The sequence below is a fragment of the Enterobacter sp. EC_50 genome (assembly GCF_019584525.1).
Taxonomy (GTDB): Bacteria; Pseudomonadota; Gammaproteobacteria; order Enterobacterales; family Enterobacteriaceae; genus Enterobacter; species Enterobacter roggenkampii.
On sequence record NZ_VDAF01000011.1, the window covers coordinates 1 to 57671 of the forward strand.

Below are 57671 nucleotides of genomic sequence, written 5' to 3' on the forward strand. Positions count from 1 at the left end.
TCGGACAGGTTGAGAATATGAGCGTAGAGGGACTTTTCATCCATGGCGGTGACCTCTGGCGATTAAATACACCATTATCATGCCTTCAGCCACCACAACAAGGGAAGACCCATATTTATACACTATAAAACTGGATTATCATTATCAGCAAACGAGGAGTGTTTATTATGTGAGCAGACTCGCAACCCTGCCAGTCTGCTCATCGGCGGTTAAAGCGTGTGATGCAGATAATCGCTCAGACGAGAGAACAGGCCGCCTTTGTCAACGGCTTCCAGCGTGACCAGCGGCCAGTGGGCTACCACCTTGTCGCGATCGTAAAGCTGGATCTCCCCGACACGCTGATGCGCGGCAATCGGCGCTTCCAGCTCTTTTTTATCCAGCACGTATTTGGCTTTGATATTGGGCACCTCCGCTTTCGGCAAGGCCAGCCAGAAGTCCTGGTCGGTGCCCAGTTTTACCTGCTCCTTGTCGCCGTACCAGATGCGCTCCGTTCCCACTTTTTTTCCGTTATGCAGGATCTGCACCGTATCGAAATTCTGCTGCCCCCAGTGCAGCAGTTTTCGGGCCTGGTCCTCACGCCCTTTCGGGCTGTCCGCTCCCATTACAACGGCAATCAAACGACGCTGACCGTCAACGGCGGATGCAATCAGGTTAAAGCCGGCCCCCGAGGTATGCCCCGTTTTCAGCCCGTCTACGTTCATGGTCTTATCCCACAGCAGGCCGTTACGGTTCTGCTGGGTGATCCCGTTCCAGGTCAGGCTCTTTTCGCTGTACATATGATAAAACTCGGGCTCACCGTGGATAATGGCCCGGGAGAGAACGGCCAGGTCATACGCCGAGCTGTGCTGGCCCGGCGCGTCCAGCCCGTGGACGGTTTCGAAGTGGGTATCACGCAGGTTCAGCTTCTGCACATAGTCGTTCATCATCTTCACGAACTGCGGCTGCCCGCCCGCCACGTGATCGGCCAGCGCCACGCAGGCGTCGTTGCCGGAATCGACAATCAGGCCGCGGCTCAGATCGCGCACGGTGACGCGATCTCCTTCCTTCAGGAACATCAGCGACGAACCGTCAAACACCGGGTTCCCTTTTGCCCACGCATCGCGCCCTACGGTGACGATGTCATCCGGGGTAATGCGGTGGCTATCAATGGCCCGATCCACCACATAACCCGTCATCAGCTTGGTCAAGCTCGCCGGATTACGTTGTTGATGTTCGTTGCCCGCCGTTAAAATCTGACCAGTCGTGTAATCCATCAGCACCCAGGAGCCAGCCTGAATGGCCGGAGGCTGCGGCGAAAAATCCAGTGGTTCGGCCGCAAAAGCAGATGAGACACTCGAAGCGAGTAAAGAAACAGCAATAAACAGACGGCGTTTCAACGGTATATCCTCAGGTCATTAAAAATCGATGACCTTTTTACGGGAGTTCTGATGTCGTTACCTGGCTTAATTGCAAAAAAATGTGACAGAACGCAGATTTTTCTCTGAAGCTGGCGCGCAAATTTGCGACGCGGCGGTGCTTTTTATTCGGTCTGACCCGCACGATCGTTTACCATAGTGACGTCATTTTTTAACAGGATGGTATTACTGGTGTCTGACTCTGCCGCTCGCCCGACTTTTTTATTTCATGACTACGAAACCTTTGGCACGCATCCGGCGCTGGACCGACCGGCGCAGTTTGCCGCCATCCGTACCGACGACGAATTCAACATCATCGGCGAGCCTGAGGTCTTTTACTGCAAGCCAGCGGATGATTACCTGCCGCAGCCCGGCGCGGTGATGGTCACCGGGATCACCCCGCAGGAAGCGCGGGAAAAAGGCGTTAACGAGGCAGAATTCGCCCGACGCATCCACGACCTGTTTACCGTTCCCAATACCTGCGTGGTCGGTTACAACAACATCCGCTTCGATGACGAAGTGACGCGCAACATCTTCTATCGCAACTTCTACGATCCCTACGCCTGGAGCTGGCAGAACCGCAATTCCCGCTGGGATTTACTCGACATCATGCGCGCCTGCTACGCCCTGCGTCCTGAGGGCATTCACTGGCCGGAAAATGAGGAAGGTCTGACAAGCTTCCGGCTGGAACACCTGACGCGCGCCAACGGTATCGAGCACAGCAATGCCCACGACGCGATGGCGGACGTCTATGCCACCATTGCCATGGCAAAGCTGGTGAAAAGCGCACAGCCCCGGTTGTTCGAGTATCTGCTGAGCCACCGCAGCAAGCAGAAGCTTATGACCCTTATCGACGTACCGCAGATGAAACCCCTGGTGCATATTTCCGGCATGTTTGGCGCCTGGCGCGGCAATACCAGCTGGGTTGCGCCACTGGCGTGGCATCCGGACAACCGTAATGCGGTCATCATGGTGGACCTGGCGGGCGATATTTCACCGCTGCTCGAACTCGACAGCGATACCCTGCGCGAACGTTTGTACACGCCAAAAAATGAACTCGGCGATCTGCCCGCGGTGCCGGTCAAACTGGTGCACATAAATAAATGTCCGGTCCTGGCGCAGGCGAACACGCTGCGCCCGGAAGATGCTGACAGGCTGGGCATTAACCGCCAGCACTGCCTCGATAATCTCAAAGTGCTGCGTGAAAATCCGCAGGTGCGCGAGAAAGTCGTGACCATTTTTGCCGAAGCCGAGCCGTTCGTGCCGTCTGAAAACGTGGACGCCCAACTCTATAACGGTTTCTTCAGCGATGCCGATCGCGCGGCGATGAATATCGTTCTGCAAACAGAGCCGCGCAACTTACCGGCGCTGGATATCACCTTCGCCGATAAGCGCATCGAAAAGCTGATGTTTAATTACCGCGCGCGTAATTACCCCGGCACGCTGGATGAAGCCGAGCAGGAACGCTGGCTGCAGCATCGTCGCAACGTGTTTACGCCAGAGTACCTGCACAGCTATGCACAGGAGCTGGAGATGCTTTACGGCCAGAATGAAGGGAATGCTGAGAAACAGGCGCTGCTGAAATCCCTGTTCCAGTACGCGCAAGAGATAGTTTGATCGATAGGTATAAAAAAGCCGGAGGCGATGTCTCCGGCTTTTTTTGCCCGTTGGCGCGGCGCTTACGCGAGCCTATGGGTTATGGAGGTCGGGTAAGGCGTAGCCGCCACCCGACACAGTCTTACGCGACGTCTTCGTACTGCGGAACCGGGTTACGGAAGCTCTTCGTGACGCAGGCCAGGTAAACCAGACCGATACCCGCCCAAATCAGGCCAAGCACCATTGAGCTCTCTTCCAGGTTAACCCACAGCGCGCCCACGGTCAGGGCACCGCACATCGGCAGGAACAGATACTGGAAGTGATCTTTCAGCGTCTTGTTACGCTTTTCACGGATCCAGAACTGAGAGATAACCGACAGGTTAACAAAGGTGAACGCCACCAGCGCACCGAAGTTAATCAGCGCCGTTGCCATCACCAGGTCAAAGTTAATCGCCAGAAGCGCGATCGCACCGACCAGGATAATGTTCATCGCCGGGGTACGCCAGGTTGGATGCACGTAGCCGAAGAAGCTTTTCGGGAATACGCCATCGCGGCCCATTACGTACATCAGACGCGCAACGCCTGCATGCGCGGCCATACCGGACGCCAGTACGGTGATGGTGGAGAAGATCAGCGCGCCGACCTGGAACGCTTTACCCGCCACGTACAGCATAATTTCCGGCTGAGACGCATCCGGATCCTTGAAGCGAGAGATATCCGGGAAGTACAGCTGCAGGAAATAGGTCGAGAAAATAAAGATCAGACCGCCAATCAGCGCCGTCAGGAAGATGGCACGAGGAATTACGCGCTCTGCATCTTTGGTTTCTTCAGAGAGGTTGCTGATCCCGTCAAAACCGGTAAAGGAGAAGCACAGAATGGTTGCCCCGGTAATCATCGGGATAACATGCGCATCACCAGACCAGAACGGCTTGCTGCTCGCCAGGGTGCCCGCGCCTTCGCCGTGGAATACGCCGTAAATCACCATGCCAAGAATAACCGCAATCAGGACAACCTGAAGCACAACGATAACGGAGTTAAAGTTGGCGACAGACTTGATGCTGCGCAGGTTAAAGGCCGTCATAAAGGCCACCAGCGCCACGACGAACATCCAGGATGGAATCGACGGCACCAGCGCTTCAAAATAGATTTTTGCCAGCAGAATGTTGATCATCGGCGCGAACAGATAGTCGAGCAGCGAAGACCAGCCCACCATAAAGCCAACCGTCGGGCTGATGGATTTCTGGGCATAGGTGTAGGCGGAACCCGCAGACGGGTAGCGACGCACCAGTTTACCGTAGCTCAGCGCGGTAAAGAGGATCGCAATCAGCGCGAAGCCATATGCCGTTGGCACATGACCGTCTGTGAGGCCTGATACGATACCGAATGTATCAAACAGCGTCATCGGTTGCATATAGGCCAGGCCCATCATAACAACCGGAATCAACGTAAGCGTTTTACGTAATTCCACGCGAGAGGTGTTTGGAGTTGCGTTATGCGACATAGTTATTCTCCTTTACGGTGATAACCGCCACGTAAGCGAAAAATTGCCCCATTTCTTTCTTCCTCAGCGACAACAACTGTCGGATTTTAGTAAATATCTATCCGGTACGAAGCCCGGCCTCTTGGTTTTTAGTTTCGTTTCGTACATGCAAAAAAAAATAACCGACGCCTTTTATATCGTCGATTATTCATTTGGTTGCAGCGGCGGCATTTTGCCCCACATCGGATACAAAAGGCAATACTTTGCAACGCACCGGGTCATTTTCTTTTTGCTAACTGGCTGATTTCTCGACGCTGCCCTGAGCATATACAGCAGCGATAGCACTATTTGCTAAAATTTCGTCCCGCCACCAGGCACTCGCCAGCCCGGCGGTCTGTTCATTCCAGCCCACCCACACCGATTCATGGCTGTTTTGAGCAAGTACCTGTTTTTCAACAAGCGCACCGCTGTCAATAAAGCGCTGCGCCAGATAGCGGGGTAAATAGCCGCAGCCCAGACCGCTAATTTGCAGCTCAAGCTTGGTTTTAAAGTCGAAAACGGTAATCGCTTCCTGCTCATCAAGCAGCTGCGAGGAGACCGCACATTCCGGGCGAGAGCTGTCACCCACTACAATCGCGCGGTAGCCTTTAATCACGCGGCGGTTAAGCGGCTCGGGCTCCTGAGCCAGCGGATGATGAGGCGCCACGGCAAATACCTGCTCCAGCACGCCAAGGCGGGCAAAACCAAATTCACTGAGTTGGGGAGGCTCATGCAATGCACCGACAAAAATGTCCGCCCTGCCCTGGGTTAAGGCATCCCAGGAACCGCCCAGCACGCCGTTGATGAAAATAAGCCGGGTGACGCTGTGATGTTGGTAAAACATTTCAATCAGCGGCGTCAGGAGAGAAAACGGAAAGGTGTCATCCACCCCAATCACCAGCTCGTTTTCCCATCCCTGATGCAGTTTGACGGCCTGTTTTTCGAGTTCACGAACGGTATGGAGGACTTCACGGCCTTTTTCCAGCAGCATCTGTCCGGTGCGGGTAAAGCGCGCGCGATGCCCGGAGCGATCGAGGATCTGGATATTGAGATCGCTTTCCAGTTTTTGAACGGTATAGCTCAAGGCAGATGGGGTTTTGTAGAGCTTCGCCGAGGCTGCCGCAAAGCTCCCCTCTTTTTCCAGTGCATCCAGAATAATAAGAACATCCAGCAGCGGTTTCATGCTCGCCCCCTTCTGGCGTGCGATCGTCTCCGCTGCGGAACTTATTCCATGGGCATCACCAGCGGATCGGGATACTGATACTCAAACCCCAGCTCATGACAAATGCGATTGCCATCAACAATTTTGCCTTTACTGCCATCTTTTGCCTCACCAAAGACCGGCGGAGCCAGGCCCAGCTGACGTGCCATCAGTGGGTAAAAGGTGCTGCGCGCCGGATGAGTCGGTGCACATATATTATAGATGTGTCCGCCTTTCGGAGCCTGTAAGAGTAGCTCAATTGCGCCAATAACATCCTCAAGATGGACAAGATTCACGCCATGCTGGCCGTCTGGCGCAGTCTTTCCGGCAAAGAAGCGTCCCGGATGGCGGCCAGGGCCCACCAGCCCCGCCAGACGAACGATATCGACCTGCGTGCCGGGAAGATTGTGTAGCCAGTCTTCCAGCTCTTTCAGGACCTGACCGCTCGCGGTAACGGGACGGCGCTCGGAGGTCTCTTTCACTACGCCTTCAGCATCGCCATAGACCGACGTCGAGCTGGTAAAAACAATGCGCGGTACGTGATGCGCCAGCGCGCTGTCAACTATCTCCTGCATCGCCTGCAGATAAAATGATTCACCCGGGCCGCTGCGCCGCGCGGGTAGCGTAATCACCAGCGCATCGACGTTCATCAGCGTGTCCAGATCGTCCGCATCACACACCAGTTCCGGCTCCAGACGCAGTTCAACGCCCTCAATACCGCACATGCGCGCCGCTTCAACCCCATCTCGGGTGGTCTTGCTCCCGGTCACCTGCCAGCCTTTCGCGGCTAATGACATCGCCAGCGGCATTCCCAGCCATCCTAAACCGACAATCGAGACCTTTTTCATGCGAATTCTCCTGACTCTCACTCGTCTTTCATAAGGCTACGCCAGCCCGGCAGAACACACAATTCATAGCATCAATATGAAATGAATTAATGATCAAAAAAAGCCCTTGCAATATGTCGCACAACTGGTTTAGGTTAAAAGACATCAAATGAATAAGCATTCATCGAGAATTTATATGACACGCGTTCAATTTAAACACCACCATCATCACCATCATCCTGACTAGTCTTTCAGGCGATGTGTGCTGGAAGACGTTTGGATCTTCCAGTGGTGCATGAACGCATGAAAAAGCCCCCGGAAGATCTTCTTCCGGGGGCTTTTTTTTGGACCGAATTCAGACAGGTTAAAACAGGTTAACGAGGAATAAAGAATGTTAGATAACTCACGTTTACGCATAGCTATTCAAAAATCAGGCCGTTTGAGTGACGATTCACGCGAACTGCTGGCCCGCTGCGGGATTAAAATCAACCTGCACACCCAGCGCCTGATTGCTCTGGCTGAAAACATGCCCATCGACATTCTGCGCGTGCGTGATGACGATATTCCCGGCCTGGTCATGGATGGCGTCGTTGACCTCGGCATCATCGGTGAAAACGTGCTGGAAGAAGAGCTGCTGACCCGCCGCGCGCAGGGCGAAGACCCGCGTTACTTCACCCTGCGTCGTCTGGACTTCGGCGGCTGCCGCCTGTCGCTGGCAACGCCGGTTGATGAAGCGTGGGACGGCCCGGCCGCGCTGAACGGCAAACGTATTGCCACCTCCTACCCTCACCTGTTAAAGCGCTATCTGGATCAGAAAGGCGTGCAGTTTAAATCCTGTCTGCTGAACGGTTCTGTTGAAGTGGCGCCGCGTGCGGGTCTGGCGGACGCCATCTGTGACCTGGTCTCTACCGGCGCGACGCTGGAAGCGAACGGTCTGCGCGAAGTGGAGGTGATCTACCGCTCCAAAGCGTGCCTGATCCAGCGTGACGGAGAGATGGCTGACGCTAAGCAGCAGCTGATCGACAAGCTGCTGACCCGCATTCAGGGCGTGATTCAGGCACGTGAATCCAAATACATCATGATGCACGCCCCAACCGAGCGTCTGGATGAAGTGATTGCCCTGCTGCCGGGCGCCGAGCGCCCAACCATCCTGCCGCTGGCAGGCGATCAGCAGCGCGTGGCGATGCACATGGTGAGCAGCGAAACCCTGTTCTGGGAAACCATGGAAAAACTGAAGGCACTGGGCGCAAGCTCCATCCTGGTGCTGCCAATTGAGAAGATGATGGAGTAATGGCCATGAGCTTTAACACAATCATCGACTGGAATACCTGTAGCGACGCACAGCAGCGCGAGCTGCTGATGCGCCCGGCGATTTCCGCTTCCGAGAGCATCTCACGTACCGTGGCGGAGATCCTGGATAACGTCAAAGCCCGCGGCGATGACGCGTTGCGTGAATACAGCGCGAAGTTTGATAAGACGGACGTCGGCGCATTAGAGGTTACCGAGCAGGAAATCATTGATGCCAGCAATCGCCTGGGGGATGACATCAAGCAGGCGATGGCCGTCGCGGTGAAAAACATTGATACCTTCCACACCGCGCAAAAGCTGCAGACCGTGGATGTCGAAACCCTGCCCGGCGTGCGTTGCCAGCAGGTGACGCGCCCGGTTGCGTCCGTCGGCCTCTATATTCCCGGCGGCTCTGCCCCGCTTTTCTCCACCGTGCTAATGCTGGCGACTCCCGCACGCATTGCCGGGTGTCAGAAAGTGGTGCTGTGCTCACCGCCACCGATTGCCGACGAGATCCTGTACGCGGCGAAGCTGTGCGGCGTGCAGGCGGTCTATAAAGTGGGCGGCGCGCAGGCGATATCCGCCCTGGCGTTCGGCACGGAATCCATTCCCAAGGTCGACAAAATCTTTGGCCCGGGCAATGCGTATGTGACCGAGGCTAAGCGTCAGGTCAGCCAGCGTCTGGACGGCGCGGCCATCGATATGCCTGCCGGCCCGTCTGAAGTGCTGGTGATTGCCGACAGCGGCGCCACGCCGGACTTCGTGGCCTCCGACCTGCTTTCCCAGGCGGAACACGGCCCGGACTCGCAGGTTATCCTGCTGACGCCAGATGCCGATATGGCGAAACGCGTGGGCGAAGCCGTGGAGCGTCAGCTTGCCGACCTGCCCCGCGCCGACACGGCACGCCAGGCGTTAGCGGCCAGCCGACTGATTGTGGCGCGCGATCTCGAGCAGTGCATTGCCATTTCTAACCAGTACGGTCCGGAGCACCTGATTATTCAGACCCGCAATGCGCGTGATCTGGTCGATAGCATTACCAGCGCGGGCTCGGTGTTCCTCGGCGACTGGTCACCGGAATCCGCGGGCGATTACGCCTCCGGCACCAACCACGTACTGCCAACGTATGGTTATACCTCAACCTGTTCCAGCCTGGGACTGGCGGATTTCCAGAAACGCATGACCGTGCAGGAACTCTCCCGCGAAGGGTTTGCCTCACTGGCGTCCACTATTGAAACCCTGGCCGCCGCCGAGCGCCTGACCGCTCACAAAAACGCCGTTACGCTGCGCGTTGCAGCCCTGAAGGAGCAAGCATGAACATTGAAGAATTAGCCCGCGAAAATGTCCGTCGCCTGACGCCTTACCAGTCTGCGCGTCGTCTGGGCGGTAAAGGGGATGTCTGGCTGAACGCCAACGAATATCCAACGGCGGTGCAGTTTGAGCTGTCGCAGCAAACGCTGAACCGCTATCCGGAGTGTCAGCCGAAGGCGGTTATTGAGAACTACGCGCAGTACGCTGGCGTGAAGCCAGAGCAGGTGCTGGTCAGTCGCGGCGCGGATGAGGGCATTGAACTGCTGATCCGCGCCTTCTGCGAGCCGGGCAAAGACGCGGTGATGTACTGCCAGCCGACCTACGGCATGTACAGCGTCAGCGCGGAAACCTTCGGGGTGGCGTGCCGCAACGTGCTCTCACTGGAGAACTGGCAGCTGGATCTGCAGGGGATTGCCGACAATCTCGAAGGCGTAAAAGTGGTGTTTGTCTGTAGCCCGAACAACCCGACCGGGCAGATTATTAACCCGCAGGATATCCGTACCCTGCTGGAGATGACGCGCGGTAAAGCCCTGGTGGTCGCGGACGAAGCCTACATCGAGTTCTGCCCGCAGGCGACGCTGGCTGGCTGGCTGGAGGAGTATCCGCACCTGGTGGTACTGCGTACGCTGTCGAAGGCTTTCGCCCTCGCGGGTCTGCGCTGCGGATTCACGCTGGCAAATAAAGAGGTCATCGACCTGCTGCTGAAGGTGATCGCTCCGTACCCCCTCTCGACGCCGGTTGCCGATATTGCGGCACAGGCGCTGACGCCTCAGGGGATTAACGCGATGCGCGAGCGCGTGGCGCAAATCCTGGAGGAACGTCAGTACCTGGTGACCGCCCTGAAGGATATCCCGTGCGTGGAGCAGGTGTTCGACTCGGAAACCAACTACATCCTGGTGCGCTTTACCGCCTCCAGCGCCGTATTTAAATCTTTATGGGATCAGGGCATTATCTTACGAGACCAGAATAAACAACCTTCTCTGAGTGGCTGCCTGCGCATTACCGTCGGCACCCGTGCAGAGAGCCAGCGCGTGATTGACGCCCTGAAAGCGGAGAAAGTATGACCCAGAAGATCCTTTTCATCGATCGTGACGGCACCCTTATTTCGGAGCCACCAGCTGATTTTCAGGTCGACCGATTCGACAAGCTGGCGTTTGAACCTGACGTGATCCCGGTGCTGCTTAAGCTGCAAAAAGCCGGGTACAAGCTGGTGATGATCACCAACCAGGACGGTCTGGGTACCGACAGCTTCCCGCAGGCAGACTTTGACGGCCCGCATAATTTAATGATGCAGGTGCTGACCTCGCAGGGCGTGGTGTTCGATGAAGTGCTGATTTGCCCGCACATGCCAGCCGACGAGTGCGACTGCCGTAAGCCGAAGGTGAAGCTGGTCGAGCGCTATCTGGCGGAGGATGTGCTGGATAAGACCAACAGCTATGTCATCGGCGATCGCATCACCGATATTACGCTGGCGGAGAACATGGGCATCGCGGGGCTGCGCTATGACCGCAACAACCTTAACTGGGCGATGATTGGCGAGCAGCTGACAAAACGTGACCGCTACTCGCACGTTGAACGCAACACCAAAGAGACGCAAATTGATGTGAAGGTCTGGCTGGACCGCGAAGGCGGCAGCAAGATCCACACCGGCGTGGGTTTCTTCGACCACATGCTGGACCAGATTGCCACCCACGGCGGTTTCCGCATGGAGATCGCGGTAAAAGGCGACCTCTATATTGACGATCACCACACCGTGGAAGATACCGGCCTGGCGCTGGGTGAAGCCCTTAAGCTGGCGCTCGGTGATAAACGCGGTATCAACCGTTTTGGCTTTGTCCTGCCGATGGACGAGTGTCTGGCGCGCTGCGCGATGGATATCTCCGGTCGTCCGCATCTGGAATACAAAGCAGACTTCAATTACCAGCGCGTGGGCGATCTGAGCACCGAAATGGTGGAGCACTTCTTCCGTTCATTGTCCTACACCATGGGCCTGACGCTGCACCTGAAGACCAAAGGCAAGAACGACCACCACCGCGTGGAGAGTCTCTTCAAGGCCTTCGGCCGCACGCTGCGCCAGGCAATCCGCGTGGAAGGCGACGCCCTGCCCTCATCAAAAGGAGTGCTGTAATGAACGTGGTGATTCTGGATACCGGATGCGCCAACCTTAACTCCGTAAAGTCGGCCATCACCCGCCACGGCTACGAACCGGTGGTCAGCCGTGACCCTGACGTGGTGCTGCGTGCCGACAAGTTATTTCTGCCGGGCGTAGGCACTGCGCAGGCCGCGATGGATCAGATTCGCGAGCGCGAGCTGGTCGATCTGATCAAAGCCTGTACCCAGCCGGTGCTGGGCATTTGCCTGGGTATGCAGATCCTGGGCCGTCGCAGCGAAGAGAGCAACGGCGTTGACCTGCTGGGCATTATCGACGAAGACGTGCCGAAAATGACCGACCACGGTCTTCCTCTGCCGCATATGGGCTGGAACCGCGTGTACGCCAAAGCGGGCGACAGGCTTTTTCGCGGCATTGAAGATGGCGCGTATTTTTACTTCGTGCACAGTTACGCTATGCCGGTGAACGTCAATACCATCGCCCAGTGCACTTACGGCGAGGCGTTTACCGCGGCGGTGCAGAAAGACAATTTCTTCGGCGTACAGTTTCACCCGGAGCGCTCGGGCGCCGCGGGCGCGCAGCTGCTGAAAAACTTCCTGGAGATGTGATGATTATTCCCGCGTTAGATTTAATTGACGGCACGGTTGTCCGTCTTCATCAGGGCGATTACGGGCAGCAGCGAGACTACGGAAACGACCCGCTGCCGCGTCTGCAGGATTATGCCGCCCAGGGTGCTCAGGTGCTGCATCTGGTCGATTTAACGGGTGCGAAAGATCCGGCGAAGCGCCAGATCCCGCTGCTGAAAAATCTGGTTGCCGGTGTTGATGTGCCGGTACAGGTCGGCGGCGGCGTGCGTACGGAAGATGACGTGGCGGCGCTGCTGGACGCGGGCGTGGCGCGCGTGGTGGTCGGTTCAACCGCCGTCAAAGATCCTGAGACGGTGAAGGGCTGGTTCCGCCGCTTTGGCGCCGACGCGCTGGTGCTGGCGCTGGACGTGCGCATTGACGGACAGGGTAATAAACAAGTGGCGGTCAGCGGCTGGCAGGAAAACTCCGGCGTGACGCTGGAGGCGCTGGTCGAGATGTATCTCCCTGTTGGCCTGAAGCACGTGCTGTGCACGGACATCTCGCGCGACGGCACGCTAGCGGGCTCCAACGTTTCTTTATATGAAGAAGTTTGCGCCCGTTATCCGCAGGTGGCGTTCCAGTCATCTGGCGGCATCGGTGACTTAGCCGATATCGCTGCGCTGCGCGGAACCGGCGTGAAGGGCGTGATTGTGGGCCGGGCCCTGCTGGAAGGTAAATTTACGGTGACGGAGGCGATTCAATGCTGGCAAAACGGATAATCCCTTGCCTGGACGTGCGTGACGGCCAGGTCGTGAAAGGCGTGCAGTTCCGCAACCACGAGATCATTGGCGACATCGTTCCACTGGCAAAACGCTATGCCGATGAAGGCGCAGACGAGCTGGTGTTCTACGATATTACCGCGTCCAGCGATGGCCGCGTAGTCGACAAAAGCTGGGTCGCTCGCGTGGCGGAAGTGATCGATATTCCGTTCTGCGTGGCGGGGGGGATTAAATCCGCCGACGACGCCGCCAAAATTCTCTCGTTTGGTGCCGACAAGATTTCCATCAACTCTCCTGCCCTGGCCGACCCGGAGCTGATCACCCGCCTCGCCGATCGTTTTGGCGTGCAGTGTATTGTGGTTGGGATCGACACCTGGTATGACGCCGCAACGGGCAAGTATCACGTCAACCAGTACACGGGGGATGAAAGCCGCACGCGCGTGACCCAGTGGGAAACGCTCGACTGGGTGCAGGAAGTGCAGAAGCGTGGCGCGGGCGAGATTGTCCTCAACATGATGAACCAGGACGGCGTGCGTAACGGGTATGACCTCGAGCAGCTGAAAAAAGTTCGTGCGGTCTGCCACGTTCCGCTGATTGCCTCCGGCGGCGCGGGCACCATGGAACATTTCCTCGAAGCCTTCCGCGATGCGAACGTGGACGGCGCGCTGGCCGCTTCCGTGTTCCACAAACAGATTATTAATATTGGTGAGTTAAAAACGTACCTGGCCGACCAGGGCGTGGAGATCAGGGTATGTTAACAGAGCAACAACAGGCGCAGCTGGACTGGAAAAAAACGGACGGATTACTGCCGGTGGTTGTCCAGCATGCCGTCTCAGGCGAAGTGCTGATGCTGGGCTATATGAACCAGGACGCGCTGGCGAAAACGATCGACAGTGGCAAAGTGACGTTTTACTCCCGCACGAAAGAGCGCCTGTGGACCAAAGGCGAAACCTCGGGCCATTTCCTGAATGTAGTAAGCATTACGCCGGACTGCGATAACGATACCCTGCTGGTACTGGCAAACCCCATCGGTCCGACCTGCCATAAGGGCACCAGCAGCTGCTTTGGAGAGGCGAGTCACCAGTGGCTGTTCCTGTACCAACTGGAGCAGCTGCTGGCGGAGCGTAAATCGGCGGATCCGGAGAGTTCTTATACCGCGAAGCTGTACGCCAGCGGAACCAAGCGTATTGCGCAGAAGGTTGGTGAAGAAGGCGTTGAGACAGCACTGGCCGCGACCGTGCATGACCGCGAGGAGCTGACGAACGAAGCCTCTGATTTGATGTATCACCTGCTGGTGCTGCTGCAGGATCAGGCGCTGGATTTGACGGCGGTGATAGAAAACCTTCGCAAACGTCACAAATAAAAAAACCGGGGTATATCCCCGGTTTTTTTTAATCTGCAAATCAGACCTTTGGTTTGTAGTTTCGTAAGGCGTTACGCCCCAGTACCACACCTGAACCAATCATTCCGCCAAGTAGCACGGCGAGAACCAGAATCACGGCTTTTTTCGGGCTGTCACGGCGGACAGGAAGATCCGGCTTCATAACGTAACGATAGACGTGGATTGTGTCCGGGTTTACGTTCAGATTCTGGATATCCAAGAGATTTCGCCTGGTCTGATAATAGGCGGTGGGGAAAACCAGTGGGCGCGATGCTTCGTTGTCAATCATCGATTTAAGCCCTTCGCTGCCAAGCAGGAATAATGTTTCCTGTGTGACATCCTGGGTTTGCTGGAGCTGTGGCGAAGTAATTTTCGCTGCCTCAGCGTTTTTCAGTGCCTCAGCAATCTGTTTGATACGCAGATCTTTTTGTTCCTGCGCGACCTTCTCCTGGTTTTGCAGTGAATCATTCAGGGTTTTGATCTGCTCCTTAATATTGTCCTTAAGATCAAGGGCTAGTTCTTTTGCGGTCTGCTCATCGACTTGCTGAATGTACTGCGCCAGCTGCTTCTGAGCCGCCTCTGCTGATGTACTGGTATAGGTGACGCTTAATGGCAGCGCTTGCCCTTTAACCGCAGGCTCGATGGTGAGTTTTTCAGGCACAGCCTGATTGTCCAGCGCCTGCGATAACGCTGAGAAAGATGCATTAAAACGGTCAATAGCGCGCGTTTGAATATCCAGCATTGAAGGTGCTGCGGTACCATAAAGGATATTCAATGCATTTGAATAGGGTGCTATCTGAGCCGCATCGGGTTGCGCAATAATTGCACTTGAGGTCCACTTTTCTTTAGCAACAAACAGATATCCGACAGCAAGGGCAATAAAAACAATAACAAAGGTTGCTATCATCCACTTTCCACGCCAAAGTTGCAGCATTAAATCAAGTAAATCAATTTGCTCAGGGTCATGATTTCGACCGACCTGGCTATTGTTGTTTTGCGTCATACAATCCCTAACAGATGAAAAAGGGCGGAACATAATTAAGTTTGCATAGTTTATCGATTACTGGCGATTTTTCTATAAGAATCCGATGAGTAATATCGGAAAGATAGGTTATGTAACTTACCCCCTTCGCGCTATGATAGATGCAGTGCGATGCGTTATGGCATCGGTAAGAATATAGCATTATGAGGAACGCTATGAAATTTTTGGTAACGGGTGCAGCGGGTTTTATCGGTGCAAATGTCAGTAAACGCCTCCTTGAGGCCGGACATCAGGTTGTTGGTATCGATAACCTCAATGACTACTACGATGTAAGCCTGAAGCTGGCGCGCCTGGAACTGTTGAAATCAGAGCGTTTTACTTTTCACAAGCTGGAGTTAGCAGACCGTGAAGGCATGGCTGCGCTTTTCGCTGGTGAGAAGTTTGATCGTGTGATTCATTTGGCCGCGCAGGCGGGTGTTCGCTACTCCCTGGAAAACCCCCATGCGTACGCGGACGCCAACCTTATCGGCCACCTCAACGTGCTGGAAGGCTGCCGCCATAACAACGTTCAGCATTTGTTGTATGCATCATCAAGCTCCGTATATGGCCTCAACCGCAAGATGCCCTTCTCAACTGACGATTCCGTGGATCACCCGGTTTCGCTTTATGCTGCGACCAAAAAAGCTAATGAGCTGATGTCACACACCTATTCGCATCTCTACAACCTGCCGACAACTGGGCTGCGCTTCTTTACCGTATACGGTCCGTGGGGACGCCCGGACATGGCGCTGTTTAAGTTTACCAAGGCGATGATTGAAGGAAAAAGCATTGATGTCTATAACTACGGTAAGATGAAGCGCGACTTTACGTATATTGATGACATCGCTGAAGCCATTATTCGTCTGCAGGATATTATTCCTCAGGCAGATCCAAACTGGACCGTTGAGACCGGCTCTCCGGCAACCAGCTCAGCACCTTACCGGGTTTATAACATCGGTAACAGTTCGCCTGTAGAACTGATGGATTACATCACTGCGCTGGAAGACGCGCTGGGTAAAAAAGCCGAGAAGAATATGCTGCCTCTTCAGCCAGGAGATGTTCTGGAAACCAGCGCCGATACCCAGCCACTTTATGACGCGATCGGATTTAAACCGCAAACCTCGGTTAAGGATGGGGTGAAGAATTTCGTTGACTGGTACCGCGATTTCTACAAAGTCTAAAAATAAAAAACCCGGCAACTCAGCCGGGTTTTTTACAATATAGAGCAGAGAATCAGTCACTACCAAACAGATCGCGGGTATAAACCTTATCCGCCACGTCAGCCAGCTCTTCCGCCATGCGGTTTGAAATGATGACATCGGCTTCTTTCTTAAAGGCGTCCAGATCGCGGATCACCCGTGAATTGAAGAACTGATCGTCCGACATAGCAGGTTCATAGATAATAACCTCAACGCCTTTCGCCTTGATACGCTTCATGATCCCCTGAATGGAAGAGGCACGGAAGTTATCGGAACCACTCTTCATGATCAGACGATACACACCGACCACTTTCGGCTGACGTGCAAGGATAGAATCGGAGATGAAGTCTTTACGCGTACGGTTGGCATCAACAATCGCCGAGATGAGGTTATTCGGCACCGCCTGATAGTTTGCCAGCAGCTGCTTCGTATCTTTTGGCAGGCAATAGCCACCGTAGCCAAATGACGGGTTGTTGTAGTGATTGCCAATGCGCGGGTCGAGGCACACCCCTTCAATAATCTGGCGAGTATTCAGTCCAAGGCTTTCTGCGTAGCTGTCGAGCTCATTAAAATAAGCCACTCGCATCGCCAGATAGGTATTCGCGAAGAGCTTGATCGCCTCAGCTTCAGTGGAATCGGTAAATAGCACCTGAATATCTTTCTTGAGCGCCCCTTCCTGAAGCAACGCAGCAAAACGTTCAGCGCGCTCAGAACGTTCGCCAATAACGATACGCGAAGGATGCAGGTTATCGTAAAGCGCTCTCCCCTCACGCAGGAATTCCGGCGAGAAGAAGATATTATCAATACCGAATTTTTCTTTAATGGATTTGGTAAAACCGACAGGGATGGTCGATTTAATCACCATCACCGCATCAGGGTTGATCGCGATAACGTCTTTGATTACCGCTTCTACCGTTGAGGTGTTGAAATAGTTGGTTTTAGGATCGTAGTCAGTAGGCGTCGCAATGATGACGTAATCCGCATCGCGGTATGCATCTTCTTTATCTGTCGTGGCGCGGAAATTCAGCGGTTTATTGCTGAGATAGTCCTGGATTTCTTTATCGACAATCGGCGATTTCTTCTGATTGAGCATATCCACTTTGGCTTGCACGATATCCAACGCAACCACTTCATGATTCTGAGCAATCAAAATGCCGTTAGAAAGACCGACATACCCTGTTCCGGAGATTGTTATTTTCATTCGCTAATGACTTCTGTGAGTTAACTGTACTGATGGCCGCCAGACCATCGCGATAAACATAACTGTTGGGCTTTGTACCTCCTGACAAACTGAGCTGTCAAGGCAAACCAGGAGTAATCACTGCGAGGAGGATGAGATTCAGACTACTTCGAGTAACAGGCGGCAGTTTTTGCATAAAAAAACCCGGAGGCAGGCTCCGGGTTTTGATGACAGCGAGTCAGTTAACTTATTCCATCCATTCGGTATGGAATACACCTTCTTTATCGGTACGTTTGTAGGTATGCGCACCGAAGTAGTCACGCTGGGCCTGAATCAGGTTAGCAGGCAGAACGGCAGCACGGTAGCTGTCGTAGTAGGCTACTGCCGCAGAGAAGGTCGGAACCGGGATACCGTTCTGGACAGCGTAGGCAACCACGTCACGCAGCGCCTGCTGATATTCGTCAGCGATTTTCTTGAAGTACGGTGCCAGAAGCAGGTTGGCGATACCGGCGTTTTCAGCATAGGCATCGGTGATTTTCTGCAGGAACTGCGCACGAATGATGCAGCCCGCGCGGAAGATCTTCGCGATCTCACCGTAGTTCAGATCCCAGTTGTTCTCGTCTGATGCCGCACGCAGCTGAGAGAAGCCCTGCGCGTAAGAAACGATTTTCCCCAGGTACAATGCACGACGCACTTTTTCAATGAACTCGGCTTTATCACCTGCTGGTTTAGCCTGTGGGCCAGACAGTACTTTAGATGCCGCGACGCGCTGCTCTTTCAGAGAAGAGATGTAACGTGCGAAGACAGATTCGGTGATCAGCGACAGCGGCTCGCCCAGATCCAGAGAGCTCTGGCTGGTCCATTTACCGGTGCCTTTGTTCGCTGCTTCATCCAGAATCACATCAACCAGGTATTTACCCTCTTCATCTTTTTTCGTGAAGATATCTTTGGTGATGTCGATCAGGTAGCTGTTCAGTTCGCCTTTGTTCCACTCGGTAAAGGTTTCAGCGAGCTCTTCGTTAGAAAGGTTCAGACCGCCTTTCAGCAGGGAATAAGCTTCAGCAATCAGCTGCATGTCGCCGTATTCGATGCCGTTATGCACCATTTTCACATAGTGACCGGCACCGTCAGGACCGATATAAGTCACACACGGCTCGCCATCTTCTGCAACAGCGGCGATTTTAGTCAGAATAGGCGCAACCAGTTCGTATGCGTCTTTCTGGCCGCCAGGCATGATGGATGGGCCTTTCAGCGCGCCCTCTTCGCCACCGGATACACCGGTACCGATGAAGTTGAAACCTTCAGCGGACAGTTCACGGTTACGACGAATGGTGTCCTGGAAGAAGGTATTACCGCCATCAATGATGATGTCACCTTTTTCGAGGTAAGGCTTCAGGGAGTCGATAGCTGCATCGGTACCTGCGCCTGCTTTCACCATTAACAGGATACGACGAGGCGTTTCCAGAGACTCAACAAACTCTTTAACCGTATAGAAAGGAACCAGTTTCTTGCCTGGGTTCCCGGCAATCACTTCTTCGGTCTTATCACGGGAGCGGTTGAAAACGGAGACGGTATAACCACGGCTTTCGATGTTGAGCGCCAGGTTGCGCCCCATTACTGCCATACCGACAACGCCGATCTGTTGCTTGGACATTACATACTCCTGTCAGGTGTGGATACCCCGCCGGAATGAAAGCGACGGGTTAAGTAAAAAACATGTTAACTCAAGGGAGAGGTAAGAGGGTAGCAATTGATGCACTCATCACAAAACCGCATATTTTCTAGTAAATTATCGTCTGAGGATCTCAGTATGCACCATCACGATGTAACACAACTTTCACCGTCTTAAACAAAATGGCTATGTCATTCCATAGTGTCCAGTTCTTGACGTACCAGGCATCAAAATAGACGCGTGTATCATAATCAACATCATTACGGCCACTCACCTGCCATAAGCCCGTCATGCCAGGCTTCGCCATGAGATAATAGTCAACATCATCACAGTACCGCTCCAACTCATCAGAAATAATAGGCCGTGGGCCGACAAGGCTCATTTCGCCTTTAAGCACATTAAATAATTGCGGTAATTCATCAAGGCTGGTTTTACGAATAAAACGTCCCACAGCAGTAATACGTGGATCATTCTTTAATTTAAAATCTTTTTCCCACTCAGCCCTCGCCTCCGGATCGCTATCCAGAAGCTCTTTTAACACTTCCTGAGAATTCATCACCATTGAGCGGAATTTGTAGCACGGGAATAACTTACCGTTTCGCCCTACGCGCTGATGACCATAAATGGCTGGCCCACCATCACGTGTCACTTTGTACCACAGGTAAATCATGAGTGGTAATGCGACTAACAATATTAATGAAGAGCAAACAATATCGAAAGTACGCTTAAGAAAACGAGAGGTCCTTTTGGCAAGATTGTTTTGTATCCTCAATAACATCACTTCATGGCTAAAAATGAAGGACATATCGGTATTATATAAGGGCAATCCGCGGAAAGAAGGCACAACTGTAACTGAACGACAATGGTGTTTAGATAACTCACGAAGCCATAATTGTGTTTTATCAAGCTCGGTATATTCATAGGCAAGTATATAATGAATATCTCCGGTGCGATTTAAACTCCAAATTTTCTCTGCATCTTGTATTACAGGTAGAGAGCAAACTTCAGACGTTGCAGCATCAGCATCAAAGAAAGCCACAACATTAAAACCCATCATCTCTTCACTCTGCAAGGCATTGTATGCGCCGATCGCATTTTCACCACTGCCAAGAATGACGGTTGTTTTTTTCCAGATGCCTAATTTATTGAGCAAGTGCTTTGTGAGTACACGGAAAAAGGGTACCAAAATCAGCGCAAACGACCAGCAAAATACCCAAACATAACGAGAAAACTGCCATTTTGTAAACGCAATAAGCGCCAAGTCAAACACGGCAAAAATCACAATAGTTCGAATAATTTCTTTTAATTCATACCAGAATGGTTTGCGATAAGTGTAATGACGCAAACGTATCCAAAACCATCCTACACAGACGATTGAAAGTAAGAAATGGGAAAAGAAGCGCGAGTCTAATTGTTCTTGCGGAATAAAACGATGAACCTCATTAAAAATTAAATATACGCACCCTAAAGATAGCCACAACGCTACATTGAAAAAAAATAAATCTGAAATAGCCAATAATATCTTACATAACTGTGGATTATACTTGTTATCAATACTATCCATTAAACTCACGCCCTCTAAATGGGTACCAAATAGCCAAGTTAAGCGTTCACAAGATAAACGCTTAAGGTTTACTATATTTGAAGATTTTACCCAACCTGCTTTTCGATATTAGCAAGGACAGTTTCAACAAGTTTGTATGCTGCGTCTTGAGTGTCAGCCTCTGCATAACAACGTAGCTCAGGAGCATTGCCTGAAGGGCGCAAGTGTACAATACTATTATTGTCCAATGTAATTCGAAACCCATCAGTAATATCTGAGTTCAATATCTGACAATCATTTAATCCGATATACTCCATAAACTTAACGGGGTCTGATAGTCCCAAATTAATTAATGACACGCTTGTTACAGAATCTACATTCTGTAATCTATTGGAATGGGTATAACGTGCTGGCAGTTGTGAAACAAGTTCACCAATGCCATTATCTTTTGCTCTGTAAAGTAGCATAATAGCAGGGAGGACTGCATCACGAGTTGGTAACGCTCTAAGCAAGTGCTGGTTAATAAAGACATCACTGCCCAATAAAAAACCACCATTAGCTTCAAAACCTACAACACAATCATAATTTGCAGCTAGCTCAGCAAATGCAGCAATAACATAAGGAGAACCAATTTTGGTTCGCATCACATGCTTAAAGTAATTATGTGAAGAAATGATACTATTACAACTCACAGGAACCGCTACAGCATCCGCGGTTAATTCCAGTGAACATAATAAGCCTAAAACATCACCTCGTAACCAATTTCCATTTTCATCTGAGATAAGAGGTCTGTCACCATCTCCATCAGTAGAAAATATTGCATCTAGTTGTAATTCCTTTGCCCATTTTATTGCCTTACGACTATCATCTTCACTTACTGCTTCAGTATCAATAGGAACAAATTCATCACTTCTGGCTAAACTGATAACAGTAGCACCTAAAGCATTAAACAAAGGCTTATAAAGATCCCGGCCCGCACTTGAATGCTCATAAATGCCAATACGTTTATTTTTCAGGAATGGTGTTGAAAATAACGAGGTATATCGTGCGATATAATTTTCAGCGGCAAGCGAGGAAGTCAATAACTCTTCTGTCTTAATGTATCCGAACGAAGCTTCAGCTTGAACAATAGCATTTTCATCCTCTTTAGTAATTTCACCGTCAGGTCTATAAAACTTTAGGCCATTGCGATCAAACGGGATATGACTACCCGTGACCATGATCGCAGGCACATAATCTGACATAGATTGATAAGCCAAGGCTGGAGTAGGTACAACCCCATAGAATACAGTATCAATTCCTTTGCCCTTTAGCGCCGCGGCACAAGCCTGAGCCATTTGGTAACTGCTTGGTCTATTATCAATTGCAAGTGCTATTGTATCGAACGAGAACTGTTGCTGCATTACGGTCAGGAATGAAACAGTAAAAGCAGCACAAACTTCAGGTGTAAAATCGCTAACAAGACCACGGGCACCGCTAGTTCCAAAAGCGATGCCTGAATTTTTGATAATATCTCGACTATTATAAACCTGGTTCATTTATCTCTCACTCTGAATATCCAAAACGCGTTTCCATGCGAATAATATCATCCTCGCCAAGGTAATTTCCTGACTGGATTTCAATAAGCTCTAACGGGATTACGCCAGCGTTTTCAAGTGCATGGATAGTATTAACGGGTATAAACGTTGATTCATTTTCTGAAACTAAAAAAGTCTTTTCGCCTTTTGTAACACGAGCGGTACCCGACACGACTATCCAGTGTTCTGCTCTATGCTTATGCAGTTGTGCGACAAATTTTTCACCCGGTTTAACATTTATACGTCGGACCAGGTAATTAACACCATTGTCAATTACAGTATATTTGCCCCACGGGCGAAACACTTCTAAATGCTGTACATGCTCTTTTCTGTTATTATCTTTTAGATAATCAACAATTTTTTTAACATCTTGTACTGAATCTTTATTGGCTACCAATAAAGCATCAGAGGTCTGAACAATAACTAAGTTATTTACACCAATTGTGCTAATAAAGGCGTTTTCGGAATATATGTAGTTACCTTCACTGCAGTGTGCAAACACATCTCCGTGCAAAACATTCTTTTGCTGATCTTTTTTTGATATATCCCATAATGAAGACCACGATCCGACATCTGACCAGCCGGCATCCATTGGTACAACCGCTGCATGCTGTGTATGTTCCATGACTGCATAGTCTATGGAATCACTTGGGCATGCAGTAAAGGCCTCTTTATCGATACGAATAAAATCCAGATCCGGGTTGATATATCCTACAGCTTTCTGGCAAGCATCATATATATCGGGTGATAGATGTTTTAATTCATGCAGATAAGATTTTGCACTGAATAAAAACATTCCGCTATTCCAGTAATATTGCCCTGATTCAATATAATCACGTGCAGTATCATAATCTGGTTTTTCAACAAATTCCGCTACAGCAAATGCATCGCCCCCAATTGCATCACCTCTACGAATATAGCCATAACCCGTTTCAGCATGTGTTGGGACTATACCGAACGTGACTAACTTACCGAGAGCAGCCAGAGATTCAGCATGATTAATAGCCCCGATAAAGGCTTTGTCATCCTGGATGACGTGATCCGCAGCCAGAATCAGCAAGAGCGGATCTTCCACATCTGAATTTTGGAGAGCACAAAAGGCGGCAAGGGCAATAGCAGGCGCTGTGTTACGCCCAACAGGCTCAAGAATAATATTATTAGCTAGTTTATCAAGCGCACGAAGTTGTTCAGCAACGAGGAAGCGATGTTTGTCGTTACAGATGACAACTGGATCACTAGCTAAAAGTGGAGACAGCCGTCTGATGGTATTTTGTAACATCGAATATTCACCCTCTACAGTTAAAAACTGTTTCGGATGATGTTCACGCGAAAGTGGCCACAAGCGACTACCCGTCCCCCCCGCCATAATTACTGGTACTAATTTAGACATTTAATAAACCATTATTAACGTTTAATAATTTTCTCTGTAGTGAAAAGACTCCACTTTTCATCTACAAAGTTTCTGAATTCCTGATCAAATCTTGCACGCGAAAATCTTTCGGCATTTTCTCTACATGCATTAGGTGTGAATAGTGATTGTGTCTTCTCAAACTCATCGATTGCGTCCTGCAATGAAGTAACTGTCTGTTGCTTAAATAAAATACCTGTTGGATTTTCGATACCCACCGGTCGAACGGTTTCCAAAGCACCACCTTTGCCAAATGCAATGACTGGTGTCCCACAGGCCTGAGCTTCAACAGGAATTATTCCAAAATCTTCTTCTGCTGCAAACACAAACGCTTTCGCATTCTGCATATGTTCTTTTAAAACAGAAAATGGCTGGTATCCAAGCAAAGTTATATTATCTTTTACCTTGCTTTGTATTTTCTTCATTTCAGGTCCATCACCAATAACTATCAATTTCTTATCTGGCATTTGGCTGAAAGCTTCGACAATGAGATCAATACGCTTATACGGAACCATACGAGAGGCAGTAAAGTAATAATCCTGCTTTTCGTTATTTACTTCAAAATTTTCAACATCTACAGGTGGATATATTACAGAAGCTTCTCGTCCGTATACTTTTTTTATTCTACGTGCAATGTATTGTGAATTAGCAATAAAGTGATCAACTCCATGAGCTGTACGATAATCCCAAATCCGTATTTTGTGAAGAAACCATTTAGCTAACCACCCTTTAACGCCAGTATTCAGACCAGACTCTCGCAGATATTGATGCTGTAAATCCCATGCATATCTGATTGGAGAATGAACATAGCTAATATGTAGTTGATCTGGCCCTGTAATAACTCCTTTCGCAACAGAATGAGCACTGCTAATGATAATATCTGCTTCAGAAAGATCCAACTGCTCAATAGCTAATGGCATCAATGGAAGGTATTTCTGATAGTATTTTTTAGCTTTTGGTAACTTTTGAATAAATGATGTCGTTGCATGTTTTCCCAGAAAATTCTTTCTTTGTTCTTCTGTTAAGAAATCAACAACTGAAAAAAGTTCAGCTTCAGGAAAAGCATGTAATATCGCTGATGAGACCTGTTCAGAACCCGCGTAGCTTAATAACCATTCATGAACAAGAGATATTTTCGCCTCATTTAGTTTCATTGCATGCCTCTTTAAATGCCATTTCGATCTTATTTATAACGTTTTGCCAAGTAAACTTTTGGGCACGAATAAGGCCTTCAGAGATTAATTGCTCGCGTAGTATCGAATCATTAACTAATTTTGTAATGCCATCTGTAATAGCATCTACCGAAGTAGGTTCTACCAGTATAGCAGCGTTTCCTGCGACCTCTGGCAAGGATGAAGTAGTTGAAGTTAATACGGGGACACCACAAGCCATAGCCTCAACTACTGGTAATCCAAATCCTTCATATAATGAAGGGAAAACTAACCCTTTCGAGCCTTTATATAATGATGGTAAGTCATGGTCGGAAATAAACCCCAAAAAATTAACACGCTCACCTAACCCACACTCCATTATTAGTTTTTCTAAATTATCGCTTGGATTTCCTGAAAAAACGAGTTTAATAGAAGGATTAATTTCTGCTTTAGCAAAAGCGGAAATTATACGGTGCTCATTCTTATGAGTTTTCCTATTTCCAATGCATAATAGATATTCATATCCAAGTTCCATTGGTCGGACATCAATATTAAATTCCTCAGAAACGCCATTAAATACAGTTATAATTTTATCCGGTTCAACACCTGACCACTTTGCTATTCTTTCTTTAGAAAATTCAGAAACCGTGAAAATCTTATAGGCTTTATGACATCCACGCTTAATAAAATAATTATAAAATAATTTTTTAAAAAAAGATGAGTTATCATCTATATCAAGATGATTTAAATCATGAATTGTCACAATATACCTTTTTGAGGAGAATAAAGGAGGTATATAGCCAGGAAGAAAAATCAAATCGGCTTTATTAAGTAAGGCAATATTAATAGCCAAGCCCAAGGGAGCTATAGGAGAAGCACATTTTTTATATATTTTTTTGAGAGATATATCCGGGAGTCTTTTAGCGATCTCATCAGTAAAACGCCCAATCCCGCCCATGTTAGACCAACTAACATCCATAAATATTTTTTTATTATTCATTAGTATTGAACCTGTTGTTGGTTAGGTTAAGAAAAGGTATTAATGCAAGAACCGACCAATAAAAAATTGAAAAAGTTGATGATGAAGGGGCAGAACTTAACGCAGCACTTATAAAGAAAGCGACTCCAAGCAAAAAATAGATTCTTAAATGAGTATAGTTTCGATGTGAACCATATTTTTTATCCAAAAAAACCGAAGAATAAAATTGGCTTGCCATATAGAACATATTTATAAATAAACCAACAATACCAGTTTCGAGTGCCATCCAGAAAAAGTAGTTATCAGTATTCAGTCTATTATCTTTTTCTGAAAGCATATTTCCAGAACCTTGTGTGCCTAAGCCTATACCTGATGGATGCTCTGAAAGATAACTCAATGAATTTATCGCCATATCTATTCGTCCCTGTGTCGATCCACGAGAACTCTGCGAGGAGTCTGTAAACCTGCCCACTAAGGTATCAATATAATTGTCAAAGATATTTGTGGACACGACCAGAATAGGTATAAAGATCACAAATAACGTAATACCGCTTAGTAGCATCTTTCGATTTGAAATAATGTAAAAAGCATAGATGATAACCGCAACAAGGATAGCCCCTCTTGTTAGGGTCATACAGATTGCAGTAAAAATAACCAAGCTAACAATTAGCATCCATGTCCTTTTATATCCTTGCGAAAAACACTCCATACATAACAAGATACCTAGCGCCAACATATATCCGAAATTCAGTGCATCGCTAAAGCCACCAGTGGCCCGAATCATTCCATCATAGCTGTTAATAAGATTTAATTGATCACCAGCATAATGCTCATCATAACCAAGTAATTTAACGAACTCACCTTTCATTAACACATCGATAATCGATATGACGGCAACAGCAGACATTAAAAGGATAATATAGACAACAATTTTTTTAACATTTAACGATTCTGGGTACGATACGTTCAATATTGCTAAAGAGATGAAGACTGCGGGGAATAAAATATAACTTCTAGCTCCCATTATTGCTTGTACTTTGTCAGATGAAAAAATAATCAATGCTGCAACCCATGAAATTAATGCTATCCATACAAAGATGGTAAAAATCAGTGATACAGGAGATTTTTTTCTATCAATGACAAAACGCAAAAGTACAGATAATACAAACAGTGCGTTCAACACATCTCTAAGGATGGCACCAGGAGGAAATGGCAAGATTCCGACCATCCATGAACTGATGTATGGAGAAAATAAATTAATACATAATATCGCAGCAAAGAATATATTCATATAACTACTATTTTAATTTTGTAAGGTTAAATACCGAGACGCGGTGTGCCGCCATTTTTACTACGAATGTATTTAATTAATGCATCATAGCCTCTCCGTTTCAAGATATACCCCAAAAAGGCATGTATATAGAAAAACTTTTCATTTGAGAATCCGATTTTACGGAAGCTATTTATCATTTTTAAATAGACTAAAAATGGTAGATTAAGTTGATCGCGGATATAAGGATAGAAATAGTTGGCTAAGTCCTTTTTAATCCCATCATAAACCCCATCTATTTTTGTTGCATCTTCGATATGTTTTGCGATAAGGAGAAGTCCCTCAACCATATGTATTCGCCCCTCAGGTTTATAACCACCCGGGGTGAAAATGCCTTTTTCTGTTCCTGCATTCCCAAAATCTGGAGCCTCTGTATCTCGGGATAAAGTAATAACATCGCTGAAATAGTAACCCTGTCCTTCAGCCATGAGCATTCCAGCAAGATACATTTGATAATACAAACGGCCATCAAATTTATCACAAGATAATTTATTTGCTTTTTCAGCGTTAACAATAAAACCGGAAATTACACCAACTCTTCGGAAGAAAAATTTAATGGCCTCAGCACCAGGTTGGAATAATGTATCTTGTGTTAAATGACGGACGGTATCACATAATTCATTCGGGTTTTCCTTAAACCAGCCATAAGCACGAGTAGCCAATACGATTTCAGGATTAGCTTTCAAGACACTAACGATTTTTGATAATGCTCCTTCTGCCAGAAGATCGTCGTTACCCATAATCATACAATATTTACCAGTAGCAGAACTTATGCAATTTTTTAAGTTTTTATCATAACCAAGATTATCTTTATTTAAATTAAGATGTAAGTTTGTTCTATTGTTTTTTATTTTATATTCTTCAACAATATGAGCTATTTGTTCCCTTTGTGGAGACTTGTCTTCACAAAGAATCACCTCAAAGTCTGTATTATTAATAGCATAATCTTGGTTATATATGCTTTCCAATAAAGGCTCTAAAAATTCTGCGCGATTATATGACGGTATACAGATACTGATAAAAACATTCATGTTAAAATACCTTAAGAACTTTAGCGGGGATCCCACCAATTAAACTTGGTTTACTAACTTTCAATCCTTTAACAACTGAATTAGCAGCAATCACACTGCCATCAGATATTTCACTTCCTGCCAAAATAACGGCATTATCACCAATCCAACAACAATTCCCGATTTTTACAGCTGCTGCATCTCCTAAAATTTTTGTGGCAGGAGGAGCAAATTCATAATGATCTTTTTTATAACTTCCATGGCTGTGATCTCCAATGTATACTTTACTTCCAATAAGTATATCATCGCCAAGAGTTATTTCATCAGCGCATGAAATATGAACATTATCACTTAAGCATAATCGTTTGCCAATATTCATTCGTGGATCTAGACATTGCTCACCGTAATAATATACAGCCTCTATCCAACAATTGTCGCCGATTCGCCCATCTATCCATCTGGTGTCACCATCTTTATTCTTATTATAAGGCTTAACATTGAGTTTAAAGTTTTTCCCAACCGTTTTGAATTTATGCCCAGTGATCATATTAAAACAAAGCGCATTTAATTTTCGTTTACACTTCGATGCAAGAAAAATAAGGCTAATCAATTTTATACGTAATTTATAACCAATCATATACCAACCTTATTTGATTAACTTTTTTCTCTTTAAAATTCATTGCACATAAATGGATTGTTTTTAATTTAATGTACCTGTTAGCAATGACTCAATTGCTTCTACTTGTGATAATGATGAGCATTTTTTTTGAGCTCCATTTCTGCTGGAATTTTTCATTACTGTTAATTCAGAAACAGATATTTTTAAAAAATTAACTATAGCATCTGCCAGTGCATTAGCACTAATGTTGTCAGCAAGAAAACCATTTTCCCCGTTAATTATAAGATCTTCGGCCACACCAATTTTAAATGAAATAACAGGCGTGCCGGACATTAAAGCTTCGTTTATCATCATCGGTCCTGCATCCTCAACGGAGGAACAAATGAATCCATCAGCAATGTTATATAGATATGGATATTTAGTCTTATCATGGATAAAATCAATATTGACTAATGATACATCTTCTATAATCATATTTTGAGACTGGGCGCCAACAGTTAAAATAGTTACATTTTGCAAAAGTTCTGGATAAGTTTTTTTAATATATTCTAGCGATTGCTGAACATACTTAACGCCTTTTCTTGGATCATTTAATGACTGAGCTCCTAAAAAAATAACCCGATTTTTTTCCGGAATGCTAATGCCGAGATGCTTACTTGCTATGTGTGCCGGTCGTGGAGTAAAAATAGTTTCATCAATGCCAATCAGCGCTTTTTTCATTCCATGCCTGGCTTTTATTGCACTCATCGAACAGCGCTCATCTAGCCATTTACTTGCAGATAAGTAAAAACAGTCCATTTCTGAATAATATTTTTTTCTGTTATTGAGCACACGCTGTGGCATTTTTATAAGTTTAGGATACAGCATTGCAGGACAATTTTTACATTCACTTTTAAAGCCTTCACATTGCCACGGATAATGGCAACCACCAGTGATCATCCCTGCATCCATAAGGTAGAAAGCGATTGGACATTGATAATATCTTTGTATTTTGTGCAGGTCCTTATCAGAGAGAAAATCAGCTACATAGTATACAATTATCAAATCAGGCTTTTGTGTGTATTTCTTAAATATGTCATTAACGCTGAATGTTGTGTTATATATTAGATAGGTTTTATCTTCATTTATATCACGATTAACAATCAAACGGCGAAGTAATTTATTTATAAAACTAAATATCTTTCTTTTAGTTTGTGATAGCTCGATAACATCAGGGTCATTTGATGTTTTATCTAATACACACATTACAGAGTCATGATTATATTTTTTAAGGTTTGTATGTGTACGATAAGCGCCATAGAATGCACCTTTGCTATCACCGGTCGACAAATGTAAGATTTTCATTTTCCATCTCACTGATTTAAATATTAATATTTTTTAAATTAACTTTAGCTATCGCTTGAAAAATATAATTACGTAGAACCAATACCCCAACGGACAAAACAACAAAATTTATTAGCGGAGACCCAAATATGTAAGCATATTTATAATCAGAAAATAAAGAGAAACGCTTTATACTCTCAAAAATAAGCGTTGACAATAATAATATAAAGAATGTTAGAAGGGTCAATGTTATCACAAAAGAGCCCATTTCTTTGTGAAGACAATAACCACCCCATATAAGAAGAAATAGAACGGTATGAATTAGATAGAAAATACTAGACCAATGTGGACCAAAATACTTAGCAATAATTATTGTCAATGGAATTGTTAATGCTGAATAACTAGCATATGCATAAAAATGATATTTTAACTTTCCAATAGAGTATAACAGAATGAATATAAAATTCATTATACCGGCAAAAAAAGTAGCTGACACGAGCCATTTAGCATAAAGATTTACGGTAATGCCTAACTCATCGTTTTTAAGCCACAAGGCAATCAGTTCATTACCAAACACATTCATATACGGAACTAATGGTGCAAGGAGAAGAACATATGCGATAGAACTATAGCTGAACAATGATATGAATTGCTTTCCGTTTTTTTCTTTTATTAACGCACTCAATCGTGGCAATAAAATTTGTGACAAGGGAATAACTAGAGTCAAGATTACCGCACTAAGTTGGCCACCGATTTGGTATTGTGTGTAATTTGTTAATGTTGTATATGTCGATAAAGCTATCTTATCAACTTGACTTGCTATAACCCATATCATTGATAAGCCTGAAAGTTGTAGAGAAAACTTTATTACTTTTCCAAATGAAAGATCATCGTCTTCATATAGGCTATTATTATTGTCTTTTTCTTCCAGTTGCTTATTATGTTTGCGCATAACGTAGTAAACACAATAAGCCGTAACGATGACGTCTAAAACAGATAAAGCCAGCAATACTTTAAAGAAAGCAGCTAATGAATTCGAGTAATAGGCAAGAACAATATAACCGCCACCATAAAAACAAGTTGTATAGACCATTCCCCATAGGGCTATGAGATCTTGCCTTTCCATTCCATTTATGAAACTTTGTAAATAAGATCGCAAATATAATAGTGCTAAAATTATACCTATCAATTTTATGCAAAATAATGTTTCGTTGTTAGATAAAGTTGTTTTCAACCAATCATTTACTATAAATAGTGAGAAATAGTTAAAAATAAATGCAACTATGCAAGCAATAAAAACAAAGCCACAAAAGACTCTCAAAAACAAACTAATTACTTTAGCGAAACTTACGAGTTGATACTTATTTGTCGCTATTAATTTCACAAATGTTCCACTGATACCTGCATCTAACAACCCCATAAGTGTTATAAGCATAGTAAAGAATGAAACTATTCCATATCGCTCCGTGCCTAATAATCCTATAATCAAAGGTACTAACAATAACGGAAATGCAGCTCGATATAATTGAGATGCATATAGTATAGATATTTTTTTGAACATACCAACTCACAAAGTATCAACTCGTCTTTTCTTTCTATCGGAAGAAATCAGTTATATTGGAGCATATATAATCAACTTGTTCTAAAGTTAATTCATAAAATAAGGGAAGGCGCAGCAAGTTGTCAGTGAACAAATCGCTATTTTTTAAGTTTACATCTTCGTTAGTAGATAAATAAAAATCACTTTTATTTAATGATAAATAATGGAAAACAGCATGTATACCATTATCCTTCAAATGTTTAATTAAATCAGTACGAACGTTGATATTGCTGCATACGATATAAAACATATGAGCATTGTTAGTGGCATACTCAGGAACCACAGGTAGATTGATAAGTCCTAGCTGTGCAAGTGGTGTTAATTTTTCTTGATAACGTTGCCAAAGCTCTTTACGTTTGTTCTGAATATCATCCATATTTTCGAGTTGTGCATATAAATAAGCAGCGTTGATATCAGAAGGGAGAAATGAAGAACCAATATCAACCCAGCCATATTTATTAACCTCACCTCTGAAAAATGAAGATCTGTTAGTCCCCTTTTCACGAATTATTTCGGCTCGTTTGACATATTTGTCATCATTAATAACAAGCATGCCGCCTTCACCAGAAATTATATTTTTTGTTTCATGAAACGAAAACGTTCCAAATGCTCCAATACTTCCCAGTGGGCGTTCCTTATAATATGAATCAATCGCTTGAGCAGCATCTTCGACAATAGGAATATTATATTGCTTAGATATAGCCAATAATTTATCCATATCACATGCAATTCCAGCATAATGAACTACTACTATCGCTTTTGTTTGTGGTGTAATTAAAGCACGTATTGAGTCTGGATCAACATTTGGATTGTTAGTATAGCTATCAGCAAATACAACTTTTGCTCCTCTTAATGAGAAAGCGTTAACAGTCGATACAAATGTATACGAAGGTGCAATTACTTCATCTCCTGGTTTAATGTCCAGCAATATTGCTGCCATTTCAAGTGCGTCAGTACAAGAAGTAGTAAGTAATACTTTTTTAAAATTGTATTTTTTTTCAAAGAACTCGTGACATTTCTTAGTAAATTTTCCGTCCCCTGAAATCTTTCCGTCTTTTGCAGCTTGTGCAATATAAACTAATTCATCCCCATGTAAATAGGGTTTATTGAATGGAATCATTTTTTTTCCTTTATTTTAAATCTGCAAAACTGCCAGCTTTCATATCTTTGACAGAAAGTATTATTTCATTTTCGTCTAAAGGCCACTCGATATTTAACGTGGGATCGTTCCACGCAATACTTCTTTCTGCTGTGGGTGCATAATAGTCAGTAGTCTTATATATAAACTCTGCATTATCGCTTAATACGGCAAAACCGTGTGCGAAACCTTCAGGAATCCATAACTGTCGTTTGTTTTCTGCAGATAATATAACGCCAACCCACTTACCATAAGTTTCTGAATCCGGCCGGATATCTACTGCAACATCAAAAACTTCACCTACAATGCAACGGACCAATTTTCCCTGCTCATGAGGCCCAGTCTGATAATGTAATCCACGCAATACTCCTCGTTTTGATCTGGAATGATTATCCTGAACAAACGTAAGGGTACGACCGACACAGGCCTCAAGTTTCGTATGATTGTAGCTTTCATAAAAGAAGCCTCTGTCATCACTAAACACTTTTGGCTCAATCAATAATACGTCAGGAATATTTGTTTTGATAACATTCATTACTAGTAGCCTTTAATCATTTTGTACAAATATTGCCCATAAGCATTCTTTGATAGCGGAACAGCTAATTTTTTAACTTGCTCAGCATTTATAAATCCTTTGCGGTAAGCAATTTCTTCTGGACAAGAAACTTTAAGGCCTTGACGCTCCTCAATAGTGGCAATGAAGTTACTGGCTTCAATCAAACTCTGATGCGTCCCCGTGTCCAACCAGGCATAACCGCGCCCCATCATTGCTACAGACAAACGTCCTTGCTCCATATAAATTCGATTGATATCAGTAATTTCAAGCTCGCCCCGCGCGGAAGGCTTCAGGTTTTTAGCCAGTTCTACAACATCGTTATCATAGAAATATAATCCGGTGACCGCATAATTACTTTTCGGTTCTAGCGGTTTTTCTTCAAGGCTGATGGCAGTTCCATTCTTATCAAATTCAACGACACCATAACGTTCAGGATCGTTAACGTGGTATGCGAATACGGTCGCACCACTTTCTCGATTGACCGCCGTTTCCATTAATTTAGGCAGATCATGTCCGTAAAAAATATTATCGCCGAGTACCAACGCGCAGTCATCATTTCCGATAAAGTCTTCACCGATGATAAATGCCTGGGCTAAACCATCCGGCGAAGGCTGAACCTTATAATGTAGATTTAAACCCCATTGGCTGCCATCACCCAGTAATTGCTCAAAACGAGGTGTATCCTGCGGAGTGCTAATGATCAAAATATCACGAATACCCGCTAACATTAGCGTTGAGAGCGGGTAATAGATCATTGGTTTGTCATATATGGGCAACAATTGCTTGCTGACAGCCATGGTCACTGGATATAAACGGGTACCAGAACCACCAGCTAAAATAATGCCTTTACGGGTTTTCATTTCATTATCTCTTTATACGCAAAAGTACCCAGTGACGGGCACTAACATTATATTCAGATTGCTGTCGCAGCAAACAATTCATTCAGCATACGTTTAACTCCTTTCTCCCAATTGGGAAGAACAAGCCCAAAGGTACGCTGGAATTTTTCATTATTAAGACGAGAGTTATTTGGTCGGCATGCAGGGGTTGGGTAAGCGCTGGTTGGTACTTTATTTAACTGCTTGATTGCAAGTGCAACATCAGCTTTTCTGGCTTCGGAAAATACCAGTGCAGCATAATCATACCATGTAGTGACACCACTCGCTACGAGGTGATAAAGGCCAGCAACTTCCTGATTTTTCTGTGCAATCCGAATAGCATGAGCGGTACAATCCGCCAATAATTCTGCACCGGTAGGCGCACCAAACTGATCGTTAATGACGGAAAGTTCAGTTTTCTCTTTAGCCAAACGTAACATGGTTTTTGCAAAGTTATTGCCTTTGCCAGCATAAACCCAACTGGTACGAAAAATAAGGTGCTTTGGACAATGCTCTTGTAATGCTCTTTCACCGGCCAGTTTCGTTTTGCCATAAACATTTAATGGTGCAGTGGCATCTTCTTCAAGCCAAGGCGCATCACCGGTACCCGGAAAAACGTAATCAGTTGAGTAATGCACAACCCACGCGCCTATTTCAGCAGCAGCTTTGGCAATAGCCTCTACGCTTGTGGAGTTAAGCAATTGTGCAAAGTCCACTTCGGATTCAGCTTTATCCACAGCAGTGTGTGCAGCAGCGTTCACAACCACATCTGGACGTATTTTTCGTACGGTTTCAGCAACACCTTCAGGATTACTAAAGTCGCCACAGAAATCGGTAGAATGCACATCAAGGGCGATAATATTTCCCAGGGGCGCGAGTGCCCGTTGTAGCTCCCAGCCTACCTGACCATTTTTCCCGAACAACAGAATATTCATTATTTACGTTCTCCATAATTCTGCTCAATCCAGGTTTTATAAGCCCCGCTTTTTACGTTTTCCACCCAATCGATATTGCTCAGATACCACTCCACCGTTTTACGAATGCCGCTTTCGAACGTCTCCTCAGGCTTCCAGCCCAGTTCAACGCCAATTTTATGTGCATCAATCGCATAGCGACGGTCATGCCCCGGACGGTCAGCAACATACGTAATCTGATTGCGATATGACCCCTCTTTAGGCACTATCTCATCAAGCAGATCGCAAATCGTATGCACTACGTCCAGGTTCTGCTTCTCATTATGGCCGCCAATATTATACGTTTCACCCGGTTTTCCTTGAGTAACAACGGTGTAGAGTGCACGCGCATGATCTTCTACATACAACCAGTCACGAATCTGGTCACCCTTCCCATAAATAGGCAGTGCTTTGCCGTCCAGCGCATTCAGGATGACCAGCGGGATCAGTTTTTCCGGGAAATGGTACGGGCCATAGTTATTCGAACAGTTGGTGACGATAGTCGGGAAACCGTAGGTACGCAGCCAGGCACGCACGAGATGGTCACTGGAGGCTTTCGACGCTGAGTAAGGGCTGCTGGGCGCATACGCGGTAGTTTCAGTGAAGAGTGGCAGCTCAGTTGATGCCGGATGCTCATCCGGATGTGGTAAATCACCATACACTTCGTCGGTAGAGATGTGATGGAAACGGAAGGCGTTCTTCGCCTGCTCATCCAACGTTGACCAGTATGCACGAGCGGCTTCCAGAAGCACATAAGTGCCAACGATATTGGTTTCGATAAAAGCAGCCGGGCCGGTAATTGAACGATCGACGTGACTTTCAGCGGCCAGGTGCATCACCGCGTCAGGCTTATGCTTTGCGAAAATACGATCCATGGCATCTTTGTCACAAATATCCGCATGCTCAAAAACATAGCGGTCGCTATCGCTGACTTCACTAAGCGACTCAAGGTTGCCGGCATAGGTCAGCTTGTCCACGTTGACGATGTCGTCCTGGGTATTTTTAATAATATGTCGTACAACCGCTGAGCCGATAAAGCCGGCCCCGCCCGTCACAAGAATTTTCACGTTATCTGTTCCGTATGTTGGAAATGTCTGGATACTGCCGCTCTGAAACCTGAGTACTTATTAACTGACGGTTTCAGAAATTGAGCACGCTACCGCCCCTGGCTTAACAGCTACCAATGCACTGAGCGATGTTTGATTAAATGATTTTTTCTTGTCTGGATACAGACAAAAAACTGGCGTTAATTGTCGTCCTAAACGACCTCAGAAACAAGCACAAATCGCTACAAAGCTGTCGAGATTTAAATCACATAACCCTATGTAATCATTACATTAATAACAAAAAACGGCAGCCATCATTTTGGTTATAGATTAATACACCAAAATAATGACTGCCGCTTGTTCAATTTGTGGCAGGAATATCAGTCGTTAGCCAGCAACTTCTCAATCCGGTTTCTAAACTTCGCCCCTTCCTTCAGGTTGCGCAGTCCATAGTTCACAAACGCCTGCATATAGCCCATTTTCTTACCGCAGTCATAGCTCTCACCGGTCATCAGCATCGCGTCAACAGACTGTTTTTTCGCCAGCTCGGCAATCGCATCGGTGAGCTGGATACGATCCCAGGCGCCTGGCTCGGTTTTTTCCAGTTCCGCCCAGATATCGGCATTCAGAACATAGCGACCCACCGCCATCAGGTCAGAATCCAGCGTCTGCGGCTGATCCGGTTTTTCGATGAACTCAACGATGCGGCTCACCTGCCCTTCCGTCTCCAGCGCTTCTTTCGTCTGAATTACGGAGTACTCGGAGAGATCGCCTTTCATGCGCTTCGCCAGCACCTGGCTGCGGCCCGTTTCGTTGAAACGTGCCACCATTGCCGCCAGGTTGTATCGCAGCGGATCGGCAGACGCGTTATCAATAATAATATCTGGCAGCACAACGATGAACGGGTTATCACCCACCACCGGACGGGCACAAAGAATAGAGTGTCCCAGACCCAGCGGCTGCGCCTGACGCACGTTCATGATGGTCACGCCCGGCGGACAAATAGACTGCACTTCCGCCAGCAGCTGACGCTTAACGCGCTGCTCAAGCAACGCTTCGAGTTCGTAAGAGGTGTCGAAGTGGTTTTCTACCGCATTCTTGGATGAGTGCGTAACCAGGACGATTTCTTTGATCCCTGCAGCAACAATCTCGTCGACAATGTACTGAATCATTGGCTTGTCGACGATCGGCAGCATCTCTTTAGGAATGGCTTTTGTGGCGGGCAGCATATGCATGCCCAGGCCTGCTACCGGAATGACTGCTTTCAAATTAATCATTATTTCTTCCACCTTAAAATGGTTGACGAATTATAGCTCTTAAACCTGTTTTCGCCAGCATGATTTGCCGTAATCCTGAAGCAATGTTACGCCTTAGCATCACATATTTCTGTAGTTGTAATCTGATTCGATCGCGCTTATATGCCAGGAATCGTCTTAAAACAGATTATTGTCGATTATCTGTGCGGCAGCGCAAAGTTCAGTCTTTCCACATTCACCACCTGCTGGTCGACCCGGTCAATATCCACCGAGCTTTGCCCCTTCTCGTTCACAGCTTTGATGTTCGCCAGCGACAGCAGCGTCTCGTCTTTCGCCATAAATTTACCTCGTACATCTTTGCGCAGATCGAAGTTGATCTTCAGGGCAGGACCCACGGCGGCTTCCTGCATCACATTGATATTACGTAAGAAAAGATGCTGCGGCTTGTTGTGCAGTTCCAGCGTTGCGCGCTGCATTTCCACATTGGTAATCGCCACAAACGACGTCGCATTACCGGATGAAATCTGTATTCCGCGCAATTTATAGGCGAGCTGGCGGTTATCGAGATGAATATTATTGAGCTTGAAGTTCTGCGGGATGGACAAATAATCGCCTTTTATGACCCCATAGCCGATTAACATTCCCGCGCTGTTGACCATGTCGACATTATCAATAATGAAATTATCACAGCCATAAATCGCCACCGTGGCGTTGTCTATTCCCGCCTTTTTACTGAAGTCGGGAGTAATATTTTTGGCCTTAATATTGCGGATAACAAAGTGTTTCCCGTTTTCCACGTGCACCAGCTGGCGACAGTTGCTGCCGGTGATGTTGGCCACCACGAAGTTCTTAACGGTTTGCTTTTCCGGGTAGTCGTTGTCGTAGGTGCTCCCGGCAAGGCCAATGCCGATGCCCCAGTTGATCTTGCCGTTGGTGCAGTTGATGTTGTCGATGACATGATCGGAGATCAGGATATTGCGATCGTTGATGGCGACGTTCCATTCGATCGCATCGCCCTGCAGATGGCTAAATTTGCTGTTGGTGATGCGGGCGCCGTCCACCTGGTTATGGAATCCCTGGCGCAGGATGGCGTAATTGGCCTGACTTACGCTGATGTTATCAATCACCAGATTGCGCATCACGCTCGGTTTCTTACCGCCGATGTAGATTTGCGTCACAGGACCAAAACCGCTCATGGCCAGCCCTTTAATTACGCAGTCGGAGCCACGTACATCGAGAGTGATATTCTCTGTCCGTCCCTCGCCTTCCCCTATCACTTTGCTGCCTTGCTGCAGAACAAAGCGGCCGCGGCCATTGCCGGTTAACGCCCCGCGGATCAGCAGCGTTTTACCGTCGGGAATGAAAATACCCGTGTTGATGTTTTCACAGGTCAGCCCGGCAGGGACAACGACCGTGTCCCCGTCATTAAACGCCTGCTTAAAGGCCGCGATCCAGTCGTTGTTATTGTACTGTTTAACAGAGACCGTTCTTCCACTCGCCGCCCGCGCAATGCGGGACGACAGCAGCGGCGTAGCCGCCAGAACGGACAGAGACGAGACAAAGGTGCGTCGGGTAATCTTTTTCAGCATACATCCTCGGCGTTACAACGTTTGCAGCAGGCTGGCTAACTGACGGTTAATCACCTGCTGGTTAAAATCGGCTTCAACTTTTTGTCGGGCATTATGGAGCACGGGCTCCAGCGCCTGCTGGTCGATATCGCTGAAGGCAGCTAAGCGATCGGCGAGCGCCATGGCGTTATTCTCCGGCACCAGCCAGCCGGAATGGTCAGACTTAATGAGCTCCGGGATCCCGCTGTGCAGGGTCGAGACCACCGGTATACCCACGGCCATCGCCTCCATCAGCGCCACCGGAATGCCTTCCATATCGCCATCGGCACCCGTTACGGAAGGCAGCAGGAACACATCAGCCTCATCGAGCATGGCCTTGACCTCGTGGCTCGGCTTGAAGCCCGGCATCTCTACGACATCTTCCAGCTGATACTGTTCGATAAGCGTGCGCAGACGACGCTCCCACGGCCCAATCCCGAGAATGCGGTAGTGGAAATCCACCCCGCGTGCTTTGAGCTGGCGGCAGGCTTCAATCGCCACATGCAGGCCTTTCTTCTCGGTCAGACGCGCGACGGAGATGATCTGCAGCGGCTTGCCCGGCACCTTCACCGGACGGCGGGTAAAGCGCGTTAAATCCACGCCCATGCGCGACACGGCAATTTTCTCTCCCGGGCAGCCCATGCTTTTCAGGCGTCCGGCCCACAGTTCGCTGATGGGCAGCATCATGTCGCCGCGGCGGAAAAGCTGCTGGTACTCCGGCGTATAGTGGTTCAACACTTCGCGGCTGGAGATGTCGATACCGTGGAAAATGGTCGCAATTTTCCCGTCAATCACGCCTAGTTCGCGTAGCTTCGCGGCGGTCACGCCTGCCGGGCCAAAGTGGGCGATAAACACGTCAGCACGATACGGCTGCGCCGTTTGCCCGCAGATGGCCGAGAGAATTAAATTGCGTGATTCCGACCCATAGCGGGAAACATTCAACGCCCGCCACGTCGACGCGCGATGGATCCCACGTAAGGTCTGGCTGGCGCGGTGGCGCAGCTTGCTCAGCTTCCCGGACGGCTCGTCCTGCAGCCAGCGGGTTTTTGCCTCCAGCCCATACTGGGTATACGCCGCATGGGTGTTTTGGGTATCGCCCTTTTGCAGGGCGATAATCTCCACGTCATATCCCATATCGATAAACGCGGTGATTTGGTTCAGAACAAAGGTCTCAGACGACAGCGGAAATTTCAGTAAGAAGAAACCAACCTTCATTTCCCCTCCCGTACGCGATCGAGTACCGATTTCACCATCCCAATGCCCTTCTCGCGCTCGGCTTTCACCGCCACCGCCAGACGTTCATTGATCGCAGGCAGCTGGCCGAGCGTATCGCCCACCATCGCACCCAGCGACCCGTCCAGCAGATGACGAATATCAACGGCCATTTCCGGCATACCGAGCTGCTGCATAATGCCCGCGGACTTGTGCTCGTAGTTAATAGCGATGGCTGGCGTGCCAAAGTTCATGGAGATAATGGCCGAGTGCAGTCGGGTGCCCACGGTCAGGTCGCAGGCGGAGAGCAGTTTGCCCATCTCCAGGTCGTTCAGCTCGTCCATCACCACGTGATAGCGGGACGGATCGTTCACCAGGTTGCGCAGGTTGAGCGCCACCATGCGGTCATCTTTGTTGTAGCTGTCGATACCGGTACAGGTGGATAGCGCCAGCACCTGGTACCCGCTGTCCAGCACGCGGTTCACCACGTCGGCGAACGCTTGCTCATACGCCGCCTGCGTCGTGCCTAAACGTTTATCGAATGGCGCCAGCTCGCGCAGGGTGATCGCGACGGTTTTCTGTTTCGCCGTAACGTCGAGCCAGTGCTGCACCGCGTAGCTCGGCTGGAAGCTGTCGTCCTGGTGATCCACCAGCCAGGCGGTATCCACGCCGTGCTCAACTTTCGACGTGTCAATCTCGCTGCGCTTCATCATGTCAAGGCTGACCGACTCGCGCAGGATCAGGGCATCGCAGTGGCCAAACACATAGTTCGCCAGCTGGTTAAACTGCGGATCCTGGAAAGGCCCGACGCTGTGGCCGATCATAAACAGCGGCTTTTTCGCCATGAACGTACAAAGCGCATGCTCAAACTGCGGCACGCCGTAGAGATCGACGAAGAACGAACCGCCGACCTGAATAATGGCGTCATAGCCGGAGAGCAGACGGACAAAATCCGTAAAGCCCTGGGCAATCGCGATATTGCGCAGCTTGCCGGTATCGGTCACCCGGGAAAGCAGCACCTGATGCTGGTAGCGACGACGCAGTACTTTCTTCACGCGGCCCATCACGCCCGCGGCGTTGTTATGCTGTTTCATCTGGCTGTAGAGCGGATCGCCCATTACCGGGCGGTTCAGTAACCAGGATGAGCTGACAGGATAACGGCTCATCACGTCCACTTCGGTCTCAGGCTTAAGGGTGTTAATTGCATCCAGTAAACCGCGCAGGATGGCGCTGTCGCCACGGTTGCCGCAGGTATGGTTGCCAAGAATTAATAATTTCATAATGGCCTCTTAAATAACTAGCCTGCGCGAAGCAGCGTTTTCATTTTTTCGTTACGGCAAAACTGGCGCTTCATCTCAACGACCAGCGCATTGCGCGACAGCACAATCATCACGACGAAGGCCAGCGCCCCCGCGGCAACCTGCACCGCCAGCAGCGCGGCCAGCGGCAGATGCCCGCTGAGGATAATGCCCAGGCCGTAGCTCACCGCCAGGGTCGGCAATGAGAGATAGAACGGCAGCCACAGGCTCAGGATGTACTGACGGTAGCTTGAGCCCAGCACCGGTTTAATCATGATGAAGTAGCTCAGGACGGTATTGACGATCTGCACCAGCAGGAAGCCCAGCGTGACGCCAATAGCGCCCGCCATGTGCCCGCCGACGATAATTGCCGGAATAAACAGGAAGGTTTTGAATACGTTGAACTTAAAGCTGATGTCCACGCGCGCTTTTGCCATCAGCAGGGACCCAATCGGGTTCCCCACGGAGCGCAGCAGCCCCACCACGCACAGCAGCTGCAGGATCGGGATGATGCCGTTCCATTTCTCGCCAAACACCAGCGGTACGAAGTTGCTGGACACCACCATCAGCCCCAGCAGCACCGGGAAGTTGATGATCCCCACCACCGAAAGCAGCTTGTAAAAGTTGACGCGCAGCTTCTCGGTGTCGTCCTGAATCTTGGCAAACGCCGGGAACAGCACGCGGGTGATTATTGGGTTCAGCTTCATCGGCGGCACCACCGCGACGTTGTAGGCCAGGTTGTAGCCCCCCGCCACGCTCGCACCGAGAATACGTGCCAGCACCAGCGTCGAAAGGTTGGTGTTCACGTAGTTGATAATGCTGTCCGCCGTGAGCCACGCGCCAAAGCGCAGGTTGGACGAGACGGACGCAAGAGAGAAATGCAGTCCCGGGCGGTAAATTTTACGCCCAAAGTAGCCGAACAGCAGCGTGCGCACGGCAGAGTTCACCAGGTAACCGAGGATGGCGGTCATCGCCAGCGGCCAGAAATGGGCGCTCACGACGGTAAAGGTAAAGCCCGCCAGCACGGCGCTGGTCTCGATCATGCCGATCTTATTGAACTCCAGCTCTTTCTGCATCAGCGCGCGGAACTGTTGCCCGTGGGGGATCACCACGAACGCAAACGACAGCGTACGCATCAGCGGGGCGAGATCCGGGTTGTGCAGCACGCTGGCGATGGTATCGCTCAGCAGGAACACCAGCACAAACACGAAAATCCCCAGCCCCACGTTCAGCCAGTAGAGCGTGGTCAGCTCAAGATGGCTGATCTCTTTGCGCTGGATAATCGAGTTGGCGATACCAAAGTCAGACAGCGTATCGGCCAGCGCAATGATCACCAGCGAGACGGTCAGCAGGCCGAACTGGTGATTATCGATAATGCGCGCCAGCACCGTCATCTGCACCAGGCCGAGGCCAATGATGACGATGGTCGCCATCGCTGACCACTTGGCGCCGCTGATGGTTTTTTCACGTAAGCTCATCTTAATACGCCGCTTTGTTCACGAAACCTTTGAAGATGGTCAGAAAAACAATCTTGATATCGAACCAGAGGCTCCACTCGCGGATGTACTCCAGATCGAACTCGATGCGTTTTTCCATTTTTTCCAGCGTGTCGGTTTCGCCGCGCCAGCCGTTGATTTGCGCCCAGCCGGTGATGCCCGGCTTCACCTTATGGCGCAGCATGTAGCCTTCAATCAGCGAGCGGTACTGCTCGTTGTGCGCCACCGCGTGCGGACGCGGGCCAACAATCGACATCCCGCCGGTAAAGACGTTGATAAACTGCGGCAGCTCGTCCAGCGAGGTGCGGCGCAGGAAGTTCCCCACGCGGGTGACGCGCGGATCGTTCTGCGTGGCCTGGGTCACCACCTTGTCGTTCTCCATCACCTTCATGGAGCGGAATTTCCACACCATAATCGGCTTACCGTCCATGCCGTAGCGGGTCTGACGGAAGATAACCGGTCCTGGCGAGCTCAGCTTCACCGCGAGGGCAATGCAGCACAGCACCGGGGAGATGAGCAGCAAAATCAGCGAAGAGAGCACGATATCTTCCAGACGCTTCAGCACGCGGTTAATACCGGACAGCGGCGTGTCGTACAGCGGTACGACCGGCACCCCGTTCACCTCTTCAATACGGGAGTGAAGAATGTTGAAGGTAAACACGTCCGGGATCAGGATCACTGAACAGGTGGTATCCGCCAGCTCGCGCATCAGCTGCTTAATGCGGGATTCGTCTTTCATCTGCATGGCGATGTAGACGTTGTGAATTTTGCCGGCTTTGGCATCGTCAATCAGCTGATCGTAGTTGCCCGCCCAGTCGGCAGGCACACCGCCAGGCTTTGCGTCGTGATAAATCCCGACCACTTCAAAGCCTAACCACGGCTCTTTGCGGAAGCTGTCGAGCAGCACTTTCCCAACCGGCAGATCGCCTGCCACCGCCACGAAGCGACGGTTATAGCCCCGGTTGCGCAGCCAACCCGCGCCAAAGCGGATCAGGGAACGGCACACCACCATGCCGACGCTGGTCAACAGATACCAGCTCAGATAGGTCACGAGGCGATTATCAAAATCATGGCTAAATGCCACCAGGCCTGCGCTGAAGATCAGGCTCAGGGTCCAGTTCTGCAGCAGAAGCATCAGTTCAGTGGTCATTTTGACGCCGCGCCACGAGCGGTAGAAATCGGTCATACCGCCGATCATTTGAAACACGACCAGCGCAATCAGGGCCATCAGCAGATGCATATATAAGAACGGCAGCCCGCTGATCCGACACACCGCCCACAATCCACCGACCATGATGGTGATATCAGAAAAACGCTGCACCATAGAGATTAACGATGCATTCGTTCTCGCTCGTTCGCGTTTTTTTAGATTCGTCATCGTTGTTCCTGTATTCGGTTCCCCCTCCCACCGGGAGGGGCAGTTATTACTGATTCAACAGCGCCAGAATGTCCTTCGTTCGGGCTTCCATGAGCGCGGTGTCAGCGCGGGACTCCACGTTCAGGCGCACCACCGGCTCGGTATTGGACGAGCGCAGGTTAAAGCGCCACTGCGGGAACGCCATGCTGATGCCGTCGGTACGGTCAATTTCCAGCGCGTGGATGGCAAAGTGCTGCTCCACGCGGGCAATCGCCTCGGCAGGCTGTGCCAGCTTGCTGTTGATCTCTCCGCTCGCCGGGAACGCCGCCATACGGTCGCGCACCAGCTCGCCCAGGGTTTTCCCCTTCAGGCACAGCAGTTCAGTCACCAGCAGCCACGGGATCATCCCGCTGTCGCAGTAGGCAAAGTCACGGAAGTAGTGGTGTGCGCTCATCTCGCCGCCGTAGATGGCGTCTTCTTCGCGCATGCGCTCTTTGATGAAGGCGTGACCGGTTTTGGACATCACCGGCGTGCCGCCTGCGGCAGACACCACGTCGACGGTGTTCCAGGAGAGGCGCGGGTCATGAATGATCTTCGCGCCAGGGTTTTTCTCGAGGAACGCTTCCGCCAGCAGGCCGACAATGTAGTAGCCCTCGATGAACTGCCCTTTCTCGTCGAACAGGAAGCAGCGGTCAAAATCGCCGTCAAAGGCGATACCCATGTCCGCGCCGTGTTCAATCACCGCGTTGCGGGTGTCGTCACGGCACTCCGGTAGCAGCGGGTTAGGAATGCCGTTCGGGAAGTTGCCGTCCGGGGTGTTGTGCACTTTGACGAAGGTCACCGGCACGTTCAGTGCTTTAAAGCGCGCTTCAAGGGCATCGACAACCGGGCCAGCCGCGCCGTTGCCGGAGTTAATCACCAGCTTCAGCGGCTTCAGGTTTGCCACGTTGATGTAGCCCAGCAGGTGGTCGATGTACTCTTTCTGCAGGTTGATTTTTTTGTAGCTGCCGCGCTTCGCCTCGTTCACCGGCGGGAAATCGTTGGCTTCCGCCAGACGCTGCACGTCGCGCAGGCCGGTGTCGCCGCTGATAGGACGGGCGCCCTTGCGCACCAGCTTCATGCCATTGTAATCCATCGGATTGTGGCTGGCCGTCACTTCAATACCGCCGTCCACGCCCAGGTGGAAGGTGGCAAAGTAAATCTCTTCGGTTCCGGACAGGCCGATGTCCAGCACGTCTACGCCCGCGTCCTGCAGCCCTTTCGCCAGCGCCAGCTTGAGGGATTCACTGGTCAGACGCACGTCGCCGCCCAGCACGATGGTCTGCGGTTTTAAGTATTCGCCGTACGCGCGGCCAATGCGCCACGCAATGTCTTCATTCAGCTCTTCGCCCAGCTTGCCGCGAATATCGTAGGCTTTAAAACAGGTTAATTTATCCATGATGACCCCTTTTTCAGGCAACAGTCGGTCCTGACCACTAAATGGCCAAATTAATTTTTTTGTCATTCGTAGGCCCGGTAAGCGCAGCGCCACCGGGCATGATGCAGAGAGCTACACTCGCCCGTAGCGGTCCTGGAAGCGCACGATATCGTCCTCTTCCAGATACGAGCCGGAGCGCACCTCAATTAAGTCGAGAGGAATTTTCCCCGGGTTCTCCAGACAGTGCGTCGCCCCCAGCGGAATATAGATGGACTCGTTTTCGCCCAGCAGTTTCACTTCACCGTCAATGGTGACTTTGGCGGTTCCCGCGACCACCACCCAGTGCTCGGCGCGATGATGGTGCATCTGCACCGACAGCCCCTCGCCCGGCTTCACGGTGATGCGTTTCACCTGATAGCGGTCACCGGCGTCAATGGAGTCATATTTGCCCCACGGACGGTAGACTTCGCGATGAATATGGTGCTCGTGACGGCCATCCGCCTTGATCTTCTCCACCACTTTTTTAACGTCCTGCACGGCGTTACGGTCGGCAATCAGCACGGCGTCTTTGGTCTGGACCACAACAAGATCTTTTACCCCAACCGTGGTGACCAGGCCGGACTCGGCGTAGACGTAGCTGTTTTCCGTTTTGTGGCTAATGACATCGCCGTGATGGACGTTACCCTCCGGGGTATGGGCGCTGATCTCCCACAGGGAGGACCAGGAGCCAACATCGCTCCAGCCCGCATCCATCGGTACCACGACGGCGTCAGCCGTGCGTTCCATTACCGCATAGTCAATGGACTCTTCCGGACAGGCGAGGAAGGCCTCTTCATCCACGCGGATGAAGTCGAGATCCGGATCCACCACCGCCATCGCTTTCTCGCAGGCGCTCAGAATATCCGGGCGATATTTGCGCAGCTCTTCCAGATAGCGTCCGGCGCGGAACAGGAACATCCCACTGTTCCAGTAATATTCCCCGCTGGCGACATACGCCTGCGCGGTTTCCAGATTCGGTTTTTCAACGAACTGCGCCACGTCAAACGCCACGCTGTCGCCTTCACCAGGCGTCACGTTGCCGCGACGAATGTAGCCGTAGCCGGTTTCCGGCAGATCCGGCACGATGCCGAAGGTCACCAGCTTGCCGCGCTCAGCGTAAGGAATGGCCGCACGCACCGCGTCGCGGAAGGCCTCTTCCTGCTGGATCACGTGGTCTGCCGCCAGGACCAGCATCAGCGGGTCACAGTCCGGGCTACTGCGTTTTGCCGCCAGCGCCGCCAGGGCGATAGCCGGTGCGGTATTGCGTCCGGCAGGCTCCAGGATGATATTTTCTGTGAGTTTGTTCAGCTGGCGCAGCTGCTCGGCAACAATAAAGCGGTGCTGTTCGTTACAGATCACCACCGGGCTTTCACACTCCACGCCGTGGAGACGGTTTACCGTCGTCTGCAGCATGGTGAGATCCCCTTTCAGGCAGAGGAACTGTTTTGGATAGAGCACGCGGGACAGCGGCCACAACCGGCTACCAGAGCCACCAGCCATCACAACCGGATACAAAGTGGTTTGACTCATGATTTATCCCCGTATATCTGCAATAAATTGGCTCAGCACGTTCTCTTTCTCGAGCGTGCGTTCGGCATATTCACGTGCCACCGTGTTCACTTTTGGCATGGCAAGTGCCTGTTCAATGCCGGTGACCAGCGCCGGAACCGATTCCGGCTCTACGCACACCGCAATCCCCGGATAGCTGTCACACAGCTGGCCTAATTCAGTTTCGGCTTCGGCCGTAATCACCGCGTTACCGCCCACGGCCAGAATGTTGGTCAGCTTGGACGGCAGCACCGCGTCCGCCGCGCCGCGCTTTTGCACCACCAGATGGCAGTCGCCCATCTTCAGCAGCGCAGGCAATGCCTCGTAAGACTGAAGCGGGAAGAATTTCACGTTGGTCAGGCCGCGAACGCTTACCATTTTTTCCAGCCGCGCTTTTCCACCGCCCTGCCCGACAATCACAAACATCCATGGATGTTCGTTCAGCAGTTGAGCCGCCTCGATCACGCTCTCCAGCCCCTGCTTTTCGCCGATATTGCCTGAGTAAAGAATGATTTTTTGATCTTCAGGCAAACCGAGCTGCGCGCGCAGCGCCTGAGCGTCTTGCTCAGTCACGTCGCGAAAACGCGCCACTTCGGACCAGTTCGGGAAGAAGATCACCTTCTCCGCCGGGACGCCTTTCTCCTGCGCTTTGTTCATCATGGAGCGCGAGATCGTTGAGACGTAGTCCACGTTGTGTAGGCCACTGCGCTCAAACGCGCTGGCGAGCTTCGCCACCTTGCCGCCTTTGCTTTTGCCTGCCATCCCCAGGCCCAGCATGGCGTCCACTTCATAATCCTGAATGTGCAGCAGGGTGCGCGCGCCGGAGAGTTTGCCCAGCAGGCGCATGCCCGGCGTGCAAAACAGCGTCGGCACCACGCCGATAATGCGATCCGGCTTCCAGCGACGCTGCGCCATCAGCGGGAAGAAGCTGCTCAGGGCAAAGCTGCCGAGATGAATCAAGCGCTTCAGCGTCGAGGGCTGCTTAGGCACATACAGCGGGCAGCGCCAGACGGTCGCTGCACCCTCTTCGCGACGGTAGCGCCAGCTTGAGTAGCGCTCCCCCACTTTCCACTCCGGGTAGTACGGCGGCGCGGTAATGACCCGCACGTCATGTCCCTGGCTCGCCATCCACTCGACCATCTCGCCGGTGTATTTCCCGATGCCGGTTAATTCCGGCGAGTAGTTGATTCCGTATACGAGGATCTTCATAAGCCCGGCACCCCGGACTGACGTTCAGCGAGGAAATAGGCACGGCTGTTGTCATGCACATTGTCGCTCGCCAGCAGCGCCTCTGGCGTCTGCCAGCGGTAGTCGTCATGCTGAGAATCAGGCAGACGCAGGTCTGCCTCACTCACCTTCAGGCGGAACCCCAACACGATGTAGTGCGTGGAGAACCCGGTGCCCGAAAAGTTATCGTCATAGAAGTGCTGCCAGACCCCGTAAAACTGGCCCGCTGCCATCGGCAACTGCAGGCCCAGTTCCGCCAGAGTGAGACGCTCAAACGCATCGGTCAGCGTCTCATCCTTTTGCACGCGCCCGCCGGGCACGAACCAGAAGCCCTGTGCAGGACGGTTGGTTCGTTTCCCCAGCAAGAACTCGCCGCGTTCGTTCTCCACGATCAAATCAATTGAGATGAGCGGAGTGGAACGCACTACCGTGGCAAAATCTTCCTGACTTAAAAACATCGTTACCCCCGGAAGCGATGCTGGTTTTCCAGGAACCACTGATAGGTGCTGGCCAGCCCCTGCTCCAGTGACACCTCGTGATACCAGCCCAGCTGATGCAGACGGGTCACGTCCAGCAGTTTGCGCGGCGTGCCGTCCGGTTTCGTGGCGTCAAACACCACGCGGCCTTTGTAGCCCACCACCTGCGCGATGGTCTGCGCCAGCTCGCGAATGGTGCAGTCCACGCCGGTGCCCACGTTGATGTGCGACAGCATCGGCTCGGTGTTCTCCTGCCACACCTCGCGATCCAGCTCCATCACGTGAATGCTGGCCGCAGCCATGTCGTCCACGTGCAGGAATTCGCGCATCGGCGTACCGCTGCCCCACACCACCACATCCGGCGCGTTCTCCGCGGTCGCCTCGTGGAAGCGGCGCAGCAGCGCCGGGATCACGTGCGAATTGCTCGGGTGGAAGTTGTCGTGCGGTCCGTACAGGTTGGTCGGCATCACCGAGCGATAGTCGCGGTTGTACTGACGGTTGTAGGACTCGCACAGCTTGATCCCGGCAATTTTGGCAATCGCGTACGGCTCGTTGGTGGCTTCCAGGGTACCCTGCAGCAGCTCGCTTTCGGCGATCGGCTGTTTTGCCATTTTCGGGTAAATACAGGATGAGCCGAGGAACAGCAGCTTGTTCACGTTGTGCAGATGCGCCGCGTGAATGATGTTGCTCTCAATCATCATGTTTTCGTAGATGAAATCCGCCGGGTAGGTGTTGTTAGCGACAATGCCGCCCACCTTCGCCGCCGCCAGATACACCTGGTCAATGCGTTCGTTCGCAAAGAAGTCCTGTACCGCACGGCTGTCGAGCAGGTTCAGCTCGTCACGGGTACGGACAATCACCTCTACGTCACCGCGCTGTTCCAGCTGGCGGACAATCGCGGAACCTACCATTCCGCGATGACCGGCGACAAAAATACGTTGTTTTGTCATTCTCAGGACTCCAGCGCGATGGCAACCTCGTAGCCATGAGACTTGAGCAGGGAGTGTTTTTTCGCTGCTTCAAGATCTTTGGCCACCATCTCGGATACCATTTCTTGCAGGGTGGTTTCTGGTTTCCAGCCCAGCTTCTCGTGCGCTTTGGTTGGGTCGCCCAGCAGGGTTTCCACTTCAGCAGGACGGAAGTAGCGTGGGTCAACCTGCACAATCACGTCGCCTGGCTTCACGCCCGGTGCGTCATGGCCGGTCACGGAAACCACGATGCCCTTCTCTTCCACGCCGGTGCCTTCGAAGCGCAGCTTGATGCCCAGCTGCGCAGCAGCCATTTCAACGAACTGACGAACGGAGTACTGCACGCCGGTGGCGATCACGAAGTCTTCTGGCTGTTCCTGCTGCAGCATCATCCACTGCATTTTCACGTAGTCTTTGGCATGGCCCCAGTCACGCAGGGAGTCCATGTTGCCGAGGTGCAGGCACGATTCCAGACCCTGCGCGATGTTGGCGATAGCGCGGGTGATTTTGCGGGTCACGAAGGTTTCGCCGCGACGTGGAGATTCGTGGTTGAACAGAATGCCGTTACAGGCGTACATGCCGTAGGATTCACGGTAGTTCACGGTGATCCAGTAAGCGTACAGTTTCGCTACGGCGTACGGAGAGCGCGGATAGAATGGCGTGGTCTCTTTCTGTGGAATTTCCTGCACCAGGCCGTACAGCTCAGAGGTGGATGCCTGGTAGAAACGGGTTTTCTTCTCAAGGCCGAGGAAGCGAATCGCCTCCAGCAGACGCAGGGTACCCATGGCGTCCACGTCAGCGGTGTATTCCGGGGATTCGAAGGAGACCGCAACGTGGCTCATCGCGCCCAGGTTGTAGACTTCATCCGGCTGCACTTCCTGCAGGATACGGGTCAGGTTGGAGGTATCGGTCAGGTCGCCGTAGTGCAGGTGGAATTTCGGGTTCGCCGCGTGAGGATCCTGATAAATATGATCGACACGTTCGGTGTTGAAAGAAGACGCACGACGTTTAATACCGTGTACTTCATAACCTTTTTCCAGCAGTAACTCTGCCAGGTAAGAACCATCCTGCCCGGTAACGCCGGTGATGAGAGCGACTTTAGACATGTTTATATTCCTCTACTTATGAATTTAATCAGTTTCAACGCGTTCGCGTATCACCACTGCGGGGTTGCCACGGCAAACTTTATTTGCCGGTAGCGATTTAAAAACGCTGCTGCGGGCACCAACGACCGTGCCATCGCCAACAGAAACACCCGGTGCAACAAAAACATCCGTTGCCAGCCAGCATTTTTCGCCAATCACAATAGGCGAAGCGGTAATATCAAAATGCTGACTCATAAAGTCGTGGCTGCCGGTGCACAAATAACATTTCTGTGAAACCACCGAATTCGCGCCAATCGTAATCTCGCCCAGGGTATATAACACCGCGTCATCCCCTACCCAGGCGTAATCCCCAAGCGTTAATTTCCAGGGGTAGGTAATTTTCACCGAAGGCCGAATGACTACGTTTTTTCCTATTTTTGCGCCAAACAGACGCAATAAAAATGCTCGCCAGCGGTACAGTATTTGTGGTGACCAGGCAAATAAGGTGGCCTGAACGGCCCACCATAGCTGCACTTTAATACCGCCCGCCCCCCGAAAACCTTTCGGTACGGAGAAACCGTTCAGATCCTGCATTACGTTTCCTTATATTCAGGCTTTGTTATATAAGGCTTTCGTTTTACTCGTGGTACGCACGCGTAAAAAATAAGATAATTCCGCCCAGAATCCCGGCACGCGTAATATTTTACGCTGCACGTTTTTGGCATCCTGGCACAACTCCAGATTATTCGAGGTTGACACCCCCCCCATTGAAAACTCAGATACCAGCCCTTTAATTCGGCGGAACGGGTAACCTGACTTATACAGACTGGCGGCCAGTGCATAATCGGATGACACTTTATACTGCAAATCGTAAGGCTGTTTTTTCAGACCTTTTACCGGGAAGAAAATGGCCTGATGGCTGGCCGGTAAGCTGTGGTAGATATACCAGCCCGGCTTCGCGCTGCGGCACACTTTATGTCCGTCGCCAAAATCAAGCAGCGCATCGCCAATATACATGGCGTCCTCTTTCTGGCGCGCCAGCTGACGGGCAAACAGCGCCACGTCGTCATGGAAGATATCACCCGAATTCAGGAAGATGGCATAACGGCCTTGCGCCATGTTAATGCCTTTGTTCATTGCATCGTAGATGCCTTTATCTTTCTCGCTGATGTAGCGTAAGTTGAACTCACCGTTGAGTTTTTCCAGAAACTCTGCCGTGCCATCGTTCGAGCCGCCGTCGACCACAATCCACTCAAAGGTGAGGCTTGGATCGCGTGCCAGGTTGCGCAGCGAGCGCCAGGTTTTTACCACCCCTTCGTAATTACGAAAAGCGACAGTAATGACGCTAAGAAACATAAATCACCTCATTTCGTCATACGTGCGTAATATTAAGCGCTTTGCGCAGAATAAACGGACAGACAATCAAGAAAGCATATTCCGGGCTAAATATTGACCCGGTAAAAAACAGCGACACCGGCGTAAACAGATAAAGTTGCACGCGAAAGTTCTGGTTATCACCAAACGCGTTAATCATCATTTTGAAAACTTTAAACAGATACCACAGCGTCAACAGTACGGCGAACCACGAAAAATAAATAATTAACAGATACAGACCATTGTCTATGGTTTTACCGACATCCGCACCGTTAAAGATTCCGAATGATGCAACATATTCGTAAAGTGAGCCGAATCTTACTACACCATCAATATGGGTTAAGGAATAACCCACCATCACCAGTGGTCCAATGATGCGATAATAGGACGAGGACCCTTCCGTTCCCAAATCACCCAGACGTTCTGAGATGTAGGGGAAGGCAAATATCACGCCCACCATAAATACCGTCAGGGAGATAATCGCCAGCGGCAGTTTTTTCTTAATCGCATCTTTGTTCAGGTACTGAAACGCCCATTCCAGCAGGTAAAACAGGATAAATGTCATTACCCCTGAGAACGATCCAGACAGAACGATTCCTGCAAGAATCATAGCATCGGTCTTAGGCGTTTTGATACCAAACTGTTTGATGCTGAGCCAAATTGAGATTAACGCCAAAGCGAAAAACGCCGGTTCAAAATAGAGGGCCGTGGTACGCTTCCCGCCGAACTTGATGAAGTTCAATACATAGCTGTTGCTGTAAATGAGATATTTCGAAATTATCTCCATCAGGCTGCTGCCGCCGGTAAGAATAATTTGCGCCATCTCCATAGCAGCAAGCATAACAATTAACGCAACGGCAATATAAAAGAACCTGAGGATTTTCCGATAATTGTGCGGAGAAATCGTTTTAAAGCGAATACTCCAGACCATGCCGATAATAATGACAATATAAACAAACAGCATGGTCGAGGTGACGTATTTACTGGCATCCAGCGACTGGCCGAAGATATAGTTAAAAAGCGTCAGGCCCGTACCCAACCCTAAGGCAATCATCAGCTTCTTCAGGTTGATTTTATCGACATACAGCAGAAGCAGAACGGGCAAGAAGGTGACGATGGTTATCGGGAAGCTTTCGCCGAGCTGGGCAATCTTAACGTTGACCAGCAGGTAAATCAGCGGCAGCAGCAGATAACTACAGATTCTGATAGAACGAGACATACTCCTCCAGCATCTGTTGTCCACTGTAGGCCTTGCGGCTGCGGTTGCGGAACGATTCCAGGTCGGTGCCAAAAACGGCCTGAGCGATCTGCGCCTTCGGCAATTGCACCAGCGGCAGAACCTCCTGCTCCGCAAAAGTTTTCCCGCCGGATTTTTCCAGCACCTCACGTGCCGCATCGCTGTGGGTGGCAATCACCGGCACGCCGATGGAGAGCGCTTCACAGAGGATCAGCGGGTAGTTATCCACGCGGGAGCTGAACACCAGCGCATCCATTTCATTCAGCGCGCTCATCAGCTTGCGCTTATCGGTTTCAAACCCGTGGTTGACCACGTTAGCCCCTTCGAACGGTGAAAATTTGCCGAAGGTGTGAAGCTCAATTTTGTCACCCAGCGCCATCATGTCGCGCACCAGCTGCTGGTTGGTTTTCCCGTCGTAACGCAGGTCATGCGCAACGATAGCGATTTTCGGTTTGCCCGTGGTTTGCGCCACCGGCGTCAGGTCGGCGAGAATGGCTTCCGTCGCCACGTCGATGCCGTTGTTAATAATCTGGCAGCGCCCTGCCCCGTACAGACTGTTGAAGGCATCGGCCACGTGCTGGCTCGGGGAGATAAACGTACAGCCGAGCGAGAGCATGTCGCGGAAAAGCTGGCGCTTTCCGGCCACCAGCTTGTGCGCGCGATCCACCTTCACCGGCGGATAGTTGCTCAGCGTCGGGCATTTCTGGCAGTTGTTTTTCCAGCCTTCGCAGCCGTCGGTAAACGCGCAACGGCCGGTTACGCTCCAGTGATCGTGCAGCGTCCAGACGAAGCGGGTGTCGGGCTTGTGGGCCTGCACCTTCTGACAAAACGCCACCACCTCTTCCAGATTCAGCCAGTAGCTGTGGAGCACGTGAAAATGCAGCACAACCGGGCCGGTAGTGCGGGTCACCGTGCGATAAAGCGTATTCAGGTTGCCAAACAGATCGCGGTTAAACAGACGGAACAACGCGATATTGGCAATCGAGGTCAGACGCGGCGTGTGCTTATGCACCTGCGGGAAGTTATCGTGACTGACGCTTTTCTTGCCGCCCTTGCCATAGCCATAAATAAAACGAGACTGAAGTCCTTTTTGCAGCGCGCGCTGGTGTAGATCCAGCGCCACCCCTGCCGCTCCGCCTTCTGCGAGGCGTACGTTAAATTGCAGAATATTCATTTAATCACCTTCACGCGGGCTTTTTCTCCCACCACCAGCGCGTTATCCGGAATGGTGTCCAGCACCACGCTGCCCGCACCAATCGTGACGTTGTTACCAATCGTAATGTCGCCAATGATCACCACGTTCGCGCCCAGCTCGACGTTATTGCCAATGACCGGGCAGGCCAGGCTGTCTGGCCCACGGTTGCCAATGGTCACCCCATGGCGGATGGTGAAATCATCCCCGGCGACCACGAACTTGTTGATCACCACCGCATAGCCGTGATGGATGGTAAAGCGACGGCCAATGGTGGCAGCGGCCTGAATTTCATAGCCAAAAAAGCATTCGGTAATGATGCGGTACAGCACCAGCACGGGGGCCGCCCAGATGTTGTTCAGGATATTTTTCTTACGCCACACCGAGCAAAAATGCGCGATGCGGTACGCCAGAACCATGCAGCAAGGGCGCAGGCTCCAGCTGTTAGCGCGGCAATCTTCCAGAAACATTATTTCCCCCGAAGTCCATCAGCCAGGCGCTTGCCGTTACGTATGGACAACAGCGTCAGCAGCGTGCGCCAGTTCATGCGCTTATTGCGGATCTGATAGAGGGTAAAGAGCTGATATTTACGGCTGGCACGGTCAAACTTGTCCTTGTGCTTGCGGTAAAAATGGAAGTAGCCCGAGAACTTCTTCGGCGACGAGGTGATCTGCATCTCCCCGTGGTTGATGTGCAGGATCTGCGTGGCCTCTTCCACTTTCCACGGCTCGCCATACTCCACCACCATCCGCAGGAAGATGTCGTAATCCTGCGCGGCCTTCAGTTCGGTATCGAACAGGCACTCCTTGAAGCGCCACGCCCAGGTGAAGACCTGGTTACCAATGATGTTGCGCTTGTAGAACAGGCGTCGAGAGTACGGTGATTTCGGATAGAGCGGCAGGCTGGCAGGCTGCGAGTACACCTCGCCCTGACAGACATAGTCGTTGGCATACAGGAACGCGTGCGTGACCAGCTGCTCTTTATGCGACAGGAAAATAGACAGGCGGTTCGGCGTCCATTCGTCATCGTCGTCGATGCCGGTCAGATACTGCCCTTTGGCCTGCATAATCGCCTGATTACGTACAGCACAGGCGCCGGAGTTAATCTCGTTGTGGGTATAGACCACCCGCGGGTCGTTGAGGTCAGTCACGAATTTTTGCAGCTGTTCATACGAGGAAGAGCAGTCATCAACGATGATCAGCTCCCAGTTATCGTAATCCTGACGTAACACCGACTTGATTGCGCGGATCGCCAGCTGCTGACGATTCCATGTCGGCATATAGATTGAAACTAAAGGGCGTTGTGTGGTCATGATCTTCCCCTGATCCCTCACCCCGCCCCTCTCCCCTCGGGAGAGGGTTAGGGTGAGGGGGATTGTTATTTGCTGTCAGACTTATATTCGTACTCGTAATACCCGTAATCCTGGTACCCGGTCGCGCGGCGGAAGATGGAGTTCAGGATCACCCCTTTCACCTCAATCCCGTTCTGCTCGAAGCGGCTCAGGCTGGTTTCCACCTCTTTCAGGGTATTCACCGCGTAACGCGCCACCATCAGCGTCGTACCCGCATGGCGACCCACAACGGCAGCGTCGGTCACGGCGAGAATCGGCGGCGTATCGATCAGCACCAGGTCGTAGTTTTTGCTCGCCCACTCAACCAGCTCGGTAAAGCGTTCGCTCATCAGCAGCTCGGACGGATTAGGCGGCACCTGCCCACGTGGGATCAGGTCAAATTTCGGCACGGTAGTCGGTTTTGCGCTTTGGCTGATGTCACCTTTGCCAAGCAGGATCTCCGACAGACCGTTGACGTTGTTGGTGCCCAGCAGCTCATGGGTGTAGCCCTTACGCATATCGCAGTCGATAAGCAGCACGCGCTTGTTGGTCTGGCTGACCACCGCCGCCAGGTTGGCGCAGACAAAGGTTTTACCGATTGACGGGCTAACACCGGTCAGCATCAGGACGTTGTTTTTAGCCTGCATCATGGCGAAGTGCAGACTGGTACGCAGGCTGCGTATCGCTTCAATCGCCAGGTCGGTTGGGTTACCCACCGCCAGCAGCTGGCTTTGTTTGTAACGCTTAACGCCTTTGATGGTTTTGACGCTGTCACGGGATTTTTGCCACTCAGACAGCGGAATGCTGGCATAGACGTTGATACCGTTCTCTTCCAGCACCTGCGGGCTTTCGATACCGCGGTTGAACAGCGAACGCAGCAGCACGCCAACGATGGAGAGCATCAGGCCGAGAATAATGCTGCCGAGAATGATCAGCGCTTTCTTCGGCTTCAGCACGCCAGGCTGGGTAATCGCCGGGTCGACGATGCGCACGTCACCCACGGTGCTTGCCTCGGTGATTTTCAGCTCCTGCTGCTTGTTCAGCAGCTGCATGTAAACCTGCTGTCCTGACTCCACGTCGCGGGTCAGACGCACGATCTCCTGCTGCGTTTTCGGCATCGCGGTCACACGGTCATTGAGCTTCGCCTTCTCCTCTTCCAGCGTGCGGCGTTTCTCCAGCAGCGTGCGGTAAGCCGGGTGACGTTTGGTGTAAAGCTTGGAGATCTCCGCCTCTTTGAAGGTCAGTTCGTTGAGCTGAGCGTCAATGTTGACCATCGAATCGAGGACCGATTTCGCCTCCAGCGGCAGGTCGACAGAGTCTTTATCCTGACGGTAGGCGTTCAGCTTGTTCTCGGCATCATCCAGGCGGGCGCGCACTTCCGGGAGCTGTTTCGACAGGAAC

At 50.1% G+C, this 57671-nt stretch carries 53 protein-coding genes and 1 other annotated feature (1 of these 54 running past the window's edge); of the genes, 11 read left to right on the forward strand and 42 right to left on the reverse strand.

The features are described from left to right. Window positions 1–209: 209 nt before the first annotated feature. Window positions 210–1376, reverse strand: coding sequence for a serine-type D-Ala-D-Ala carboxypeptidase DacD (gene dacD / locus FHC48_RS10730; protein ID WP_008499464.1), 1167 nt, complete (start codon window positions 1374–1376; stop codon window positions 210–212). 198 nt (window positions 1377–1574) lie between these two features. Between dacD and sbcB the strand changes: the two genes are divergently transcribed. Beyond that, complete coding sequence (gene sbcB, locus FHC48_RS10735; RefSeq protein WP_404997214.1) at window positions 1575–3011, forward strand: exodeoxyribonuclease I; 1437 nt, start codon at window positions 1575–1577, stop codon at window positions 3009–3011. Window positions 3012–3132: 121 nt separating this feature from the next. On the opposite strand, the gene plaP is transcribed toward sbcB, so the two are convergent. From plaP to FHC48_RS10755, 4 genes are all read right to left on the reverse strand, one after another. Then, complete coding sequence (gene plaP, locus FHC48_RS10740; protein WP_008499462.1) at window positions 3133–4491, reverse strand: putrescine/proton symporter PlaP; 1359 nt, start codon at window positions 4489–4491, stop codon at window positions 3133–3135. Continuing rightward, a complete protein-coding gene (gene yoeI / locus FHC48_RS10745) occupies window positions 4481–4543 on the reverse strand; it encodes a membrane protein YoeI (protein WP_099458931.1) in 63 nt (20 codons plus the stop codon). The genes plaP and yoeI overlap by 11 nt, the downstream gene beginning before the upstream one ends. A gap of 219 nt (window positions 4544–4762) precedes the next feature. Continuing rightward, on the reverse strand, window positions 4763–5692 hold the full coding sequence (locus tag FHC48_RS10750; protein WP_021241428.1) for a LysR substrate-binding domain-containing protein: 930 nt from the start codon (window positions 5690–5692) through the stop codon (window positions 4763–4765). 41 nt (window positions 5693–5733) lie between these two features. Further along, the gene (locus tag FHC48_RS10755; protein WP_119312151.1) at window positions 5734–6558 is read right to left on the reverse strand and encodes an SDR family oxidoreductase; all 825 of its coding nucleotides are present in this window, start codon (window positions 6556–6558) and stop codon (window positions 5734–5736) included. Window positions 6559–6733: 175 nt separating this feature from the next. Between FHC48_RS10755 and hisL the strand changes: the two genes are divergently transcribed. The 9 genes from hisL (at window position 6734) to hisIE (ending at window position 13950) form a co-directional block, all read left to right on the forward strand. Further along, window positions 6734–6784 (forward strand): his operon leader peptide, encoded by a 51-nt coding sequence (hisL, locus tag FHC48_RS10760; protein ID WP_001364200.1) that lies wholly within the window; start codon window positions 6734–6736, stop codon window positions 6782–6784. Then, window positions 6760–6883: a sequence feature (His leader region), on the forward strand. (Overlaps the previous gene by 25 nt.) Window positions 6884–6928: 45 nt before the next feature. Further along, window positions 6929–7828: an ATP phosphoribosyltransferase gene (hisG, locus tag FHC48_RS10765; protein WP_000886595.1), complete on the forward strand. Its 900-nt coding sequence runs from the start codon at window positions 6929–6931 to the stop codon at window positions 7826–7828. A gap of 5 nt (window positions 7829–7833) precedes the next feature. Then, on the forward strand, window positions 7834–9138 hold the full coding sequence (gene hisD / locus FHC48_RS10770) for a histidinol dehydrogenase (protein ID WP_023294782.1): 1305 nt from the start codon (window positions 7834–7836) through the stop codon (window positions 9136–9138). After that, window positions 9135–10196, forward strand: a complete 1062-nt coding sequence (gene hisC, locus FHC48_RS10775) for a histidinol-phosphate transaminase (RefSeq protein ID WP_023325608.1) — start codon at window positions 9135–9137, stop codon at window positions 10194–10196. The genes hisD and hisC overlap by 4 nt, the downstream gene beginning before the upstream one ends. Further along, the gene (gene hisB / locus FHC48_RS10780; protein ID WP_023344483.1) at window positions 10193–11260 is read left to right on the forward strand and encodes a bifunctional histidinol-phosphatase/imidazoleglycerol-phosphate dehydratase HisB; all 1068 of its coding nucleotides are present in this window, start codon (window positions 10193–10195) and stop codon (window positions 11258–11260) included. Before hisC ends, hisB begins: the two co-directional genes overlap by 4 nt. Continuing rightward, window positions 11260–11850 carry an imidazole glycerol phosphate synthase subunit HisH gene (gene hisH, locus FHC48_RS10785; RefSeq protein ID WP_021241433.1) on the forward strand — a complete coding sequence of 197 codons (591 nt, stop codon included), beginning with the start codon at window positions 11260–11262 and terminating at the stop codon, window positions 11848–11850. The genes hisB and hisH overlap by 1 nt, the downstream gene beginning before the upstream one ends. Then, window positions 11850–12587 (forward strand): 1-(5-phosphoribosyl)-5-[(5-phosphoribosylamino)methylideneamino]imidazole-4-carboxamide isomerase, encoded by a 738-nt coding sequence (hisA, locus tag FHC48_RS10790; RefSeq protein ID WP_119312152.1) that lies wholly within the window; start codon window positions 11850–11852, stop codon window positions 12585–12587. The genes hisH and hisA overlap by 1 nt, the downstream gene beginning before the upstream one ends. Next, window positions 12569–13345 carry an imidazole glycerol phosphate synthase subunit HisF gene (hisF, locus tag FHC48_RS10795; protein WP_023330862.1) on the forward strand — a complete coding sequence of 259 codons (777 nt, stop codon included), beginning with the start codon at window positions 12569–12571 and terminating at the stop codon, window positions 13343–13345. The genes hisA and hisF overlap by 19 nt, the downstream gene beginning before the upstream one ends. After that, entirely contained in the window at window positions 13339–13950 is a 612-nt protein-coding gene (gene hisIE, locus FHC48_RS10800; protein ID WP_023325611.1) for a bifunctional phosphoribosyl-AMP cyclohydrolase/phosphoribosyl-ATP diphosphatase HisIE, read from the forward strand. The genes hisF and hisIE overlap by 7 nt, the downstream gene beginning before the upstream one ends. 40 nt (window positions 13951–13990) lie before the next feature. On the opposite strand, the gene wzzB is transcribed toward hisIE, so the two are convergent. Next, window positions 13991–14971 carry an LPS O-antigen chain length determinant protein WzzB gene (gene wzzB / locus FHC48_RS10805; protein WP_119312153.1) on the reverse strand — a complete coding sequence of 327 codons (981 nt, stop codon included), beginning with the start codon at window positions 14969–14971 and terminating at the stop codon, window positions 13991–13993. 194 nt (window positions 14972–15165) lie between these two features. On the opposite strand from wzzB, the gene FHC48_RS10810 reads away from it, so the two are divergent. Beyond that, window positions 15166–16170, forward strand: coding sequence for an NAD-dependent epimerase (locus tag FHC48_RS10810; RefSeq protein ID WP_063922187.1), 1005 nt, complete (start codon window positions 15166–15168; stop codon window positions 16168–16170). A gap of 52 nt (window positions 16171–16222) precedes the next feature. Here the strand turns inward: FHC48_RS10810 and ugd are convergent, their stop codons facing one another. From ugd to wzc, 36 genes are all read right to left on the reverse strand, one after another. Next, window positions 16223–17389 (reverse strand): UDP-glucose 6-dehydrogenase, encoded by a 1167-nt coding sequence (gene ugd, locus FHC48_RS10815; protein WP_032675157.1) that lies wholly within the window; start codon window positions 17387–17389, stop codon window positions 16223–16225. Between the two features lie 226 nt (window positions 17390–17615). Further along, on the reverse strand, window positions 17616–19022 hold the full coding sequence (gene gndA / locus FHC48_RS10820; RefSeq protein ID WP_070533843.1) for an NADP-dependent phosphogluconate dehydrogenase: 1407 nt from the start codon (window positions 19020–19022) through the stop codon (window positions 17616–17618). A gap of 151 nt (window positions 19023–19173) precedes the next feature. Then, on the reverse strand, window positions 19174–20604 hold the full coding sequence (locus tag FHC48_RS10825; RefSeq protein WP_119312155.1) for an undecaprenyl-phosphate galactose phosphotransferase: 1431 nt from the start codon (window positions 20602–20604) through the stop codon (window positions 19174–19176). A gap of 86 nt (window positions 20605–20690) precedes the next feature. Then, window positions 20691–22121, reverse strand: a complete 1431-nt coding sequence (locus tag FHC48_RS10830) for a phosphomannomutase (RefSeq protein ID WP_187808860.1) — start codon at window positions 22119–22121, stop codon at window positions 20691–20693. A gap of 7 nt (window positions 22122–22128) precedes the next feature. Further along, on the reverse strand, window positions 22129–23550 hold the full coding sequence (locus tag FHC48_RS10835) for a mannose-1-phosphate guanylyltransferase/mannose-6-phosphate isomerase (protein WP_070533840.1): 1422 nt from the start codon (window positions 23548–23550) through the stop codon (window positions 22129–22131). Between the two features lie 14 nt (window positions 23551–23564). After that, on the reverse strand, window positions 23565–24722 hold the full coding sequence (locus tag FHC48_RS10840) for a glycosyltransferase family 4 protein (RefSeq protein WP_119312157.1): 1158 nt from the start codon (window positions 24720–24722) through the stop codon (window positions 23565–23567). Further along, window positions 24709–25719, reverse strand: a complete 1011-nt coding sequence (locus FHC48_RS10845) for a glycosyltransferase family 1 protein (protein WP_070533836.1) — start codon at window positions 25717–25719, stop codon at window positions 24709–24711. The genes FHC48_RS10840 and FHC48_RS10845 overlap by 14 nt, the downstream gene beginning before the upstream one ends. Then, window positions 25712–26989 (reverse strand): O-antigen ligase family protein, encoded by a 1278-nt coding sequence (locus tag FHC48_RS10850; RefSeq protein ID WP_290127723.1) that lies wholly within the window; start codon window positions 26987–26989, stop codon window positions 25712–25714. The genes FHC48_RS10845 and FHC48_RS10850 overlap by 8 nt, the downstream gene beginning before the upstream one ends. A 26-nt stretch (window positions 26990–27015) precedes the next feature. After that, the gene (locus FHC48_RS10855; protein ID WP_032646458.1) at window positions 27016–28059 is read right to left on the reverse strand and encodes a glycosyltransferase family A protein; all 1044 of its coding nucleotides are present in this window, start codon (window positions 28057–28059) and stop codon (window positions 27016–27018) included. 1 nt (window position 28060) lies between these two features. After that, window positions 28061–28675 (reverse strand): DapH/DapD/GlmU-related protein, encoded by a 615-nt coding sequence (locus tag FHC48_RS10860; protein WP_032646459.1) that lies wholly within the window; start codon window positions 28673–28675, stop codon window positions 28061–28063. Window positions 28676–28738: 63 nt separating this feature from the next. After that, on the reverse strand, window positions 28739–30001 hold the full coding sequence (locus FHC48_RS10865; protein ID WP_070533834.1) for a glycosyltransferase: 1263 nt from the start codon (window positions 29999–30001) through the stop codon (window positions 28739–28741). A gap of 16 nt (window positions 30002–30017) precedes the next feature. Then, on the reverse strand, window positions 30018–31541 hold the full coding sequence (locus FHC48_RS10870; protein WP_119312158.1) for a lipopolysaccharide biosynthesis protein: 1524 nt from the start codon (window positions 31539–31541) through the stop codon (window positions 30018–30020). Window positions 31542–31575: 34 nt separating this feature from the next. Then, entirely contained in the window at window positions 31576–32700 is a 1125-nt protein-coding gene (rffA, locus tag FHC48_RS10875) for a dTDP-4-amino-4,6-dideoxygalactose transaminase (RefSeq protein WP_045337056.1), read from the reverse strand. 10 nt (window positions 32701–32710) lie between these two features. Then, window positions 32711–33253, reverse strand: coding sequence for a dTDP-4-dehydrorhamnose 3,5-epimerase (gene rfbC / locus FHC48_RS10880; RefSeq protein ID WP_119312159.1), 543 nt, complete (start codon window positions 33251–33253; stop codon window positions 32711–32713). A gap of 2 nt (window positions 33254–33255) precedes the next feature. Beyond that, window positions 33256–34134, reverse strand: a complete 879-nt coding sequence (gene rfbA, locus FHC48_RS10885; protein ID WP_045337054.1) for a glucose-1-phosphate thymidylyltransferase RfbA — start codon at window positions 34132–34134, stop codon at window positions 33256–33258. Window positions 34135–34187: 53 nt separating this feature from the next. Further along, window positions 34188–35087 (reverse strand): dTDP-4-dehydrorhamnose reductase, encoded by a 900-nt coding sequence (rfbD, locus tag FHC48_RS10890; protein WP_045337052.1) that lies wholly within the window; start codon window positions 35085–35087, stop codon window positions 34188–34190. Then, window positions 35087–36172 carry a dTDP-glucose 4,6-dehydratase gene (rfbB, locus tag FHC48_RS10895; RefSeq protein ID WP_119312161.1) on the reverse strand — a complete coding sequence of 362 codons (1086 nt, stop codon included), beginning with the start codon at window positions 36170–36172 and terminating at the stop codon, window positions 35087–35089. The genes rfbD and rfbB overlap by 1 nt, the downstream gene beginning before the upstream one ends. 359 nt (window positions 36173–36531) lie before the next feature. Continuing rightward, the gene (gene galF / locus FHC48_RS10900) at window positions 36532–37428 is read right to left on the reverse strand and encodes a GalU regulator GalF (RefSeq protein ID WP_032652665.1); all 897 of its coding nucleotides are present in this window, start codon (window positions 37426–37428) and stop codon (window positions 36532–36534) included. 176 nt (window positions 37429–37604) lie between these two features. Then, window positions 37605–38996, reverse strand: coding sequence for a colanic acid biosynthesis protein WcaM (gene wcaM / locus FHC48_RS10905; protein ID WP_119312162.1), 1392 nt, complete (start codon window positions 38994–38996; stop codon window positions 37605–37607). Window positions 38997–39008: 12 nt separating this feature from the next. Further along, complete coding sequence (wcaL, locus tag FHC48_RS10910) at window positions 39009–40229, reverse strand: colanic acid biosynthesis glycosyltransferase WcaL (protein WP_023325627.1); 1221 nt, start codon at window positions 40227–40229, stop codon at window positions 39009–39011. After that, window positions 40226–41506: a colanic acid biosynthesis pyruvyl transferase WcaK gene (gene wcaK, locus FHC48_RS10915; protein WP_021241452.1), complete on the reverse strand. Its 1281-nt coding sequence runs from the start codon at window positions 41504–41506 to the stop codon at window positions 40226–40228. The genes wcaL and wcaK overlap by 4 nt, the downstream gene beginning before the upstream one ends. A gap of 17 nt (window positions 41507–41523) precedes the next feature. Next, the gene (gene wzxC / locus FHC48_RS10920; protein WP_024908096.1) at window positions 41524–43002 is read right to left on the reverse strand and encodes a colanic acid undecaprenyl disphosphate flippase WzxC; all 1479 of its coding nucleotides are present in this window, start codon (window positions 43000–43002) and stop codon (window positions 41524–41526) included. A gap of 1 nt (window position 43003) precedes the next feature. Continuing rightward, window positions 43004–44398 carry an undecaprenyl-phosphate glucose phosphotransferase gene (gene wcaJ / locus FHC48_RS10925; protein WP_008499429.1) on the reverse strand — a complete coding sequence of 465 codons (1395 nt, stop codon included), beginning with the start codon at window positions 44396–44398 and terminating at the stop codon, window positions 43004–43006. 46 nt (window positions 44399–44444) lie between these two features. Further along, a complete protein-coding gene (gene cpsG / locus FHC48_RS10930; RefSeq protein ID WP_032622651.1) occupies window positions 44445–45815 on the reverse strand; it encodes a colanic acid biosynthesis phosphomannomutase CpsG in 1371 nt (456 codons plus the stop codon). 111 nt (window positions 45816–45926) lie between these two features. Continuing rightward, window positions 45927–47363, reverse strand: coding sequence for a mannose-1-phosphate guanyltransferase (gene cpsB / locus FHC48_RS10935; protein WP_008499427.1), 1437 nt, complete (start codon window positions 47361–47363; stop codon window positions 45927–45929). 3 nt (window positions 47364–47366) lie between these two features. Next, a complete protein-coding gene (wcaI, locus tag FHC48_RS10940; protein WP_032652672.1) occupies window positions 47367–48590 on the reverse strand; it encodes a colanic acid biosynthesis fucosyltransferase WcaI in 1224 nt (407 codons plus the stop codon). Then, a complete protein-coding gene (locus tag FHC48_RS10945) occupies window positions 48587–49066 on the reverse strand; it encodes a GDP-mannose mannosyl hydrolase (protein ID WP_008499425.1) in 480 nt (159 codons plus the stop codon). The genes wcaI and FHC48_RS10945 overlap by 4 nt, the downstream gene beginning before the upstream one ends. A 2-nt stretch (window positions 49067–49068) precedes the next feature. Further along, a complete protein-coding gene (locus tag FHC48_RS10950; protein WP_024908102.1) occupies window positions 49069–50034 on the reverse strand; it encodes a GDP-L-fucose synthase in 966 nt (321 codons plus the stop codon). 2 nt (window positions 50035–50036) lie between these two features. Continuing rightward, window positions 50037–51158 carry a GDP-mannose 4,6-dehydratase gene (gene gmd, locus FHC48_RS10955; protein WP_003863514.1) on the reverse strand — a complete coding sequence of 374 codons (1122 nt, stop codon included), beginning with the start codon at window positions 51156–51158 and terminating at the stop codon, window positions 50037–50039. Window positions 51159–51182: 24 nt separating this feature from the next. Then, a complete protein-coding gene (gene wcaF, locus FHC48_RS10960) occupies window positions 51183–51731 on the reverse strand; it encodes a colanic acid biosynthesis acetyltransferase WcaF (RefSeq protein ID WP_045908623.1) in 549 nt (182 codons plus the stop codon). Window positions 51732–51746: 15 nt separating this feature from the next. Then, window positions 51747–52493 carry a colanic acid biosynthesis glycosyltransferase WcaE gene (gene wcaE / locus FHC48_RS10965; protein ID WP_008499420.1) on the reverse strand — a complete coding sequence of 249 codons (747 nt, stop codon included), beginning with the start codon at window positions 52491–52493 and terminating at the stop codon, window positions 51747–51749. 16 nt (window positions 52494–52509) lie between these two features. Then, window positions 52510–53730 (reverse strand): colanic acid polymerase WcaD, encoded by a 1221-nt coding sequence (gene wcaD / locus FHC48_RS10970; protein WP_008499419.1) that lies wholly within the window; start codon window positions 53728–53730, stop codon window positions 52510–52512. Continuing rightward, window positions 53705–54922 (reverse strand): colanic acid biosynthesis glycosyltransferase WcaC, encoded by a 1218-nt coding sequence (gene wcaC / locus FHC48_RS10975; protein ID WP_023293848.1) that lies wholly within the window; start codon window positions 54920–54922, stop codon window positions 53705–53707. Before wcaC ends, wcaD begins: the two co-directional genes overlap by 26 nt. Beyond that, the gene (gene wcaB, locus FHC48_RS10980; protein ID WP_008499417.1) at window positions 54919–55410 is read right to left on the reverse strand and encodes a colanic acid biosynthesis acetyltransferase WcaB; all 492 of its coding nucleotides are present in this window, start codon (window positions 55408–55410) and stop codon (window positions 54919–54921) included. The genes wcaC and wcaB overlap by 4 nt, the downstream gene beginning before the upstream one ends. Beyond that, window positions 55410–56252, reverse strand: coding sequence for a colanic acid biosynthesis glycosyltransferase WcaA (wcaA, locus tag FHC48_RS10985; protein WP_021241458.1), 843 nt, complete (start codon window positions 56250–56252; stop codon window positions 55410–55412). Before wcaA ends, wcaB begins: the two co-directional genes overlap by 1 nt. A 65-nt stretch (window positions 56253–56317) precedes the next feature. Further along, on the reverse strand, window positions 56318–57671 hold the 3' portion of the coding sequence (gene wzc / locus FHC48_RS10990) for a tyrosine-protein kinase Wzc (RefSeq protein WP_119312163.1). 809 nt of this gene lie beyond the right edge of the window; 1354 of the gene's 2163 nt are visible here — the last part of the coding sequence; its start codon lies off the right edge, out of view; it ends in the stop codon at window positions 56318–56320.

Coding starts and splice junctions, on each gene's coding strand:
- sbcB (WP_404997214.1), top strand. CDS start 1,575: ATGGTATTACTGGTGTCTGACTCTGCCGCTCGCCCGACTTTTTTATTT.
- plaP (WP_008499462.1), bottom strand. CDS start 4,491: ATGTCGCATAACGCAACTCCAAACACCTCTCGCGTGGAATTACGTAAA.
- FHC48_RS10750 (WP_021241428.1), bottom strand. CDS start 5,692: ATGAAACCGCTGCTGGATGTTCTTATTATTCTGGATGCACTGGAAAAA.
- FHC48_RS10755 (WP_119312151.1), bottom strand. CDS start 6,558: ATGAAAAAGGTCTCGATTGTCGGTTTAGGATGGCTGGGAATGCCGCTG.
- hisG (WP_000886595.1), top strand. CDS start 6,929: ATGTTAGATAACTCACGTTTACGCATAGCTATTCAAAAATCAGGCCGT.
- hisD (WP_023294782.1), top strand. CDS start 7,834: ATGAGCTTTAACACAATCATCGACTGGAATACCTGTAGCGACGCACAG.
- hisC (WP_023325608.1), top strand. CDS start 9,135: ATGAACATTGAAGAATTAGCCCGCGAAAATGTCCGTCGCCTGACGCCT.
- hisB (WP_023344483.1), top strand. CDS start 10,193: ATGACCCAGAAGATCCTTTTCATCGATCGTGACGGCACCCTTATTTCG.
- hisH (WP_021241433.1), top strand. CDS start 11,260: ATGAACGTGGTGATTCTGGATACCGGATGCGCCAACCTTAACTCCGTA.
- hisA (WP_119312152.1), top strand. CDS start 11,850: ATGATTATTCCCGCGTTAGATTTAATTGACGGCACGGTTGTCCGTCTT.
- hisF (WP_023330862.1), top strand. CDS start 12,569: ATGCTGGCAAAACGGATAATCCCTTGCCTGGACGTGCGTGACGGCCAG.
- hisIE (WP_023325611.1), top strand. CDS start 13,339: ATGTTAACAGAGCAACAACAGGCGCAGCTGGACTGGAAAAAAACGGAC.
- wzzB (WP_119312153.1), bottom strand. CDS start 14,971: ATGACGCAAAACAACAATAGCCAGGTCGGTCGAAATCATGACCCTGAG.
- FHC48_RS10810 (WP_063922187.1), top strand. CDS start 15,166: ATGAAATTTTTGGTAACGGGTGCAGCGGGTTTTATCGGTGCAAATGTC.
- ugd (WP_032675157.1), bottom strand. CDS start 17,389: ATGAAAATAACAATCTCCGGAACAGGGTATGTCGGTCTTTCTAACGGC.
- gndA (WP_070533843.1), bottom strand. CDS start 19,022: ATGTCCAAGCAACAGATCGGCGTTGTCGGTATGGCAGTAATGGGGCGC.
- FHC48_RS10825 (WP_119312155.1), bottom strand. CDS start 20,604: ATGGATAGTATTGATAACAAGTATAATCCACAGTTATGTAAGATATTA.
- FHC48_RS10830 (WP_187808860.1), bottom strand. CDS start 22,121: ATGAACCAGGTTTATAATAGTCGAGATATTATCAAAAATTCAGGCATC.
- FHC48_RS10835 (WP_070533840.1), bottom strand. CDS start 23,550: ATGTCTAAATTAGTACCAGTAATTATGGCGGGGGGGACGGGTAGTCGC.
- FHC48_RS10840 (WP_119312157.1), bottom strand. CDS start 24,722: ATGAAACTAAATGAGGCGAAAATATCTCTTGTTCATGAATGGTTATTA.
- FHC48_RS10845 (WP_070533836.1), bottom strand. CDS start 25,719: ATGAATAATAAAAAAATATTTATGGATGTTAGTTGGTCTAACATGGGC.
- FHC48_RS10850 (WP_290127723.1), bottom strand. CDS start 26,989: ATGAATATATTCTTTGCTGCGATATTATGTATTAATTTATTTTCTCCA.
- FHC48_RS10855 (WP_032646458.1), bottom strand. CDS start 28,059: ATGAATGTTTTTATCAGTATCTGTATACCGTCATATAATCGCGCAGAA.
- FHC48_RS10860 (WP_032646459.1), bottom strand. CDS start 28,675: ATGATTGGTTATAAATTACGTATAAAATTGATTAGCCTTATTTTTCTT.
- FHC48_RS10865 (WP_070533834.1), bottom strand. CDS start 30,001: ATGAAAATCTTACATTTGTCGACCGGTGATAGCAAAGGTGCATTCTAT.
- FHC48_RS10870 (WP_119312158.1), bottom strand. CDS start 31,541: ATGTTCAAAAAAATATCTATACTATATGCATCTCAATTATATCGAGCT.
- rffA (WP_045337056.1), bottom strand. CDS start 32,700: ATGATTCCATTCAATAAACCCTATTTACATGGGGATGAATTAGTTTAT.
- rfbC (WP_119312159.1), bottom strand. CDS start 33,253: ATGAATGTTATCAAAACAAATATTCCTGACGTATTATTGATTGAGCCA.
- rfbA (WP_045337054.1), bottom strand. CDS start 34,134: ATGAAAACCCGTAAAGGCATTATTTTAGCTGGTGGTTCTGGTACCCGT.
- rfbD (WP_045337052.1), bottom strand. CDS start 35,087: ATGAATATTCTGTTGTTCGGGAAAAATGGTCAGGTAGGCTGGGAGCTA.
- galF (WP_032652665.1), bottom strand. CDS start 37,428: ATGATTAATTTGAAAGCAGTCATTCCGGTAGCAGGCCTGGGCATGCAT.
- wcaM (WP_119312162.1), bottom strand. CDS start 38,996: ATGCTGAAAAAGATTACCCGACGCACCTTTGTCTCGTCTCTGTCCGTT.
- wcaL (WP_023325627.1), bottom strand. CDS start 40,229: ATGAAGGTTGGTTTCTTCTTACTGAAATTTCCGCTGTCGTCTGAGACC.
- wcaK (WP_021241452.1), bottom strand. CDS start 41,506: ATGAAATTATTAATTCTTGGCAACCATACCTGCGGCAACCGTGGCGAC.
- wzxC (WP_024908096.1), bottom strand. CDS start 43,002: ATGAGCTTACGTGAAAAAACCATCAGCGGCGCCAAGTGGTCAGCGATG.
- wcaJ (WP_008499429.1), bottom strand. CDS start 44,398: ATGACGAATCTAAAAAAACGCGAACGAGCGAGAACGAATGCATCGTTA.
- cpsG (WP_032622651.1), bottom strand. CDS start 45,815: ATGGATAAATTAACCTGTTTTAAAGCCTACGATATTCGCGGCAAGCTG.
- cpsB (WP_008499427.1), bottom strand. CDS start 47,363: ATGAGTCAAACCACTTTGTATCCGGTTGTGATGGCTGGTGGCTCTGGT.
- wcaI (WP_032652672.1), bottom strand. CDS start 48,590: ATGAAGATCCTCGTATACGGAATCAACTACTCGCCGGAATTAACCGGC.
- FHC48_RS10945 (WP_008499425.1), bottom strand. CDS start 49,066: ATGTTTTTAAGTCAGGAAGATTTTGCCACGGTAGTGCGTTCCACTCCG.
- FHC48_RS10950 (WP_024908102.1), bottom strand. CDS start 50,034: ATGACAAAACAACGTATTTTTGTCGCCGGTCATCGCGGAATGGTAGGT.
- gmd (WP_003863514.1), bottom strand. CDS start 51,158: ATGTCTAAAGTCGCTCTCATCACCGGCGTTACCGGGCAGGATGGTTCT.
- wcaF (WP_045908623.1), bottom strand. CDS start 51,731: ATGCAGGATCTGAACGGTTTCTCCGTACCGAAAGGTTTTCGGGGGGCG.
- wcaE (WP_008499420.1), bottom strand. CDS start 52,493: ATGTTTCTTAGCGTCATTACTGTCGCTTTTCGTAATTACGAAGGGGTG.
- wcaD (WP_008499419.1), bottom strand. CDS start 53,730: ATGTCTCGTTCTATCAGAATCTGTAGTTATCTGCTGCTGCCGCTGATT.
- wcaC (WP_023293848.1), bottom strand. CDS start 54,922: ATGAATATTCTGCAATTTAACGTACGCCTCGCAGAAGGCGGAGCGGCA.
- wcaB (WP_008499417.1), bottom strand. CDS start 55,410: ATGTTTCTGGAAGATTGCCGCGCTAACAGCTGGAGCCTGCGCCCTTGC.
- wcaA (WP_021241458.1), bottom strand. CDS start 56,252: ATGACCACACAACGCCCTTTAGTTTCAATCTATATGCCGACATGGAAT.